The following is a 55492-nucleotide window of genomic DNA, read 5'->3' on the forward strand; positions in this document are numbered from 1 at the left end:
ACTAGCCTGACGCAGCGCGACTGGCCCGGCAACGTGCGGGAACTGCGCAATGCCGCCGATCGCTTCGTGCTCGGCGTCGCCGATGATCCGGTGATGTCTTTCGGCGAGGACGCCGTGGCCATACAGTCGTTGAAGGAGCGCGTCGAGCAGTTCGAACGCGCGATGATTGCGCAGGCGTTGGAGCAGGCGGGCGGCGTGGTGGCGGTCGCGGCGGACAAGCTGCAGTTGGGCAAGGCCACGCTGTACGAGAAGATCAAGCGATATGGCCTCGCGGCCAAAGGGGAAGGGGAACGCTGAGTAGGAGCCGCGCCAGCGGGACAAGAGGCCGCCGACGCGTTCGAATCTGATTAGCTGCCGAATCGTCTGCCGCGGCTTATGTCTTGAGGGCTTTTTCCAGCAGCTGGTCGAGTTCGGCGAACTGCGGCTCACCGACATAGCGCTTCAGAATCTTGCCGTCCTTGTCGATCAGGAAGGTGGTCGGCGTGAGCTGCACATTGCCGAACTGCTTCGCGGCCGAACCGTCGTCCATCGCAACCTTGAACGGCAATTGGCGCGTTTGCGCATAGTTCGTCACGTACATCGGCGCGTCGTAATTCATTGCTACGGCGACGAATTCGAGGCCCTGCCCCTTGAAGCGGTTATAAGTCTCGACCATCTGCGGCATTTCCTTCATGCAGGTGTCGCAATTGGTCGCCCAGAAGTTGACGAGGTAGACCTTGCCTTTGAGCTCGGCGGTCGTGACCTTCTGGCCGGACAGCAGCGTGAAAGTCGCATCGGGCGCGCGCTGTTGACCCGCAAACGCAAAGTATCCGGCGACGGCCAGCGCGATCGCCACGGCAGCCGCGATGAGGTAGCGAAGCGGGTTGGCTCGCCGGGCGGCGGAGGAATTGGAGTTCATGAACGCAACCTCGGGAGTCGCGCGGAGTGCGCGGGGCAGTGGGTCGGTCGGGGCGTCAGCCCTGACGCTGCATAGCGTTGCTATTGTAGCGCCATTCCGTTGACGCGGCAGCAGCGGGGCGGCAGCGGATAATGGCGTTTTACGTTCTCGTCGCGACGATCCTCCTCCCCTATGCTTCGAACTGCTTGCAGCGCTCACCGCCGCATTTGCCATTTTCTCTCCCGCATCCCTTTTCGTTCGATCTTTGACAGCCGTTGCCGGCGTCATCCGTTTGCTGACACGCGGCCGGCCGGTGCTTCAGGCGCTCTTTCCTGTCTGCCGCGGCTGCGGCGCATGCGTGCGCGACTCGGCGCGGTGGGCAGCGCGCTTTTGCTCGGCGTCGTGCTGAGCGCCTGCTCGCCGACCTTCGACTGGCGCACCGTGACGAACAACGACAACGGCTACTCCGTCGATTTTCCGGCCAAGCCGGGCAACGATCAGCGCGCGGTGCAGATCGACGGCGCGCCGATGGAAATGGCGATGCAGACGGCGGAGGCCGGCAACGCGGTGTTCGCGGTCGGTACCGTGATGCTGCCGGACGACCACGAAGCGACGCAGCGCATCGCGCTGGATTTCCTGCGCGACGGCCTCGCCCGCAACGTCCGCGCGGTGCCGGACGCGCATGCGGTCGCAATCACGCTCGCCGCCGGCGGCCAGATCCCAGGCGTCGAAATGAAGCTGAGCGGCGAGGCCGGCTCGCAGCACGAAACCCGCACCGTCTACGCGCGACTAGCGGCGCGCGGACGCCACGTCTACCAGGCGGCGATCATCGCTTCTGGACCGTTGCCGCAGGAACAGATCGACCAGTTCTTTTCATCCTTCCGGCTGTACTGAAATCGGGATTTTTGGCCGATTCGGCAGGCGATGACTTACAGCGGACACTGAAAGTTCCTTCACAGCACCACGCCCTAATGTCCGGATTACGTGGCACTTTTCGTTGTGGGCAGCGCCCCTGTGGATAACTCTGTTGAGAACTCGCGGCAAATTGCCGAAAATCCCCATGCCATGGGCTTTCCGTGAGCAATCGCCCGGTTTGGCGGTTCGAAAAAAACCAATGAAATCAAGGCCGTCTTGGCGGCGCGCTGCGATACACCGATGAGATGTATCGAAATCTATCAAGAACGGCTACATGTGCATAAGTCAAGTCTTGACAGGATATTTTTCTCGTCACCGAAAGCCGAAAGCCCGGCGATACTGGATCGCCTCCGCGATCTGCGTGGCGGTCGGCATCGGGGCCCCCGCAAGATCGGCGATGCTCCGCGCAACTTTCAGCACCCTGTAGTAAGCACGCGCTGACCAGCCGAAGCGCTCGCCGGCCTCGCGCAACAGAGATTCACCCGCCGGGTCGGGACGGCAGACCTCGTCCACTTCACGTCCGGCGAGTTCGCGATTGGTCTTGCCTTGCCTGAGCAGTTGCCGCTCGCGCGCGACGCACACGCGCCGCGCAATGTCCGCACTCGCCTCGCCCGTCGTGGTCGCCCGGGCCGCCAACTCAGCTGGCGTGAGCGCCGGTATTTCGAGCTGGATGTCGATCCGGTCCAGCAGCGGGCCGGACAGCTTGCGCAGGTAGCGCGCCGCGATCTCCGCCGTACAGCGGCAGCGGCCGCTCGGGTCTCCGCGCCATCCGCAGGGACAGGGGTTCATCGCGGCGATCAGTTGGCAGGCGGCCGGAAAATCCGCTTGCAACGCCGCACGAGAGATCGTGATGCGGCCGGCCTCCAGTGGCTCGCGCAGCGTTTCGAGAACCACACGATCGAATTCCGGCAGCTCGTCCAGAAACAGCACGCCCAGGTGGGCAAGGGTGATCTCTCCCGGTTGCGGCGGATTGCGTCCGCCGACCAGCGCCGCCGCGCTCGACGAATGGTGCGGCGCGCGAAACGGCCGCTGACGCCACTGTGCCGGGTTGAAGCCGGCGCGGCTCGCGGACAGCAGGGCGGCGGAGTTGAGCGCTTCGTCGTCCGTCATTGGCGGCAGCAACCCCGGCAAGCGCGCGGCGAGCATCGACTTGCCCGCCCCAGGCGGCCCGATCAGCAGCACGTGATGCCCGCCGGCCGCCGCCACTTCCAGAGCGCGCCGCGCGGCGCGCTGGCCGATCACCTCCGTCATGTCGGGAACGACGGCGGACGCGGCGTCCCCAAGGTCAGGCGCGGCGACGGGGGCGAGCCGCGCGTCGGGCGTGTCCGTCAGATGTGCGCACAGCGACGGCAGGTCAGCGGCTCCGTAGACATCGACCCCGGGCACGAGCGCCGCTTCAGCTGCGCTCGACGCGGGCAAGTACAGCTGTGGCCTGCGGTCGTGCGGAACGTGAGTCGTCGCCGGGTCGCCGGAAAGCGATGACAGCGAAGCCGCCGCTCTACCGCCGTGGGCAGCAGCGCTGCGCGCAGTCCCGCAGGCCATCGCGAAGGCGCCGCGCATCGGCCGAAGCGCGCCCGTCAGCGACAGCTCCCCGGCAAACTCCCGATGCAGCAAGGATTCAGCGGGAATCTGTGCGCTCGCGGCGAGTATCCCCAGCGCGATCGGCAGATCGAAGCGGCCGGATTCCTTCGGCAAATCGGCGGGAGCGAGATTGACGGTGATGCGGCGGACAGGGAAATCAAAGCCGCAGTTCTGCAGCGCCGCGCGCACGCGTTCGCGGCTTTCGCGCACTTCGAGATCAGGAAGGCCGACGATGGAAAAAGAGGGTAATCCATTCGCGAGGTGAACCTCGACAGTTACTTCGGGCGCGCGGCCAGAGGCCGGCGCGCGACTGCGCACCACGGCAAGCGACATGTTTTCTCCCGTCGGACAGCGCGCGAAGGCGCGCGCGAGTCCCCTAAAACGCTGATGACGTCACGGCTCGCTTGCCTGTGATGTGCAGCACGACGCAGCCAGTGCGCTGCGGGCGACGGGTGGTTACAGCGTTTGCGTCGTGACCGGCAGCTTCTGTTCAAGCTCGGCGACGCGGCGTTCGAGTTCTTCCAGGCGCGCGCGCGTGCGCACCAGCACCTGCGTCTGCGTATCGAACTCCTCGCGCGTAACCAGATCGAGCTTCGAAAAGCCCTGCGACAACATCGCTTTGACGTTGCGCTCGACATCTTTGGCCGGTGAGTTCTTGAAGAGCTCGCTCATGCGCGCCTGAAACTCGTTAAAAACATCGTTTGGTTGCTTCATGGTTCCCTCGTCCGCACAAAAAATGTGCATATTTCGTTGCGCCTGTGCCTGTTCGCCGCGCATGGGCCGTCTTGGTGCGTGCCCTGCTGCGCGCCGTTCGCTGATGAACCCCTTTGGTGCGCGGCTCAGCGTTCAAGCCCTTTGAACACTCTAGCAACGATCCAAACGCCGCGCCACCGGGCGCGGTCATCGTTGGCCGTCCGGCCAGGGGCGCTTGCGCCTTCCGCGCGGGGCGCGCAGGGCGGCACAACATGGCATGACAGTTGCTTTTAATGCCCCGCGCCTGCTGCCGGCGGCTTTGCGGCAGCGAAACGAGACCACCCCAAGGGGTTACGAGTACACAAGCGGGTCAGCAACGGTTACGCAACGGGGTTACGCAACTTAGCGAGGATTTCATGAAACTCATCACCGCAATCATCAAGCCGTTCAAGCTCGATGAGGCGCGCGAAGCCTTGTCGGCGATCGGCGTCTCGGGCATCACCGTAACGGAAGTCAAGGGTTTCGGCCGGCAGAAGGGCCATACGGAGCTGTATCGGGGCGCGGAATACGTCGTCGATTTCCTGCCGAAGGTGAAGATCGAGGCGGCTGTCTCCGACGACATCGTCGATCAGGCGATCGAAGCCGTCGAACGCGCGGCACGCACTGGAAAGATCGGCGACGGCAAGATCTTCGTCACGCCGATCGAACAGGTGGTCCGGATCCGCACCGGAGAGACCGGCGCGGACGCTCTGTAATACAAAAAGATTGCGACACGTATAGCGACAAGAGGAAACGAAAGATGCGCAAATTATTGATGTCCCTGCTGATGGCCGGCTCGCTGCTCGCGGGCGGTATGGGCGCCGCGCTCGCGGACGACGCGTCCGCTCCGGCCGCCGCCTCGGCTCCCGATACGACGGCTAAAACACCGGCGCCGGACGCCTCGGCTGCGCCCGCCGCTTCGGCGCCGGCAGCTACCGCATCGGCCGCTGCGGCGGCCAGCGCCCCGGCTGCGTCCGACGCAGCACCGGCCGCGCCCACCGCACCGTTCTCGGTCGATTCGTCGAAGATCAATTCGGGCGACACCGCCTGGATGCTGACCTCCACCGCGCTCGTGCTGTTCATGACGATTCCCGGTCTGGCGCTGTTCTACGGCGGCATGGTCCGCAAGAAGAACGTGCTCGCCACGCTGATGCAAAGCTTCGCGATCACCTGCCTCGTGACGATCATCTGGACGGTGGTGGGCTACAGCATCGCCTTTACGCCGGGCGGCTCGTTCATTGGCGGCTTCTCGCGCGTCTTCATGGCGGGCATGAACTACATCAAGGGCGACAAGGCCACGACGCTGACTGTCAGCCACCTGGCCCCAACCATCCCGGAGACGGTCTACTTCGTCTATCAGATGACGTTCGCGATCATCACCCCGGCACTGATCACCGGGGCGTTTGCCGAGCGCATGAAGTTCTCGGCGATGCTGGTGTTCATGACGCTGTGGTCGATCATCGTCTACGCGCCGATCGCGCACATGGTCTGGGAACCGAGCGGCTGGCTCGCTAGCGCGGGCATCCTCGACTTCGCGGGCGGCACGGTGGTCCACATCAACGCCGGTGTCGCGGGTCTGGTCTGCTGCCTCGTGCTGGGCAAGCGTATCGGCTACGGCAGGGAAGCGATGGCGCCGCACAACCTGACGCTCACCTTGATCGGCGGCGCGATGCTGTGGGTAGGCTGGTTCGGCTTCAACGCGGGTTCGGCGGTGGCGGCGGACGGCCGTGCCGGTTTCGCGATGTTCGCAACACAGGTGGCGACCGCGGCAGCGGCACTCGCCTGGATGTTCGCCGAGTGGGCGACCAAGGGCAAGCCGTCGGTGCTCGGCATCGTGTCGGGCGCGGTCGCCGGTCTGGTGGCGATTACGCCGGCTTCGGGCTTCGTCGGCACGCTCGGCTCGCTGGTGATCGGTATCGTGGCCGGCCTCCTCTGCTTCTGGTCGGCAACGTGGCTCAAGCACAAGTTCGGCTACGACGACTCGCTCGACGCGTTCGGCGTGCACTGCATCGGCGGGATCGTAGGTGCGCTGCTGACCGGCGTGTTCGCGGTCAAGGACATCGGCGGCGCGGACGGCAGCGTGATCCTGCAAGCCAAGGGCGTGCTGACCACGCTGATCTACAGCGGCGTGGTGAGCTACGTGCTGCTCAAGATCATCGACATGGTGATGGGCATCCGCGTGACGGAAGAACAGGAACGCGAAGGCCTCGACGTCAGCCTGCACGGCGAGCACGTCGAGTAAGGAATGTTCCGCGAGCCCGCGCTCCCGGGCTCGCTGGCTCATGGCTAAGCGCAGCGATTTGGCCCGCCTTTATGGCGGGCTTTTTTCTTGCTGCCCATGTTGCGAACGGGAGATTTCCCTGCCTATCATGGCGACAGCGACAATGCATTCGCGTCCGCTTGCGAATGGAGAAACCGTCCCCAAATGGACAAAGCATTTGCTCTACAATCTTTTTTCTCCAGTCTGCGAGTGATCAATGGTTCCGCACCTAGTTACGGCGTTAAACGGCCCGCTGCTCGATCTCGAGCGGAAGATCCTGGACGCCACGCCCGCCATCGAACGCTGGTTCCGGCTCGAATGGCAGGAGCACACGCCGCCGTTCTACTGTTCCGTCGATCTGCGTAACGCTGGTTTCAAGCTCGCGCCGGTCGACACCAATCTGTTCCCCGGCGCATTCAACAATCTGCCGCAGGAAGTATTGCCGCTCGCCGTTCAGGCCGCGATGGCATCGATCGAAAAGATCTGCCCGGACGCGAAAAACCTGCTGGTCATTCCCGAGCGCCATACCCGCAACGCGTTCTATCTGGAAAACGTCGCACGTCTGGCCGCGATCATGCGTCAGGCCGGTTTGAACGTGCGTTTCGGTACGCTCGACGAAAGCATCAATGGTCCGGTCACGATTGCGCTGTCGGACGGCCAGAAGCTTGTGCTCGAACCGCTCGAGCGTTCGCAGCGGCGCCTCGGCCTGAAAAATTTCGACCCCTGTTCGATCCTGCTGAACAACGATCTGTCGGGCGGCATTCCGCCCGTGCTCGAAAATCTGCATGAGCAGTACCTGCTGCCGCCGTTGCATGCCGGCTGGGCGGTACGCCGCAAATCGACGCATTTCTCCTGCTATGACGACGTGGCAAAGAAGTTTGCGAAGATGGTCGACATCGATCCGTGGATGATCAATCCGTACTTCGCGCATGTGGAAGGCGTCGACTTCGAACAGCGTACCGGCGAAGACGCGCTGGCTGCTGCGATCGACGGTGTGCTCAAAAAGATCGCCAAGAAGTATCGCGAGTACGGCATCGCGGAGAAACCTTATGTTGTCATCAAGTCGGACGCGGGCACCTATGGCATGGGTGTGATGACGGTGCACGACGCATCGGAAGTGGTCGCGCTCACCAAGCGCGAACGCGCGAAGATGGCCGCCACCAAAGACGGCCTTGAAGTGCACAACGTGATCGTGCAGGAAGGCGTGTACACGTTCGAGCGAATCGGTGAAGAAGTTGCCGAGCCGGTCGTCTACATGATCGACCGTTATGTGGTCGGCGGCTTTTATCGCGTGCACGGCAGTCGTGAGCGCGACCAGAACCTGAACGCGCCCGGCATGCACTTCGTGCCGCTCGGCTTCGAGCATACCGCGCTGCCGGACGCGCACGCCAAGCCCGGCGCGGCGCCGCCGAACCGCTTCTACATGTACGGCGTGGTAGCGCGGCTCGGACTGCTGGCCGCATCGGTCGAGCTGGAAAAGACCGATCCGGAAGCGATCCAGGTTTAACCACCCAAGATGGCGATGGCGGCACGCGTGCCGCCGTCGCCATTTTCAAAGACTTCTCACGATCAATGCTAGCCCGTCAGGGCGCACCGGGACCTTCATGGATATTCTTTTCATCGCCGACCCGCTCACCCAGTTCAAGATCTACAAAGACTCGACCTACGCAATGATGGCGGAAGCGGCGCGCCGCGGCCACGTGGTGTACACGTGCGAGCCGAAGCATCTGGCGTGGACGGGCGGCGACGTCGAGGCGAACGTGCAGCGGGTGGCGATCGTCGGCGACGTGACCGATCTGCATCGCGACCTCTGGTACGCCGCCGACCCCGCGGCACCGCGCGCGCTGAAGAGCTTTACCGCGGTGGTGATGCGCAAGGACCCGCCGTTCGACATGGAATACGTGACGTCGACGTGGCTGCTGGAACTCGCCGAGCGCGGCGGCGCACGCATTTTCAACAAGCCGCAGGCAATTCGCGATCACTCGGAAAAGCTGGCGATCGGCGAGTTCGCGCGGTTCGTTGCGCCCACGCTGGTCACGCGCGACCCGAGCCGTTTGCGCGCGTTCCATGAGCAGCACGGCGACGTGATCCTCAAGCCGCTCGACGGCATGGGCGGCATGGGCGTGTTCCGCGTGAAGCCCGACGGCATGAACCTCGGCTCGATCGTCGAAATGTTGAGCCACGACGGCGCGCGTTCTGTAATGGCGCAAAAGTTCATCCCCGAGATCAAGGAGGGGGACAAGCGCATCTTGCTGATCGGCGGCGAAGCGGTGCCGTATTCGCTCGCGCGTATCCCTCAGGGCAGTGAAGTGCGCGGCAACCTTGCGGCCGGCGGCCTCGGCGTTGCGCGTCCGCTCACCGAGCATGATCGCGAGATCGCCGACACGCTCGCGCCGGTGCTCGCGGCGCGCGGTTTGCTGCTGGTCGGGTTGGATGCAATAGGCGACTGGCTGACCGAAGTCAACGTGACAAGCCCGACGTGTTTTCGCGAAATCATGGATCAGACCGGCTTCGATGTCGCCGCGATGTTCGTCGACGCGCTGGAGCGCGCGGCGGCCTGACGTGCACCTTGAATGCCGGCGCCGGCGCACAAACTATGTGGTGGGCCCCGGGTTGTCCGCCCGAGCGGCCGACGGATCTGGCGCGAAAATGACCCTGATACAATGCCCGCTCTCGTGTGCCGAGCCGGTTCGATGTCTGTTGACGGTCGCCGCCGGCACCGATGGTGGCGGGCAAACGAGCTGCGGTGACGGCGCCAGCACTGCGCGATGCGCCGCGAGCCGCTCGTCGTAGGGTGCGTTCGGCCTCTCCTGACTCACGGCCGGTCGAGAGCGCTGACGAACCGGGCCTGGTCCCGGTCCACGGTTCAAGGCCGATCTTTTGCAGCAAGGCTTACATGGCAGGCATTCTGATCATTGCGCACGCCCCCTTTGCCACCGCGTTGCGCGATTGTGTTTCGCACATCTATGGTGGCTTGCCCGCTCGCATCGGCGTGATCGACGTATCGCCCGATTGCGAACCGACGCAGATGGTTGCGTTCGCTCATTCGGAAATAGAGCGGCTCAAGGAAGAGAACGGCACGCTCGTGCTCACCGATATGTTCGGCGCGACGCCCGCGAATATCGCCGGCCGGCTCGCTGTCCTGCCGGACGTGCGCGTGCTGTGCGGCGTCAATTTGCCGATGCTGGTGCGCGCCGTCTGTTATCGCGCGACGCCGCTCGACACCCTGGTCGACAAGGCGCTCGCCGGCGCGACGAAGGGCGTGCATGCGATCGGACCTGCAGCGCCCGCGCCGGTCATGTCGGCGGCCGCTGCGGGCGAGTGCGCGCCGGCACTACCGCCGGACGCTGCGCCCGGCGACTGTCTGCCCGCCTTGCCGCCCGACGCGGACCTGACGCAGAAGACCGACGCGGCCGGCTTGTGAGCGGATTCGCGCGTCGCTCCAGGCTTCAAACGCATTGCAATGAGTTTACAGTTGCACTTCACAACATATTTACCCGCGTTCTGGACATCACATGCTGCAACAGGAAACGACTATCGTGAACAAGTTGGGGCTGCACGCACGTGCGTCGGCCAAGTTGACGCAACTGGCGGGCAACTACCAGGCGGAAATCTGGATGAGCCGCAATGGCCGTCGCATCAACGCGAAAAGCATCATGGGAGTGATGATGCTGGCTGCGGGCATCGGCAGCACGGTGCTGATCGAAACAGAAGGCGCCGACGAAAAAGAAGCAATGGACGCATTGTTGAAACTGATTGCCGATAAATTCGGCGAGGGACAGTGAGTCGCGCGTGTACGTTGCAATCAGCACCAACGCCGCGGCTGTCCGCGGCGTTTTTTTTAGTGCGCGACAATACCGCACCGGCACACGTCAGTAGACCACCAGACCTGACACATGTCATTGACGCAAGAACATTGAAGGCGCGTAGTCGGGCGCAATACGTTGATTCGTGCTGCGCTGCACCTATCTACGACATCCCTTCGCGGGACGCGGAATTTATAATGACTGCGACGGTCTGAGAGCATTGCAGCGGTCTGCCGCGACATTACACAACTAGAGGAGGTGCGCGTGTCCTTCACGCTGCATGGAATTCCCGTCTCACGCGGTATCGCCATTGGGCGGGCCTATCTGATCGCCCCGGCTGCACTTGACGTCGACCACTATCTGATCGAGCCCGCGCAGATCGAGGGTGAGGTCGCGCGGTTTCGCGCGGCCCAGCAACATGTGCATCGCGAACTCGCTACGCTGCGCTCGGATCTCGCCGCGGACGCGCCGAGCGAGATGGGCGCGTTCATCGACGTTCATTCAATGATCCTCGACGATGCGATGCTGGTGCAGGAGACGATCGATCTGATTCGCACCCGCCGCTACAACGTCGAGTGGGCGTTGACGGAACAGCTCGAGCGGCTATCGCGCCATTTCGACGACATCGAAGACGAATATCTGCGAGAGCGCAAAGCCGACATCGAACAAGTGGTGGAACGCGTGCTGAAGGCGCTCGCGGGAGCATCGGCTGCGCTCGCCGATGGTGTGCACGGCGCATGTGACGAGATGATCGTGGTCGCGCACGACATCGCGCCCGCCGACATGATGCAGTTCAAGACGCAGACGTTCCAGGGCTTCGTCACCGATCTCGGCGGCCGCACCTCGCACACGGCGATCGTCGCGCGCAGTCTGGGCATTCCGGCCGCGGTCGGCGTGCAGCATGCGAGTGCGTTGATCCGTCAGGACGACCTGATTATCGTCGACGGCGATCACGGCATCGTGATCGTCGATCCCGCGCCAATCGTGCTCGAGGAATACTCGTATCGGCAAAGCGAAAAGGAACTGGAGCAGCGCAAGCTGCAGCGCCTCAAGTTCTCACCGACGCAAACGCTGTGCGGCACCCGCATCGAGTTGTGCGCGAACATCGAGCTACCGGAAGACGCGCGTGCGGCGATCAACTCGGGCGCGACCGGCGTCGGCTTGTTCCGCACCGAGTTTCTCTTCATGAATCACAAGGATCGCCTGCCCGAAGAGGAAGAGCAGTTCGGCGCGTACCGTCGCGCGGTCGAGTTGATGAACGGTTTGCCGGTCACCATCCGCACCATCGACGTGGGCGCCGACAAGCCGCTCGATTCGATGGGTAGTGGCGACGGCTATGAGTGCGCGGCGAATCCTGCGTTGGGGCTCAGGGCGATTCGCTGGAGTCTGTCAGAGCCGCAGATGTTTCTTACGCAGTTGCGCGCGATTCTGCGGGCGTCGGCGTTTGGCAAGGTGAAGATTCTGATCCCGATGCTTGCGCACGCGCAGGAAATCGATCAGACGCTCGATCTCATCCGTGAAGCCAAGCGGCAGTTGGACGATGCCGGTATCGCCTATGATCCGAACGTCCAGGTCGGCGCGATGATCGAGATTCCGGCTGCCGCGATCGCGTTGCCGCTGTTCCTGAAGCGGCTCGATTTCCTGTCGATCGGCACCAACGACCTGATCCAGTACACGCTGGCCATCGACCGCGCGGACAACTCAGTGGCGCATCTCTACGACCCATTGCATCCGGCGGTACTGCATCTGATCGCTTTCACGCTGCGCGAGGCGAAACGCGCGGGCGTGCCGGTGTCGGTGTGCGGCGAGATGGCGGGCGATCCGACATTGACGCGTCTGCTGCTCGGCATGGGCCTGACCGAGTTTTCGATGCATCCGAGCCAGTTGCTCGAGGTCAAGCAGGAGGTGTTGCGCTCGCATCTGAAGACGCTGGAAAAGCCGGTCGCCGATGTGCTCGCCTCTTTTGAGCCGGAAGAGGTGCAGGCCGCGCTCAAGCGGGTCGCGCAGGCCTGAAGCGTCGGTTGGCTGGCGGGGGCCAATAAGAAACGCCGCACTGTGTGCGGCATTTCCCCGAATTCAGCGTTGCATCCGCACAGGCATCAACTCGCATGCGGGCGGCCGCACACCGGGCAATCCGGCTGCCGCTCAACGCGCATCGTGTTCCAATCCATCCGCAACGAATCGAGCATCATCAGACGGCCGCGCAACGGCGTGCCGAATTCACCGATTATCTTGAGCGCCTCAGCGGCTTGCATCGAACCGATGATGCCGACGGTCGGCGCGAACACCCCCATTGTCGAGCAGGCGACTTCCTCGAACGGCTGGTCTTCGGGGAAGACGCACGCGTAGCAGGGCGATGCTTCATCGCGCAAATCGAACGTGCTGATCTGGCCGTCGAAACGCAACGCCGCACCCGACACCAGCGGCACGCGATGCTTCACGCACGCGCGGTTGATCGCGTGCCGTGTCGCGAAGTTGTCGGTGCAATCGAGCACCACGCTCGCGCCGGGCACCTCGCGATCGAGCCAGGCATCGTCGACGCGTTCGGCCACCGCGTTCACCATCACCTCGGGATTGATCTGCGCGATCGCGTCGCGCCCGGAGTCCACCTTGAGGCGCCCGACCGACGCGCTCACATGCAGGATCTGCCGCTGCAGGTTGGTCAGGTCGACAGTATCGGCGTCGACCAGGGTCAGTCGGCCGACGCCCGCCGCCGCAAGGTACATCGCAGCGGGTGAACCCAGACCGCCTGCGCCGACGATGATCGCGTGCGCGTCGATAAAGCGCTGCTGCGCCTCGATGCCGATTTCGTCGACGAGAATGTGACGGGAGTAGCGAAGGAGTTGATCGTCGTTCATGGCGGGGCGCGTGAGTGTGTCGCGCAATGGCTTGCAGACCTGCGCTCTGCAACGCGCGTTTCGTTGTGGTTATTTTAGTCGCGCGAGGGGTGCGGCTCGTTGCGGTCCGGCGGCGAGCTTCGCGGCAGCATTCGCCGCGAAGACTCGCTCAAGCTTGCTGCTTACTTGCCTTGTGCAGCTGGAGCCGAGGCAGGTGCCAGAGCTGAAGCCGGTGCCGTTCCCGAAGCGCCCGGAACCGGTTGCGTCGGCTTGACGGCGACCGGCGCGGACGCCGACCTGGCCGGCTTGTTCTGCGCCAGACGACGCTCCGTCAGCGACTTCGATTCCTGAACCGGCTTGCCTTCGAGCTTGTCCAGCGCCTGTTGCATCATGAAGTCGTCGTTCGAACCGAATTCCACCGGCTTGCGCTCACGATCCTTCTGACGCTGCTCCGGCGTCTTCTTGTCGTTCTGCTCTTCGAGCTGGCGCAACTGGTCCATGCGTTCCTGTTCGCGCTGTTCCGCTTCCTTCTTCTCGTTCGGGTCTTGCGTGTTTGCAAGGTGATTCGAGTAGTCGACTTCGCGGGTGACGAGCGCGTCGTCCGGATCGCCTTCCGCGTATTGATCCACCGGAATGTCGGGGCGAATGCCCTTGTTCTGGATCGAACGGCCGCTCGGCGTGTAGTAGTACGCGGTGGTCAGGCGCAGCGCGGTGTCCGCCGTCATGGGGCGCACGGTCTGCACTGAACCCTTGCCAAAGGTGGTCTTGCCCAGGATCAGCGCACGATGCTGATCCTGCAGCGCCCCAGCAACGATTTCCGACGCCGACGCCGAGTACGCGTTGGTCAGCACGATCATCGGCACGGTCTTGAAGATTGCCGGGACGTCCTTGAGCGGATCGTTGTCGAAGGACTGCAGACGGTAGTTGTCGTAAGTGTCGCGATAGACCTGCTTCGAATCCGGAATCTGGCCGTTGGTGGAGACCACCACGGAATTCGGCGGCAGGAAGGCGCCGGCCACGCCGACCGCGCTTTGCAGTAAGCCGCCGCCGTTGTTGCGCAGATCGAGGATGAGGCCCTTCAGGTTCGGCTCCTGACGCGCAATGTCTTGCAGCCTGGCGGCGAGATCAGGCGTGGTGCGTTCCTGGAAGCTGGTGACACGCACGTACGCGAAGCCCGGCGCGAGAATCTTGGCCTTGACCGACTGGACCTTGATGATCGCGCGTGTGACCGTGAGCGGGAACGTGCGGTCGTCGGTCTTGCGGAAGATCGTGAGTGTGACTTTGGTGCCCGGCTCGCCGCGCATCTGCTTGACCGCCTGGTCGAGCGTCATGCCGCGCACGGGCTTGTCGTTGATGCGCGTGATCAGGTCGCCCGGACGAATGCCGGCGCGGAACGCGGGCGTGTCTTCGATCGGCGAAATCACCTTGATCAGGCCGTCTTCCGACGAAATTTCGATGCCCAGACCCGCGAAGCGACCCTTGGTCTGCTCCTGCAGTTCCTCGTAATCGGTCTTGTCGAGATACGACGAGTGCGGGTCGAGGCTCGACACCATTCCCTTGATCGCTGCGGTGAGAAGCTTTTTGTCGTCGACCGGTTCCACGTATTCGTGCTTGATTTGCCCGAATACTTCGGCAAAGAGCCTGAGCTGCTCTAGCGGCAGAGGTGCGGCGGCGCTAGCGGGTTGCTGCGCCGAGGCGGACAGTTGCAGGGTGGCAAATGCACCGGTAGCAAGGCCCGCGGCAATCAGGCCGATATTTTTCAGGTTCTTTCGCATAGAGTCTGTTGCGGTCGGAAGCGCGTGGCGGCGTCGGTTGGAGTGGACGGACAAGTATAACTGCACACCCGCCCGGTCAGGTGGAGGGTGGGCAATCGTAATTCGACAGTACGGACCCCAGCGGGTTCGTGTGATGGAGCGCGTTGCAGCGAAGTAATCTGCCGTAACACGCGAATGGCGGGTCGAACCGCACGCTGGCGTGAGGCTGGCCGCGTCAGCCGGTGTGGCTGGCCGGCCGGCGCGGGTAGCGGGCGCCACGCGGCGAAGTTTTACCGCTCGAGCGCCTCGCGTGAGCGCGGCATCAGCCTGCTTTGCCTTGGCTCGCAACCGCGGCTTGCGCCTTCGCGATGGCTTCCTGGTCGCCCAGATAATAGTGTTCGACCGGCTTCAGGTTCTCGTCGAGTTCATAGACGAGCGGTACGCCGTTCGGAATGTTCAGGCCGACGATGTCGTCGTCCGAGATGTCGTCGAGGTACTTGACCAGTGCGCGGATCGAGTTGCCGTGCGCGGCGATCACGACCTTGCGGCCGGACTTGATGGCCGGCGCAATCGACTCGTTCCACAGCGGCAGCACGCGTGCGACGGTGTCTTTCAGGCACTCGGTGAGCGGTAGCTGTTCACGCGGCACCTTGGCGTAACGCGGATCGCCGTACGGTGCGCGCTCGTCCGTGGGCTCCAGCGCCGGCGGTGGGGTGTCGTAGCTGCGGCGCCAGACCAGCACCTGTTCGTCGCCGAACTTCGCAGCGGTTTCCGCCTTGTTCAGACCCGACAGCGCGCCATAGTGGCGCTCGTTCAGACGCCACGAATGGACGACCGGCAGGTACATCAGATCCATCTTGTCCTGCACGTGCCACAGGGTACGGATCGCGCGTTTGAGCACCGACGTGTAGGCGATGTCGAACGTGTAGCCGGATTCCTGCAGCAGGACGCCCGCTTGCTGCGCTTCACGGTTGCCCTGCTCGGTGAGATCGACGTCGACCCAGCCGGTGAAGCGGTTTTCCTTGTTCCACGTCGATTCGCCGTGGCGGATGAGAACGAGTTTGTACATGAGGTTGCCGGTCGGTAGTAAGGAAGCGGTCAAGCGCAGCGACGTTCCTTTAGAGGAGCACCGCCATCGCGTCAGGCGGTTATTTTATAATGGCTCGATTGCCCTTTTCGATTTCTCTCTTTTTCGGCGGATTTTCCGTGAAGTTTTTCACTGATTACACAAACCTTGTCCTCATCGCGATCCTCCTCATCTCCGGTGGGTTGCTGTTGTGGCCGACAATCAGCCGGCGCGGCCGCGGCGGCCTGTCGGCCGCTGAAGCCACCCAACTGATCAACCGGCGCAACGCGGCGGTGATCGATCTGCGCCCGTCCGCCGAGTTCGCCAAAGGGCATTTGCCCGCGGCGCGGCACCTTGAATTCGCGGAGTTGCAGGCCAAGCTCGCGCAGCTCGTGAAAAACAAGAGCAACCCTGTGCTGCTGGTGTGCCAGACCGGCCAGCAGTCGAACAAGGCAGCGCGTATCGTGCAGGATGCAGGCTACCCGGAAGTGCACGTTCTCGAAGGCGGTCTCGACGCCTGGCAGAAAGCCGGTATGCCCGTTGTGAAACAAGGAGCAGCCAAGTGAACAAAGTGATCATGTACAGCACCCAGGTGTGCCCGTATTGCCAGATGGCCGAACGTCTTTTAAAGTCGCGCGGCGTCGAGCAGGTTGAAAAAGTACTGATCGACAAAGACCCGGCCCGCCGCGAGGAGATGATGGCCCGGACCGGTCGTCGCACGGTGCCCCAGGTGTTCATCGGCGAGACGCACGTCGGGGGGTACGACGACCTGTCCGCGCTCGATCGCGCGGGCGGTTTGATGCCTCTGCTCGAAGCCGCCTGAGTTCACGCGCCCGCAGGCGCGCGAACGGTGGGCGAAATACAAGCCGGCGCATCCCCGTCCTCGAGGGCGGGCGAGGCGCCGCAACGATCCGGCGGCCATGAAATCATGCGCCGCCACCATGCATACCTATCTGGAATCATTCAATCATGTCCGACGACAACAACCAGCCGTTCTTCAACATCCAGCGCATCTACCTGAAGGACATGTCGCTCGAACAGCCGAATTCCCCCGGCATCTTCCTCGAGCAGGAAATGCCGTCGGTCGAAGTCGAAGTCGATGTCAAGGCCGAGCGCCTTGCCGACACGGTGTTCGAAATCCTCGTCACCGGCACGGTCACGGCCAAAGTGTCGGACAAGGTGGCGTTCCTGATCGAGGCCAAGCAGGCCGGCATTTTCGACATCCGCAACATCCCGGCCGAGCAGATCGATCCGCTGGTCGGCATCGCCTGCCCCACGATCCTGTTCCCGTACCTGCGCTCGAACATCGCCGACGCGATCACCCGCGCCGGCTTCCCGCCCATCCACCTGGCCGAAATCAACTTCCAGGCGCTGTACGAGCAACGTCTCGCGCAGTTGGGCAGTCAGGAAGGCGCGGCGCAGAACGGCGTCACGCACTAAGGTGTCGCAGGCAGTGCCGGCTATGAAGCTTGCTGTGCTCGGCGCGGGGGCGTGGGGTACGGCCCTCGCCGGCCATCTGGCCTTACGACACGACACGGTGTTGTGGGCCCGCGAGCCCGCGCTCATTGCGGATCTTCGCGCTTCGCAAGAAAACGCCCGCTATCTGGCGGGCGTCGCTCTGCCGGCGACGCTTCGCTACGAAGCGGACCTGAGCGCGGCGCTCGAGCACGCGCTCGCCGACGACGCGTTGTGCGTCGTGGCCACACCGGTGGCCGGACTGCGCAGTCTCTTTCGCGCGATGCGCGACGCGGGCAAGGTGCCGGCGCACGTGGTGTGGCTGTGCAAGGGTTTCGAGGCCGATTCGCAGCTGCTGCCGCATCAGGTGGTGGCGGCCGAGTTGCCGGCGCATCGCAGCAACGGTGTGCTGTCCGGTCCGAGCTTCGCGCGCGAAGTCGGGCAGGGCTTGCCCGTCGCACTGACGATCGCCAGCGCCTCCGCGGCGTGCCGCGGGCACACGGTCGCCGCGTTCCACCACGGCGCAATGCGCATTTATACCGGCGACGATATCGTCGGCGTTGAAGTGGGTGGCGCGGTGAAAAACGTGCTCGCCATTGCGACGGGCATTGCGGACGGTCTCGGCCTCGGGCTGAATGCGCGCGCGGCGTTGATTACGCGCGGGCTGGCCGAAATGTCGCGCCTGGGCGTGACGCTCGGCGGCCGGGCGGAAACGTTTACCGGCCTGACGGGCCTGGGCGATCTGATCCTCACCGCCACCGGCGATCTGTCGCGCAACCGCACCGTCGGCGTGCAACTCGCGGCGGGCCGCACGCTCGACGACATTCTCGGCGGCCTCGGTCACGTCGCGGAAGGCGTGCGTTGTGCGCAAGCGGTGCTCGCGATCGCACGCGCGCATGCGATCGAGATGCCGATCACGCAGGCCGTCTGCGCCGTGCTGTTCGACGGCGTAGCGCCTCGCGACGCCGTCAGCGCCCTGCTGCGGCGCGATTCCAAAGCTGAATAAGCGTTGTCTTCCAGCCGTTTGGCGCGTATTGCGCTGAACGGCTGCACGCGCTCGCTGTCCACGTTTTCATCGACGTTTCGGACCGGCGAGGGTCTCATGCTCACTTTCAATGCCTGCGCGCTGCAAGCGCGCGTGGTCGACATCACGACGCTCGACGTCGATGCGATCGTCAATGCGGCGAACAGGTCGCTATTGGGCGGCGGCGGGGTGGACGGCGCGATCCATCGCGCGGCCGGCAAGGACTTGCTACGCGAATGCGAAACGCTGGGCGGCTGCGCAACCGGCGACGCGAAACTCACGCGCGGCTACCGCTTGCCGGCGAGGCACGTGATTCACGCGGTGGGCCCAGTGTGGCGAGGCGGCACGCACGGCGAAGCCGATCTGCTCGCGTCGTGCTACCGGCGCTCACTGCAACTGGCGCACGAGGCGCGCTGCAAGAGCATCGCGTTTCCCGCCATCAGTTGCGGCATCTACCGCTTTCCAGCCGACGACGCGGTGCGGATCGCGGTCGCCACCGTGCTCGACACGTTGCCGCGCACGCCGCGAATCGAACGGGTGGTGTTCGCCTGCTTCGACGACGCGATGTTCGCGCGCTACGAAGCCGAATTGAAGCGCCGTCAGGCGCCGCCGTCGAAGCCGGTCTGACGCCACGCTTCGAACACGACGATTGCGACGGTGTTCGACAGATTCAAGCTGCGGTTGCCCGGGCGCATCGGCAGACGCACGCGCTGATCGGGGGCGAACTGGTCCAGCACCGCGTCGGGCAGGCCGCGCGTTTCGGCGCCGAACACGAACCAGTCACCTGACTGAAACGCATGCTCATGAAAGCGGCCGGAGCCGCGCGTGGTGAACGCGAACATCCGCGCCGCGTTGGGCGTTTCTTTGGCGACGAACGCGGCCCAGTCGGCATGCACGTTCATTTGCGCGTACTCGTGGTAGTCGAGGCCGGCACGCCGCAGCTTGGCGTCGTCGAGCGGAAAGCCGAGCGGCTCGATCAGATGCAACCGGGCGCCCGTGTTGGCGCACAGACGAATCACATTGCCGGTGTTCGGCGGAATTTCCGGCTCTACGAGAACGACGTTGAACATAGTGAGACCAGGTGGAGACTAGTTTTTCGGTGTGCGCAGCGCGACGAAGTTCGTGACCCGGCGCGCCCCTGCGGCTTTGAGCGTTCGAGCTAGCGCTTCGAGGGTCGCGCCGGTCGTCATCACGTCGTCGACGACGCCAACGTGCAGACCGCGCACCGCTCGCGTGACCTTGAACGCACTGCCCACGTTCAGGCGGCGCGCGTCCAGATCGAGTCGCGACTGCGGCGCAGTGTGGATCACCCGCCGCAAGACGGCCGCATCGCCGCGTACCTGTAACGCGCGGGCCAGGGGTCTGACGATCTGCCATGCCTGGTTGTAGCCGCGCTGGGTCAGACGCTGGCGGGCGAGCGGCACCGGCGCGATCACGTCGGGCCAGTCGGATTCATCTTGCCGGCTGTCTTGCGCGAGCCGCGCAAGGCGCTGCGCGAACTCGCGCGCTAGCATCAGCCGCGCGCGGAATTTCAGACCGATCGCCAGCGTGTCGAGCGGTGGCCGGTAGTCGGCGAGAGCAAAGGTCGCATCGAACGGCGGCGGTTCGGCCATGCAGTCCGCGCAACGATAGCGCGCGCTGCTCGCCCATCGCGCCGTCGGCAAAGGCACGGCGCACACGGCGCAACGCAGGCGGCTCTCGTTCCAGTACGCCTCGTCGCAGCCGGCGCACAAAGTCCGCTGTGACATATCGCCGCATAGCGCGCAAAGATTCGGCAACGCGACCTGCATCGCACGCGGCCACGTCGAACGCAGACGTCGCACGAAACGCGTGAGGCTTGCGCCGGAACAAGTGGAAAATGATCGCAATAACACTAGTGCACGCCCGCCAAGGCCTTTCACGCTGAACGCAAGGAAGCGAACGAGTATACTTCCTGCTCTACGCCAGCAGACACTCATGCCCCCAACTTCCGCTCAATCTGGCCGTCCGGCCTACGATTCCCGGCGCCTAAGGCGTATTTTCGATCGCCGTGCCGCGACCTTCCGTGAGGTCGCATTCCTGCCGCGCGAGATTGCGCAGCGCATGCGCGAGCGTCTCGATTACATCAAGCTCGCGCCGTCGAGCGTGCTCGATGCCGGCTGCGGCGCAGGCGACGACATCCCTGCCTTGCGCGAGCGCTTTCCCGAAGCGCCGGTGTTCGGCTCCGATCTGTCGCACGGCATGCTGTCGCGCGCGTTGCATCACGATGCCGGCGACACGGGCTGGCGGCGCTTCCTGCCGGCCTCTCTCGGCAAGGCGCTTGGCGCTCGCGGCCCGCGGTTCGCGCAAGCCGACTTCTCGGCTTTGCCGTTCGCGTCCGGCGCTTTCGACTTCATCTGGTCCAATCTCGCATTGCATTGGCACTCGCGGCCCGACCTCGTGTTCCCCGAGTGGCAGCGCGTGCTCAAGGTGAATGGCCTGCTGATGTTCAGCACGCTCGGCCCGGACACACTGAAGGAATTGCGCGGCGCCTACGCGGAGGTCGAGGCCACGCATGGTGTGGCCTCGCGCAAGCATGTGATCGACTTTGTCGACATGCACGACCTGGGCGATATGCTGGTCGAAAGCGGCTTCGAAATTCCGGTGATGGATCAGGAAACGCTCACCATCACTTATAAGTCGCCGGAGTCGCTGCTCGCGGACGTACGCCGCTGGGGCGCGTATCCGTTCGAGCGCGAAGCATTGTCCGGCGCCGCCGCGCGCAAGTTGCACAAGGCACTACTGGCGGCGCTCGAAGTCCGCCGCCGGGCCGACGGCACGATCGCGCTCACCTTCGAGGTGATCTACGGACACGCATGGAAAGCCGTGCCGCGCACCACAGCCGAGGGACACGGCATCGTGCGAATCGAGGACATTGCACGAGCTCCGTCGAGGAATCGTTGAAGCGGTGAAGAGGGCATCCGTTATGTCTGGAATTTGCAGTTCCAAAGACCCGCAAAAGGCGGGTCAAAACGGCGCTAAGGCTTGTCACGCGTGGCTTGTGGGCCAATCGGGGCTTGCTTGTGGATGCTATGGATCACGCCTATAATGCGTCAGTTTGTCGCCTGGAGTTCCCACACCTGGGGCGGCAGGCACGAGGCGCAGGGCTGCAAGATGAAGTGACGCGGTAGGGTTCGCGCGGCCCGAATCCATGGGCCGCGACGAATGGCCGCAAGCATGGCCGCCACAATGGCCCAAGGCGGTGATTCGCGGGAGGCAGCGGTGGACGCGACAGATCTGCTGGCGGATTCAGAACCGGTCCTCAAAGACTGGACCATGAAACGGAACTGTTCGATGTCGCCGCGGCAGTTCGTATGTCTCTATGTGTCGCTTGCGTTGTTCTCGCTGGCAATTGCTTTCATGCTGGTTCTGGTCGGCGCCTGGCTGGTGTTGCCGTTCACCGGTATCGAATTGCTGGCGGTGGGCATCGCGTTTGCCATTTACGCGCGTCACGCTGTCGACTACGAGCGCATCCGGTTGTTTCCGAACCGGCTGGTAGTCGAGCAGGTCAGCGCCGAGCAGCTCACGCAGTTCGAATTCAATCCGCGTTGGGTGCGGGTCGAGCCGGGCTCAACGCCGCGTGACCCGATCAAACTGGTCTCGCGCGGCGAGACGATCATGATCGGGCAACATCTCGCGCAGTATCGGCGCGCGCAGTTCGCAGGCGAATTGCGCATGTGGCTCTCGCGTTGCTAGACGCGGCGGGGCACAAGGCGGTCAGGGGAGCGTGGGTCAAGCCAGCGGGGTCGAGGGTTTGAATGGAAAATTTGGGTAAGGAAGCTATGAAAACAATCAAGCGAGCGCTCACGAGCGTGCTGGCGATGAGCGGACTGCTTTTCGCCGGTGCGGCCCTGGCAGTGGGCGATGCTCCGGGCGGCCCTGCCGTCAACGCGATCAATCTCCAGCCGCCTGCGTCGAGAATCGCCGAGGAGCTCTTCAGCCTCCACATGTTCATGCTGGCTCTTTGTACGGTGATCTTTATTGGTGTGTTCGCCGTCATGTTCTATTCGCTCTTTGCGCACCGCAAATCGAAGGGACACAAAGCTTCGAATTTCCACGAGAGCACCACCGTCGAAATAATCTGGACGATCGTGCCGTTCATCATCGTCGTGCTGATGGCGCTGCCCGCCACGAGGACCGTCGTCGCGATGAAGGACACGTCGAACGCGGACCTCACGGTCAAGGTCACCGGCTACCAGTGGAAGTGGGGCTACGACTACGTGAGGGGCCCGGGCGAGGGCATCAGCTTCCTGTCCACGCTGGCTACACCGCGCGCCGAAACCGAGGGACGCAAGCCGATTTCCACGTTGTACCTGCAAGAAGTCGACAATCCGCTGGTCGTCCCGGTGGACAAGAAAATCCGCATCATCACTACCGCGAACGACGTGGTCCACTCCTGGTACGTGCCGGCCTTCGGCGTGAAACAGGACGCGATTCCGGGTTTCGTGCGCGACACCTGGTTCAAGGCTAATCGCGTCGGCACGTTCCGCGGCTTCTGTACCGAGCTCTGCGGCAAGGAACACGCGTTCATGCCGGTCGTGGTCCAAGTGCTGTCGGCTGAAGATTACGCAAAGTGGGTTGATGCGCAGAAAAAGAAAATGGCCGCCGGCCAGGACGATCCGAACAAGACTTACACGCTGGCCGAACTGATCGAGCGCGGCGGCAAGGTGTATGCGTCGAACTGCGCGGTCTGCCACCAGCCGACCGGCAAGGGTGCGGGCGCATTCCCGGCGCTCGACGGCAGCAAGATCGCCAATGGCCCGATCGCACAGCACGTAAGCCTGGTGCTCAAGGGCAAGAACGCGATGCCTTCGTGGGCGCCCACGCTCAATGACGTCGAAATTGCGTCGGTCATCACCTACGAACGCAACTCATGGGGCAACCACACAGGCGACATTCTCCAGCCGAAGCAGGTTGCGGATGCCCGTAACGGTAAATTGCCGGAAGGCGGCGACCATCTGAGCGAAGCGGGTGCTGCGGCAAGCGGCGCAGCCGCGGCAAGCGACTCGACGGCAAGCGGCGCAGCAGCGGCTTCGGGCGCGCAAGCTCCGGCGGCCGGTTCCGGCAGCGCGGCGGCGACCCAGCAAGCACTGCCGGCCAGCGTCTACTTCGATACCGGCAAGAGCACACTGCCGGCCAGCGCCAAAGCGGTGGTCGATTCGGCCGCAGCCTACGCGAAAGCGCATCCGGACGCGAAATTGGTGCTGTCGGGCTTCACCGACGCCCGCGGGTCCGCCGAGCTCAACGCGAAGATCGCGAAGAGCCGGGCAGAAGCCGTGCGCGACGCACTGAATGCAGCCGGCATTGCCGAAGACCATATCATTTTGAAAAAGCCGGAAACGATCACGGGCGGCACCGACGCGAAAGAAGCCCGGCGTGTTCAGATCAGCCCGGCTGCCTGACGTGTTCATGGTCAGCACCGCAGTATTCGCTTTAGGAGATTGTCATGTCTAGCATCGGACACGATGTAGTCGCAGGCCACGAGCACGTGCACGGCGACCATGCCCACGCAACGCCGCATGGCTGGCGTCGTTGGCTGTTCGCAACCAATCACAAGGACATCGGTACGCTGTACCTGATCTTCTCGTTCACCATGTTCCTGTCCGGGGGCGTGATGGCGCTGATGATCCGTGCCGAGCTGTTCGAGCCGGGCTTGCAGATCATGCGTCCGGAGTTCTTCAATCAGTTGACCACCATGCACGGCCTGATCATGGTGTTCGGCGCAATCATGCCGGCCTTCGTCGGCTTCGCGAACTGGATGGTGCCGCTGCAGATCGGCGCGTCAGACATGGCTTTCGCGCGGATGAACAACTTCAGCTTCTGGCTGCTGCCGGTCGCGGCCGTGCTGCTGGTCGGTTCGTTCTTCTCGCCGGGCGGCGCGACCGCCGCGGGCTGGACGCTGTATGCGCCGTTGTCGACGCAGATGGGCCCGGGCATGGACTTCGCCATTTTCGCAGTCCACTTGATGGGCGCGTCGTCGATCATGGGCGGTATCAACATCGTCGTGACGATCCTGAACATGCGCGCGCCCGGCCTCACGCTGATGAAGATGCCGATGTTCGTCTGGACGTGGCTGATCACCGCGTACCTGCTGATCGCCGTGATGCCGGTGCTCGCAGGCGCGATCACCATGGTGCTGTTCGACCGCCACTTCGGCACGTCGTTCTTCAACGCGGCGGGCGGCGGCGACCCTGTGATGTACCAGCACATCTTCTGGTTCTTCGGGCACCCCGAGGTGTACATCATGATCTTGCCGGCGTTCGGGATCGTGTCGCAGGTGATTCCGGCGTTCTCGCGCAAGCCGCTGTTCGGCTATAGCTCGATGGTGTACGCGACGTCGTCCATCGCGATTCTGTCGTTCATGGTCTGGGCGCACCACATGTTCGCCACCGGCATGCCGGTGACGGGTCAACTGTTCTTCATGTACGCGACGATGCTGATCGCGGTGCCGACCGGCGTGAAAGTGTTCAACTGGGTCGCCACGATGTGGCGCGGTTCGCTGAGCTTCGAAACGCCGATGTTGTTCGCAGTCGGCTTCCTGCTGGTGTTCACGTTCGGCGGTCTGTCGGGCCTCATGCTCGCGATGGCGCCGCTCGATATCCAGTATCACGGCACGTATTTCGTGGTGGCGCACTTCCACTACGTGCTGGTGGCGGGCTCGCTGTTTGCGCTGTTCTCCGGCTGGTACTACTGGGCGCCGAAATGGACCGGCTGGATGTACAACGAGACGCGCGGCAAGATTCACTTCTGGGCGTCGATGTTCTTCTTCAACCTTGCGTTCCTGCCGATGCACTTCGTTGGTCTCGCAGGCATGCCGCGTCGCTACGCGGACTACCCGGCACAGTTCACCGACTGGAACCAGGTCATCTCGATCGGCGCATTCGGCTTTGGTCTTTCGCAGGTGTACTTCCTGTTCGCGGTCGCGCTGCCGGCCTACCGTGGCGGCGGCGAACTCGAAAAGGCGGGCGACAAGCCGTGGGACGGCGCAACGGGCCTCGAGTGGACCGTGCCGAGCCCGGCTCCGTTCCACACGTTCGAGCACCCGCCCACCGTCGAGTAAAGCGGTCGTCGGCGAATTGCCTGGCTCCTTCGGCGCGCGATAGCGTCGCTCGGAACCGGGCAGCCGCCGGTCACGAAAGTATTCAGAAAGTCGAGCATGACGCGCAATCCACATGAAAGACGTACGCCCGAACAGATTCGCGCGGGCAACAGGCGGATAGGTCTTGTCATGTTCATCGTCGCGGCGATCTTTTTCGCGAGCGTCATCATCAAGCAGTGGTTCTTCACCTGACGCGGCCGTTGCAGTCTGTTTGCAGGTTTGTTGAGGATTGAGATGTCGAGGCAACCGCCGGCTCAGGCCGATCGCTCTTTCAACCGTCCGATGCTGATCAAGCTGCTGATCGTGGCATTGATGATGTTCGGTTTCGGTTTCGCGCTGATCCCGATGTATCGCGCGATCTGTGAGATCACCGGCATCAACAACCTCGTGCAGCGTGATGCCACGGCGCGCGAGGCGAAGAATACGCAAGCCGATATGAGCCGCACGGTTTCGGTCGAGTTCGACGCAAATGCGCGCGGCCCGTTGGGATTCAAGCCGGAACAGCGCAGCCTCGACGTGCATCCGGGCGAAGTGACGACCGTGATGTACGAAGTCAGCAACGAACAGGCGCACACGATTCACGCGCAAGCCATTCCGAGCTACGCGCCGAAGCAGGCTACCGAGTACTTCAGGAAGATCGAGTGTTTTTGCTTCACGCAGCAGACCTTGACCGCCAATCAGACCAGGCGCATGCCGGTGGTGTTTGTGATTGACCCAAAATTGCCGAAGGACGTGAAGACGATCACGTTGTCGTACACGTTCTTCGAATTGAACACGCCGGCAGCGGCGACGGCCGGCAGCGTGGCGCCCGCGGCCGGAACGGCGGCCACCTCCGCTGATCCCGCCTGAGGGCGCGAGTCGCGGGGCAAGGAAAACGAGACGAGATGAACGATAACGGCGGCAGCCCGCGCAAGAGCAGTTTTGGCCAGTCGATGCGTGCGGTGTTCTGGTCGTTTTTTGGCGTGCGCAAGCGTCGCGATCTGGAAGCAGATGCGTCGCAACTGAACCCGCTGCATGTGATTGCAGCGGCGTTGATCTGCGCGGCGATCCTGATCGGCGTACTGATCCTCGTCGTGCATGCAGTGGTGGGGTAGCCAGCCATACTGGCGCGCGAGCAGGGGCAGGGCGAAGCAGACGGATTAACTACGGTGGCCAAAGCAGGGCCCACGGATTAGAGTGAAGCGGTGCGCTACCGACGCGCCGCGAAGATACAGCCGGACATTTCCGGAACAACTGGACTGAAGTGGAGAATCAAGAATGAGCGGTCAAAACGAGAGCCCGTACTATTTCGTACCGCATCCGTCGCGGCATCCGATCAGCGCCGCGGTCGGGTTGCTGGTCATGCTCGGATCGCTTGCGGCCTGGATCAACGAACTCGACTGGGCGCCGATCGGCGTCGCCGCCGGTCTGTTGTGGCTGCTCTTTACGCTGTGGCACTGGTTCGGCGACGCGATCTCCGAGTCCGAAGGCGGCATGTACGGCAAGAATGTCGACAAGTCGTATCGCTGGAGCATGAGCTGGTTCATTTTCTCCGAGGTCATGTTCTTCGGCGCGTTTTTCGGTGCGCTTTTCTATGCGCGTGAAATCTCGATGCATGCGCTCGGCAGTCTCGACTACAAGCTGATCTGGCCGGATTTTTCGGCGGTTTGGCCGAACAACGGTCCGGCCGCGCTGGTGTCGACCTACAAGTCGATGCAGCCGTGGCCGGTGCCGACCATCAACACGGCGTTGCTGCTGTCGTCGGGTGCGACGCTGACGGTTTCGCACCATGCACTGCGCGAGAACCATCGCAAAAAAGCAATCGTCTGGCTGGCGGCTACGCTGGTACTGGGCATCTGCTTCCTGTTCCTGCAGGCCTTTGAATACTTCCACGCGTACAACGAACTGAATCTGACGCTGGCATCAGGCGTGTATGGTTCGACGTTCTTCCTGCTGACGGGCTTCCACGGTTTCCATGTGTTCCTCGGTGGCACGATGCTCTCCGTCGTGCTGGTGCGATTGATCCGTGGACACTTCACGGCGGAACATCACTTCGCGTTCGAAGGCGCCGCCTGGTACTGGCACTTCGTGGACGTCGTGTGGCTGGGGCTGTACGTCGTCGTGTACTGGCTGTAACGGAGTCTGGCCCGCGCCGACCGGCTAACGGCACGCGCGCAGGCCCTTCGCGCAAGGTCCTTCGGGGCGATGCGCACGAGCAGTATGCAAGAATGCAAGCAGCGCCGCCCTCGACGTGTCAGGGCGGCGTTTTGCTTGGTGGCGCGCAATTATCGCGCTGGAATCAACGCCCGTAGGGAATACCGGTCGACTGAATCCAACCCATCCAGTGTGCGAACAGAATGAACAGGAACAGCGAGATAGACAGGCCGACCCGCGTGGCGAGCGACCAGACCATTCGCTTGGTTTTGCCCTTGTCATGCATCATGAAATACAACGCCGATGCCATGCTGGCGATGATCAGAGCGAAGGCAATGGGAACGAGAATGTGCATGGAACTGGCTGAAATCAGGAAGCGGAGAGGCAAGAAGTTCATTATCGCACCGCGCGCGGGCGTTTGCCGCCGGCTCCCGAGCGCGCCGCAGGCCATCGCGGAGCGTGTTCAATGAAGATACGCCTGGTTCCCGCGCTGCTGATTCTGCTCGTGATCGTCGTGACCGTGCGGCTCGGTTTCTGGCAGCGCGATCGCGCGCATCAGAAGGAAGCGCTCGAAGCGCACATTACCCAGTTCGAAAACGCACCCGCGCAGCGGGTGAGCGCTGGTTTGGTCGCGCTGAAGGACATCGAATTTCATCGCGTGAAAGCGCGCGGCAGTTTTGTCGCGGACAAGGTGGTTTACCTGGATAATCGTCCGTATAACGATCAGCCGGGCTTTTATGTCGTCATGCCTTTCAAACTGGCCGACGGCGGTTATGTGCTGGTCAATCGCGGCTGGCTGCCGCGCAACATGAGCAATCGCGAGACCATCGCGCCGTACGCGACGCCGCAAGGCGAAATCGAAATCGAAGGAATCGCGCGCGCCGATGCGTCGCGCGCCTTCGAGTTGGGGCAAGGCGGCTCGGCGGCGCATCAACGGATCCGCCAGAATCTGGATATCGCCGCATATGCCGCCGAAACCGGCTTGCCGCTGCAACCGTTCGTGATTCAGCAACTAAGCGACGACGGCGACAAACTGGTTCGCGACTGGCCCGCGCCGACCAATGGTGTCGAGCGCAACTACGGCTATATGTTCCAGTGGTGGGGCATGGCGGCCGCGGCCTTGGGGTTCGGCGTGTACGCCGCCCGGCGCGCCGCAAGGAAAGAACGCCAGCCCCACGCGTAAGCGGCAAGGAACGCTGACCTGTCAGTCGCCGGATAGCAGGAACACGTTCTGCGCGTCATGCGAAAATCCCCGCGCCGCGCGTATCGCAGTACTCGCTGCTTGAGACAAACAAGGGCCGCAAGCCGGGCAACATTGAAAGAGGTCTGTAGTGTCGACGCAATCTCCCCGTTCGCCGCAAGCCGGCAAATCGACCGGCCGCGCACCGATGCCCGGTCAACCCAACGGCGACGGCTCCTGGCGGCGCGGCCGCTGGATGCTGTTGCTGCTGGCCATCATCTGTGCGGCGCCGATCGCCGTGTCGTATTTCATGTACTACGTCATCAAGCCGAGCGGCGGCAGCACGAGCTACGGCACGCTGGTCGAGCCTCAACGGCCGATCCCGGAATCGCTCATGGTCACGGGCGAGGACGGCAAGCCGGTGAAACTGGCGACGCTGCGCGGCCGCTGGCTGCTGATCTCGATCGACGGCAGCACGTGCGACAAAGCCTGCGTCACCAAGCTGTACTTCATGCGGCAAATCCGCGCAGCACAGGGGCCGGAACGCGAGCGCGTCGTGGAAGTGTGGCTGCGCACCGATGCCGGCAAGGTTGCCGACGTGATACAAACCGCCTATCCGGACACCAGGATGCTGATCGCCGATCCGGCGCAGTTGTCCGCGTGGCTGCCCGCCGACACGGGCACCCAGATAACCGACCACATCTACATGGTCGACCCCAACGGCAATCTGATGATGCGTTTCCCCAAAGATCCGAACCCCAGCAAGATCAAGGGCGACGTGACCAAGCTGCTCAAATGGTCGAGCATCGGCTGATGCCGCAACCAGGGTAAGAAGAGATGTTCGTACTGCAACTGGCCCTGATCGGCCTGTGTATCGCGTTGTTGCCGCTCTCCTACGTATGGGTCAAGGCCGACGACGACAAATTCCGCAAGCTGGTCTGGCTGACCACCTTCCTGACGCTCGATCTGGTGATGTTTGGCGGATTCACGCGCCTCACCGATTCCGGGCTCGGCTGTCCGGACTGGCCGGGCTGCTACGGCACGTCGTCGCCGTTCATCGCACACGCGGCGATTGCAGCCGCGCATTACGCCATGCCGAGCGGGCCGGTCAGCATGGCGAAGGCCTGGATCGAGATGATCCACCGATACTTTGCGATGGCGATCGGAGTGCTGATCATCGCGCAGACGATCATTGCGTGGACGGCGCGTATCAAGCGCCGCCCGCTGCATGTGTCGCCATGGTGGCCGACTTCGCTGCTGCTGCTGATCCTCGTGCAGGGCGCATTCGGCGCGTGGACCGTGACCATGAAACTGCAGCCGGTCATCGTGACGACGCATCTGCTCCTCGGTCTCGCACTGCTAGGCACACTCGGCTGGCTTGCGGCGCGGCTCACGCCATTGCCCGCTGACGAACCCGACGCTGCGCGCTGGCGAGCGGCGGCACTGGCGGGCTTGGCGCTGCTGGTCGTGCAGATTGCGTTGGGCGGCTGGGTCAGCACGAACTATGCGGTGCTCGCTTGCACCGACTTCCCGACCTGCAACGGCCAGTGGATTCCGCCGATGGACTTCGCTCATGGCTTTCACCTGTGGCGTGCGCTCGGCATGACCGGCGACGGCGAGGTGATCACCCAGGACGCGCTGGTAGCGATCCACTGGACGCATCGCACGTTCGCGTTCCTGGTGATAGCTTATCTGCTGTGGTTCGCGCTCAAAGTGCGCTGCTACGAATCACTGCGGCGGCCGGCGAACGGCGTGCTGCTGGTGGTGCTCGTGCAGTTCGTCACCGGGCTCTCGAACATCGTCCTGCAATGGCCTTTGCCGATTGCAGTCGCGCATAACGGCGGCGCGGCGATCCTGCTGCTATTGCTCGTTATGTTAAACTTTCGAATCGCTTATAGCCGTCCCGGCCGCGCCCTGCTCTCCGCGCGCGATGCCGCGCCAGCGTGACTCCACATGGACAGCACAACACTCTCCCAAACGCCCGGTAGCAGGGTCTCCCAGTACCTCGCCCTGACGAAGCCTCGCGTCACGCAACTCGCGGTGTTCTGCGCCGTCATCGGCATGTTTCTGTCGACGCCCGGCATGGTGCCATGGACGGTGCTGATCGGCGGCACTGTCGGCATCTGGCTGCTGGCGGGTGCGGCGTTCGCCATCAATTGTCTCGTCGAACAGAAGATCGACGCGAAAATGCGCCGCACTTCGTGGCGCCCGTCCGCTCGTGGCGAGATCACGACCGCGCAGATTTTGCTGTTTTCCGCGGTGCTCGGTGGCCTCGGCATGTGGACGCTGTACACGTTTGCCAATCCGTTGACCATGTGGCTTACGCTTGCCACCTTCGTCGGCTATGCGGTCGTCTACACGCTGCTGCTCAAGCCCGCCACGCCGCAGAACATCGTGATCGGCGGCGCGTCGGGGGCCATGCCCCCGGCACTCGGCTGGGCCGCGGTCACCGGCCACGTGCCGGGCGACGCGTGGATTCTGGTGCTGATCATCTTCGTGTGGACACCGCCGCATTTCTGGGCGCTCGCGCTGTATCGCCGCAAAGACTACGAAAACGCCGGTCTGCCGATGCTGCCCAATACCCACGGCGAAAAGTACACGCGCCTGCATATCCTGCTGTACACCGTCATCCTGTTCGCGGTCGCGCTGATGCCGTTCATCTCCGGCATGAGCGGCGTGGTTTATCTCGCCGCGGCGGTGCTGCTCGGTGCAGTGTTTCTCGCGTATGCGTGGAAGATTTATCGGGACTACTCAGATGATCTGGCGCGCAGAACCTTCCGTTATTCGATCGTGTATCTGTCGCTGCTGTTCGCCGCGCTGCTGATCGACCACTATGCGCGCGTCGTGATCGGCGCGTAATACCATGCTCAACAACCGCTTCGCGCGCGCGGCGCGTGGTGCTGTGATGGCTTGCGCGCTTGGCGGCGCGCTGCTGGCAGCGGGCTGCGGCAAGCAGCCGCCCGCGTTCCAGAATCTCGACATCACCGGCAATACTCAATTCGCGAGCAACTTCTCGCTGCCCGACACTTCCGGCAAGATTCGCACGATGGCGGATTACAAGGGCAAGGTAGTGGTGCTCTTCTTCGGCTACACACATTGTCCGGACGTTTGTCCCACCACGATGGCCGAGCTTTCGCAGGCGTTGCAGCAACTCGGGCCGCAAGACGCGAAGCGCGTGCAAGTGCTGTTCGTCACCGTCGATCCTGAGCGCGATACCCCGAGCTTGCTGGCGCAATACGTGCCGGCGTTCAATCCGAGCTTCGTCGCCTTGCGCCCAGCCAATGACGCTGAGCTCGCCAAGGTCGCGAAAGACTTCCGCGTCTACTACGCGAAGGTGCCGGGCAAGACGCCCGATAGCTACACAATGGATCACACGGCGGCAAGCTATGTGTTCGACACGCAAGGCAAGCTTCGTCTGTTCGCGCGTGATGGCCAAGGCGCCGAGCCGTGGGTGCACGACATCAAGTTGTTGCTGGACTGATAGGCGACAGTCGAGACAGATTGATCGCGTACATAAGCATTCTCGCAGGGGATTGCACACGCCGCACGTGCTGCATCCCTGTCGCGGCCACGGCTTGAATTGTCGGTCATCTAATTCACGTGAGGTCAGCGGCGACGCGCATCTCCGCCGACGCCCCAGAGCCCCCGCCACCGTAACTGCCGACGGCGACTCAGCCTCCTTCCGGTCGCCAGCCGACTACCCGCCAGTAAATACGCATATCGATATGAGATGGGGATATTTCCCATCTGATCGCGTATATGCGACCATTTTGAGTCCAGCTGGCGGCGCGCTACGATCGACCCGTGCCGCAGCCGGATTCCCCCGGTCGACACCGGCCGGAGAATCGAATCAGACAGTGAGAACTACATGCAGCGCAGGAACATCCTCAAAGCCCTCTCCGCGGTAATCGCCGGCGCGGCGATCGTCGCCAGCTTCAGTGCGAACGCAGACGACAAAGTCATCAAGGTCGGCACCATTGGCGGGCCGGATGCGCAAATCTGGGAAGTCGTCACGAAAGTGGCGAAACGCGAGGGTCTGAACGTGAGAGTCGTCGAATTCAACGACTACATCCAGCCGAACGCCGCGCTCGACGCGGGCGACCTCGACGCGAATAGTTTCCAGCACCAGCCGTATCTCGATAGCCAGATTAAACAGCGCGGCTACAAGCTGGTGAATGCGGGCCTCACCTACATCTCGCCGCTCGGCGTCTACTCCAAGAAGCTGAAATCGCTGAAGGACCTGCCGCAGGGTGCGAAGGTCGCGGTGCCGAACGATCCGTCGAACGAAAACCGCGCGCTGTTGTTGCTACAGGCGCAAGGCCTGATCAAGCTGAACGCCGGCGCTGGCGCCGGCGGCAATAACGCCACGCCGCTCGACATCGCCGGGAATCCGAAGAAGATCAAGTTCGTCGAACTCGACGCCGCGCAACTGCCGCGCTCGCTCTCCGATGTCGACGCCGCGGTGATCAACACGAACTTCGCGCTGGCCGCCGGCCTCCAGCCGAGCCGGGATGCCATCGCGCTCGAAGACATCCACAGCCCGTACGCGAACCTGATCGCCGTGCGTGCGCAGGACAAGGACAAGCCGTGGGTCAAGAAGCTCGTCACGGCTTACCAGTCGGAAGACGTGCGCCACTTCATCAAGACACAGTTCAAGGGATCGATGGTGCCGTCGTTCTAAGCGACGCATAGCAGGCAGGCGAGCGCGGCCCTATGCAGGGAGCGCTCGCCGCTACAGGTCCAATTCCCATCTTTCGATCATCTGGTCCTTGCCGAAGCGGCGCTCCGCCGTCGTGCCGGCAATCCTGAAGCCGACGCGCTCACAAAGCCGCCGCGGTGGCGCGAGGGTGCTCGCAGTCATCAGCGTAAGTTTGCTATAGCCTGCGCGCCGAGCGAACCGCTCGCATTCGCCGATCAATTGCGTGCCGATGCCCAGGCGCTGCATATCCGGCTCGACCCACAGCATGCACACCGCCGCCACCGTCGTCGATACCGCGACGAGGCACGCCGAACCGGCCACCATGCCGTCCTGCTCCGCCACCCAGCACCTCTCGCGCGCGGCATCGTTGCGCTCGATGCAATCGGCGACGACGCGCGCCAGCCATCCCTCGAACGACTGGTCCCAGCCGTGTTCCGCGGCGAACCACTGCGTCTGCCGATACATCAGCCAGCCATACTCCCCGGCACGCGGCTCGCGCAGTATCACGGATGCTTTTTTCGGCGCGTCGCCGAGCAGTCGCTCGATGAGTTTCATCGCCGCGATCAGCTGTTCCTGGGAAAGCGCGCTGCGGCCACCGATCAGGGCCAGCACTTGCGCGTCGGCGGCGGTATCGAGCGGCTCGTAGGCCGCGTGGCCGGCGGCGGTGAGGGTGATGAGGGACTGGCGCGCGTCGCAGTCGGACGGCCGGCGTGTGATCAGGTTACGCCGTGCGAAACCGGCCAGCAGGCGGCTGAGATAGCCGCTGTCGAGACCGAGTGTCCGGCCGAGCGCCGAGGCGGTTTGCGCAGGTGCGAGGACGAGTTCGCGCAGCACACGCACTTCGGTCAACGAGAACGCGCTTTCGGCGAGATGTTCATGCAGTGCACACAGACGCTGGGTGTAAAAACGGTTGAAATGGCGGACGGCCTGAGCGCGTCGCACCGCCACGGAATCAGTCAAATGCGGGTCCCTCGGAGAGTGTCGATTGCTGGGAATGCGCACTATATGGGATTGCCTGCCGATAACAAAACCGCGCCGGCAAGCGCAGCGGCTGAGTGGTACTAAAAAGGTATGTTTGACAGTGCTCCGCATTGGGCGTCATGAGCGCCACCGCGTTGCTCGCCGATAGGTTTAATACAGCCTGAATACGGGTAAATCCCTAGGCGACAATTCCGTACCGGCAGCCTTTTGGAACCGGGGGGAGCCTTATCCAACAAGGCCTTCGGACTCGTCGCATCGGATATAACCAATTTATTGACTGGTATTATGTTGGTTATATAATGGGCTCTCATTTTCGCAGGCCTAGCGCTTTCTCGACGGCCGCCGGAGTCCCATGGAAACTCGCTGGTCCGCACTGGTGCCTGACGCCCGCAACGTCACGCCGCTCTATTTGCAACTCGCGCGCAATCTGGCGACGGCGATCCACTGCGGAGTCTGGTCGGCGGGCGAAGCGCTGCCGTCCGAACGTACGCTGTCGGATGCAATCGGCGTGTCGCGCATCACCGCGCGCAAAGCCATTGAACTGCTAGTCGAGCAGGGCTTGATCCGGCGGGCGCGCGGCGCGGGCAGCTTCATCACGCCGCGCGTCGAAGATCCGCTGTCGCGGCTCACCGGCTTCACCAAGAAGATGCAGCAGCGAGGTTTCCGGCCGGACTCGGTGTGGCTCGAGCGCGCGCTGCGGGCGGCCAACCGGGACGAGCTCGTGCACCTCGGACTCTCGCCGGGCGCGGCGGTCGCGAGTCTGCGCCGGCTGCGGCGCGCGGACGGCATCGTCATGGCGGTCGAGCATTCGGCGCTGCCGGCGGCGATCGTGCCGGACCCGCAGGCGATCGGCGTATCGCTCTACAGCTATCTGGAGCAACGCGGCGCCGCCGTCGTTCGCGCGTTGCAGCACTTCCGGGCGGTGAACGCCTCGAGCGAGATCGCCTCGTTGATGGAAATCGAACCGCGCACGGCGTTGCTGGTCATTACCCGCATCGGCTACAGCGCCGATCAGCGCGCCATCGAAGTGACCGACACCTATTGCCGCGACGACTACTACGACTTCGTCGCCGAATTGCGCACGTAAATGGCGCGGCTGGCGCGGGCGCGGGCAGCCGCCCGCGAGGCAGAAGCGGCAGAAGCGGCAGAGCCGGGCGCAAGCGGCAGGCGCGACACAAGCCCCGCGGACCAGCGCAATTCAGTCACACCCGTATCACGTCTTATCAGAGAGACTCATGCTGACCGGAAACATACTGACCACCGATGGGTGGATTCACGGCACGCTCGACTACGAAAACGGCCGCATCACGGCGCTCACCGGCGAGCGCGTCGATCCGTCGACCAACGACGCGCCGTACATCCTGCCCGGCTTCATTGATCTGCACGTGCACGGCGGCGGCGGCGCCGACGTGATGGAAGGCGGCGACGCGATCGAAGTCATTGCACGAAAGCATGCACGGTACGGCACGACGAGCCTGCTCGCCACCACCATGACCGCACCGCGCGACGCACTGATGAAGGTGGTCGCCGGCTTGGGCAACAGCGCAAAAGTGCGCACGCCCGGCGGTGCGCGGGTGCTCGGCGTGCACCTGGAAGGGCCGTACATCAACCCCGGCAAGCTGGGCGCGCAACCGGACGCGGCGGTCTCGGCGGTGATGGACGAGGTGCTGACCTATCTCTCCATCGCGCCGATCCGCGTGGTCACGCTGGCGCCGGAAATTGCCGGCCACATGGACATCATTTCCGCGATGGCGGCGCGCGGCGTGCGCGTCCAGCTCGGCCATTCGCTGGGCACCTACGACGACGCGGTCGCCGCGCTCAAGCACGGGGCGTGCGGTTTCACGCATCTGTTCAACGCGATGTCGCCGCTGCATCACCGCAATCCTGGGCTCGTCGGCGCGGCGCTCGGCCATGCCGAATTCGCCGAAATCATTCCCGACCTGCTGCACGTTCACCCGGGCGCGATCCGCGCGGCCTTGCGCGCGATTCCTCGCCTGTACGTGGTGACCGACAGCACGTCGGCCACCGGCATGCCGGACGGCGAATACCGCCTCGGCAGCCAGCGCGTGACGAAGTGCCTGGGCGGCGTGCGTCTGGCCGATGGGACCCTCGCGGGCAGCACGCTGACGATGGACCAGGCGCTGCGCAATCTCGTATCGATCGGCCTGCCGATCGCCGATGTATCCAACCGTCTGTCGCGCTACGCCGCCGACTATCTCGGTCTCGAGGACCGCGGACGCATCGTCCGCGGCGCGTGGGCCGATGTGGTCGTGTTCGATCGTGAACTGACGTTGAGCGGGACTTACGTCGAAGGAGAAGCAATTGTCGAATATGCTTAAAGAGGCGCTGGCCTCCGCCGAAACGGTCGCCGCGCAACTCGCGGACACCTCGCGCGTCGCGGCCCTCGCGGCGAAGCTGGCTGAACAGCCGCGCCACGTTGCGCTGACGGTCGCGCGCGGCAGCTCCGATCATGCGGCGAGCTACTTCGCCAGTCTGACGATGAGCCGCCTGGGCGTGCCGGTCGCGTCGCTGCCGATGTCGGTCGCCACGCTGCAACAGGCGCCGCTGCAGGTGCGCGATCAGCTCGCGCTGGCGTTCTCGCAATCGGGCAAGAGCCCGGACCTGGTCGGCACGATGACCGCATTGCGCCACGCGGGCGCGTTGACTGTGGCCGCCGTGAACGCGCCGAACTCGCCGTTGGCCGACGCGTGCGAATGGCAACTGCCGCTCGTCGCGGGTCAGGAATTGAGTGTCGCGGCCACCAAGAGCTATATCGCGATGCTGTCGATTTCCGCGCAACTGGTTGCGCATTGGCAGAACGATGCCGAACTTCTCGGCGCGTTGAACACGCTGCCCGAAGCTTTGCACAAGGCAGGCAAGCTCGATTGGTCGCAAGCCGTCGACCAACTGCGCGGCATAGAGCGGATGATCGTGATCGGCCGCGGTCTGGGTCTCGCGATCGCGCAGGAAGCCGCGCTCAAACTGAAGGAAACCTCCGGTATTCAGGCCGAGGCGTTTTCGAGCGCGGAAGTGCGTCACGGCCCGATGGAACTGATCGACCGCGACTACCCGCTGCTGGTGTTCGCGCCGCGCGGACCCGAGCAGGCGGGACTGCTGCAACTCGCGCACGACATGCGGGCGCGCGGCGCGCGCGTGCTGCTCGCCGCGCCGGACGACGTGCCCGAGGCCACGTTGCCGCTGGCCGCCACCGCTCACGCGGCGCTCGACCCGATCGGCGCCATCCTGTCCTTTTACGTGATGGCCGCCGGCCTTGCCGCCGCGCGCGGGCGCAATCCCGATGCGCCGCGCCATCTCAACAAAGTCACCGAAACTCACTGACGACAAATGCAAATGCGACGTGTCGAGGAGTCCCGCTTGATGAGCCATTCTGTAGGCCAAATTGTTCTGCTTTCGCCGCTGACCGGTCCGGTCGTGCTGCTCGCGAACGTGCCCGACCCGGTGTTCTCGGGTGGCATGTTCGGCGACGGCATCGGCGTCGATCCGCTCGAAGGGCGGCTCGTCGCGCCATGCGACGGCACCGTCACCCATCTCGCGCGCACCGGTCACGCGCTCACGCTTGCGACGGCCGAAGGGGTCGAGATTTTGCTGCACGTCGGTATCGACACGGTGAATCTGAACGGCAAGGGCTTCACGCCGCGGGTCGAGCAGGGCGCGCCGGTGCGTGCCGGCGACGTGCTGATCGAGTTCGATCAGGACCAGGTCGCGTTGAATGCGCCGAGCCTCGTGTCGGTGATCGCGATCGCCAATTCGGATGCGTTCGAGATCGTCGAGCGCGCGCAAGGCGGCCTGCTCAAGGCGGGTGAGACCCCGCTGCTGCTGGTGCGCGCCCGCGCCGGCGCGGTAGCCGACGCCGCGCGCGAGGCAAGCGCGACCAACGTGACCGAGGAAGCCCGTCTGCAGATCACGCTGGTTCACGCCGGCGGTTTGCATGCGCGGCCCGCCGCGCGTGCGCGCGAAGCGGCGCGCGGTTTCGACGCACGCGTCGAAGTGCGTTATGACGGCCGCAAGGCGGCGATCGAAAGCGTGGTCGGTCTGCTCGCGCTCGGCGCGGGTGAAGGCGCGAGCGTCGAGTTGCTCGGCGTCGGCCCGCAAGCCAAAGATGCGGTCGACGCGGTCGCTCGCGAACTGACGCGCGAAGCGAGGGGCGAAGTCGAAGAGAAACCGGCGCGTCAGAGTTCCCCCGCGCCGCAAGCGGTGCCGCGTCCGGCGGGCGAAGCCAACGCGCCGAATACGCTCGCGGGCGTGTGCGCGGCGCCGGGCATTGCGCTCGGCAAGCTGGTGCGCTGGGACGACGCGGACATCGATCCACCGGAACAGGCGAGCGGCACGCCCGCCGCACAGAGCCGCCTGCTCGATCAGGCGATCGCCACCGTGGATGCCGATCTCGACACGACCGTGCGCGACGCGTCGCAGCGCGGGGCGGTCGGCGAAGCGGGCATTTTCGCGGTGCATCGGGTGCTGCTCGAAGATCCGACGCTGCTCGATGCCGCACGCGATCTGATCAGTCTCGGCAAGAGCGCCGGCTTTGCGTGGCGCGAAGCCATTCGCGAACAGATCGGAATCCTGAGCAATATCGAAGATGCGTTGCTCGCCGAACGCGCCGCCGATCTGCGCGATATAGAAAAGCGCGTGCTGCGCGCGCTCGGTTATACGAATGCTGCGGCACGCACGCTGCCGGACGAAGCCGTGCTCGCGGCCGAAGAATTCACACCGTCCGACCTGTCGTCGCTGGATCGCTCGCGCGTCACCGCGCTGCTGATGGCGCGTGGCGGCGCGACCTCGCACGCGGCGATCCTCGCGCGGCAGGCTGGCATTCCCGCGCTGGTCGCGCTCGGCGACGCGTTGCACGCAATTCCCCAAGGCGCGCAGGTCGTGGTGAACGCCAGCGCCGGCCGCCTCGAATTCGCGCCGAGCGAGCTCGACATCGAACGCGCGCGTCGCGAGCGCAACCGCCTCGCCGATGCGCGCGAAACGAATCGCCGCAGTTCGCGGCAGGCCGCCGTGACCGTCGACGGCCGCGCGATCGAAGTCGCCGCGAACATCGCCACGCTCGACGACGCGAAAGCCGCCGTCGACAATGGCGCCGATGCGGTCGGCCTGTTGCGTACCGAGTTGCTGTTCATCCATCGCGCGAGCGCGCCGAGCAGCGACGAACATCGACAGAGCTATCAGTCGATCGTCGATGCATTGCGCGGCCGCACCGCGATCATCCGCACGCTGGATGTCGGCGCGGACAAGGAAGTCGACTATCTGACGCTGCCGCCCGAACCGAATCCGGCGCTCGGCCTGCGCGGTATTCGACTCGCGCAGGTGCGCCCCGATCTGCTCCACGATCAGTTGCGCGGCCTGCTTGCGGTGCAGCCGAGCGGCGCCGTGCGCATTCTGCTGCCGATGGTCACCGATGTTGGGGAACTGATCGGCATCCGCAGGCGGATCGACGAGTTGGCCCGCGAAATGGGCCGCGCGCAGGCCGTCGAAGTCGGCGTGATGATCGAAGTGCCGTCGGCAGCGCTGCTCGCCGATCAACTGGCGCAGCACGCGGACTTCCTGTCGATCGGCACCAACGATCTGACGCAGTACACGCTTGCGATGGACCGCTGCCAGGCCGATCTCGCCGCCCAGGCCGACGGCCTGCACCCTGCCGTATTACGCATGATCGCGGCCGCCGTGCAAGGCGCGGACAAGCACGGTAAATGGGTCGGCGTGTGCGGCGCGCTGGCGGGCGATCCGGTCGCGGTGCCGCTACTCGTCGGCCTTGGCGTGACCGAGCTGTCGGTTGACCCGATCTCGGTGCCGGGCATCAAGGCGCGCGTGCGCAACCTCGATTATCAGCTGTGTCGTCAACGCGCCCAGGATGCCATGGCGCTCGAATCGGCGCAGGCGGTAAGAGCAGCAAGCCGCGAAATCTGGCCTCCGGACTGAACCCCGCGCAGCCCGTAACCCGATTCGCACACTGATTACCAATAGTGTTCAGAAGTCGCCGGAAACACAACGGCGACATTCGACCACGAGACAAGGATGGAGATATCAATGGATGGGAACCCGTTTCTGAAGATACAGCGCCTCGGACGCGCGCTGATGCTGCCGATCGCGGTGCTGCCGGTCGCCGGCCTGCTGCTGCGGCTCGGCCAGCCCGATGTGTTCAACATCAAGATGATCGCCGATGCCGGCGGCGCGATCTTCGACAACCTGCCGCTGCTGTTTGCGATCGGCGTCGCAGTCGGTTTCGCGAAGGACAATAACGGCGTCGCGGGGCTTGCGGGTGCGATCGGTTATCTGGTCCAGACCGCGGTGATGAAGGACATCAACGACAAGCTCAACATGGGCGTATTGTCCGGGATCGTGGCGGGTATCGTCGCGGGCCTGCTGTACAACCGGTACAAGGACATCAAGTTACCCGACTACCTCGCGTTCTTCGGAGGCAAACGCTTCGTGCCGATTGCGACGGGGGTGGTCTGTCTCGCGCTCGGCATCGTATTCGGCTACGTGTGGCAGCCAGTGCAAGCCGTGATCGATACGGCCGGCCACTGGCTGACCACCGCGGGCGCGATTGGCGCTTTCGTGTTCGGCGTGCTGAACCGGCTGCTGCTCGTGACAGGTTTGCATCACATCCTCAATTCGCTGACGTGGTTCGTGTTCGGCACCTTCACGCCGCCGGGCGGCGCCCCCGTGACGGGGGACCTGCACCGCTTCTTCGCGGGCGATCCGACTGCGGGCACGTTCATGACCGGCTTCTTCCCGGTGATGATGTTCGGCCTCCCGGCCGCGTGCCTCGCGATGTTCCACGAAGCGCCCAGGGAGCGCCGCGCGGTGGTCGGCGGCCTGCTGTTCTCGATGGCGCTGACCTCGTTCCTGACCGGCGTGACCGAGCCGATCGAATTCAGCTTCATGTTCCTGGCTCCGGTGCTGTACGTGATCCATGCGCTGTTGACCGGGCTGTCGCTCGCGATCTGCTCGGCGCTCGGCATTCACCTCGGCTTCACGTTCTCGGCGGGCGCGATCGACTACGTGCTCAATTACGGCCTGTCGACTAAAGGCTGGTGGGCGATTCCGATTGGTCTGGTGTACTCGGTGTTGTACTACGGGCTGTTCCGCTTTTTCATCCGCAGGTTCAACATGGCGACGCCGGGCCGCGAACCCGCTACCGCCGACGAGCAGGTCGATTCGTTCGCGACGGGCGGCTTCGTGTCGCCGACAGCCGGTGCTGCGGTGCCACGTGCGCAGCGTTATATCGCAGCGCTTGGCGGCGCGTCGAATCTGTCGCTGGTGGATGCATGCACTACGCGCCTGCGCCTGTCGGTGGTCGATCCAGACAAGGTGTCCGAGAGCGAACTGAAATCGATCGGCGCGCGCGGTGTGCTCAAGCGCGGCGCGACCAGCGTGCAGGTGATCATCGGACCTGAAGCGGACATCATCGCGGATGAAATGCGCACGGTGATCGCGCAAGGCGGTGGCGGTGCAGTGAAGGCGGAGGTCGCCGCTGCCGCTGTTCCCACTGCAGTAGCGGCCCCCGCGGCGCCTGCGACCGCTCCTGCCGCTACGGATGCACAAGCCGGTCCGCTCGATCCCGACCCGCTGCGCTGGCTCGCGGTGTTCGGCGGGGCGGGCAACGTGGTGTCGCTGGATGCCGTCGCGTCGACGCGTCTGCGTATCGTCGTGCGCGATCCGTCGTTGGTCGATCGGCAGCGTCTAACTGCGCTCGATACGGCGTGGGTCTCGACCGACACGTTCCATATCGTCGTTGGCGACGCTGCGCCGCGCTATGCCGCGAAGCTGGCGATGCGCATGACGCAAACCGGCGGCGGCGCAACGCCGTTGCCGGCGTAATCCAAGCGGTACTGGGTCAGCGCGCCGCGCTGGCCTCTCGTTGCATCGCGATTTTGCGAGCGGATGTCGCGCGACCTGTCGCACAGTGTGCGATTGCGTCGCAAGCGGGCCGCGTTCGTCCCGTATTGCTATCTTGAAAAGTGCGATGGACATCCGTCTTCCCGAACTGACGTCGGGCGGCGAACGCGAGCGGGGCGGGCCGGCGCCAGGCGGCCCGATAAGAAAAGCCCCGCCGTCTTGCGAGGGCGGGGCTTGCCGTTGGCTGGCGCGCCGGACGAACCGGCGGGCTCGATCGGTTTCAGGCCTTACGCATATTCGGTCAACGCGCCACGCATCTTCTTCATTGCGCTCGCTTCGATTTGCCGGATACGTTCGGCGGACACGCCGAATTCGTCGGCCAGTTCGTGCAGCGTTGAACCGCCCGAGCCGTCGTCTTCCACCTTCAACCAGCGCGCCTCGATGATGCGGCGGCTGCGGGCGTCGAGTGCCTCCAGCGCATTCGCGATACCGTCGCTTTGCAGCCGGTCGCGCTGACGCGAAGCCAGGACGGCCGTCGGCTCGCTATGCGAGTCGGCCAGATAGGCAATCGGCGCGTACGACTCTTCGCCGTCCTCGACCTGGCCTTCCAGCGCAATATCGCCGCCCGACAGGCGCGTTTCCATTTCCGCGACTTCTTCCCGCTTGACGTTCAACTCTTTGGCCAGACCTTCGATCTCGTCCGGCGTGAACGCGCCCAGCCCTTGCTTGTGGCTGCGCAGGTTGAAGAACAGCTTGCGCTGCGCCTTGGTGGTGGCGACCTTCACCATCCGCCAGTTGCGCAGGATGTATTCGTGGATCTCCGCCTTGATCCAGTGCATGGCGTACGACACGAGGCGCACGTTCTGCGCCGGATCGAAGCGTTTCACGGCCTTCATCAGGCCGATATTGCCTTCCTGGATCAGGTCGGCGTGCGGCAGTCCATAGCCCAGATAATTGCGCGCGATCGACACGACCAGCCGCAGGTGAGACAGCACGAGACGGCGCGCGGACTCGAGGTTGTCCTGCTCGCGAAATTCGGTGGCGAACTGGCGTTCTTCCGCCGGCGTCAGCATCGGAATCCGATTAACGGCCTGGATGTAGGCGTCGATATTGCCCAGTTGACCAGGCAGCAGCGAGGAATGCGAGAGCGCCAGTGCACCTGCCGAAGCGGCCTTAGCCGACGACGGGCTCAGAGTACTCGGAAGGGTCATTGCATGGCTCACGTATAAAACTCCTTTGGAATCAGACAAAAGCGTACTCGGTAAACGACTCCAGCGATGGATGTTAGCACTCTGATTTGCCGAGTGCTAATACTTAGAGCCGGTAGGGGCATCCGAGTTCCGCGCTTCTCTATCAGAGTTTGAAATCTGATAGTCATTATACGCCCCCTCGGCTTGCCGCGCAGAGAGCGGACCGATTGCGGGCTCCGGGCTTCGGGTTCTTATAAAAGGCCAGTGCGGTAGGAATTTAGAGTGAAAAATTGCGGGAATGATTGCTGCTCCCAACGATTCGTCGACCGGGAAGCATGGGGGACGCGAACGGCTGCCGTGGTAAGAACGTTGATCGAACATGGGTGTACGGATGGCCAACAACAGTGTTTTGCGTCGACTGGCTGTACAAGGCGTTGCGACGGCGCTGTCGTGTGCGGCGTGCGGAGCAGCGTCGGCTGATCCGTTAGGCGTGCAGGTGGCCGCCGGAGTAGCCGATCACCATGCCAAAAAGATCGACTTCGGCGTGGCCTGGGATCCCGGACTCACGTGGTGGCAAATCGGCGACTGGCACTTCTCGCTGATCGGCGAATTCCACGTGGCCTGGTGGCACACCAACGAAGGCGACGTCCACGAGAACATTGGCGAAATGGGCGTGACGCCGATGATCCGCTTCATCAAGGGAACCGGGTCGCTGCGCCCATTCGTCGAGGTGGGCGCGGGCATCCGCGTGCTGACGAGCCCGCGAATTTGCTCGGACTTCACGCTCGGCACCGCGTTCCAGTTCACCGAAACGGCCGGCATAGGGGTGCAGTTCGGCAGCCGCCAGCAATATCTGGCCGGCTACCGCTTTCAGCATATTTCGAACGGCGGTATCAAAGAGCCGAATCCTGGTATAAATTTCAGCCAGCTATATTTGCAATATAACTTCTGACAGCCGTGGCCATCGTCGGCCCACCGGTGCGAGGGGCTGAGCAATGCTGGCAAAGATAATCGAAGCGATTCGCGGGCTCGAGCGAGAGCGCTTCCGTGCGATGGTCGACGGCGACGGACAATCGCTCGACACGCTGCTCGCGGACAACGTCAGCTATGTCCACACGAACGGCAAACGTGAAACGAAGCGACAGTTTATCGACGGGATTACCGGCGGACGCCGCCGCTACAGGCAAATCGAGGTGCAGTCGCAGGACGTGCTGGCGGTGGGACGCGAGACCTGTCTCGTCACCGGTCGCGCGTTGATCGAAATGGAGGCGAATAACGGTGCGCTGCTGTTTCCGATTGCCTATACGGCGATTCACACGCAGGAGCATGGACAATGGCGTCTGATCGCGTGGCAGGCCACACGGTGCGCGCTGGAGTGAGTCGTTGAATTCGCTTCACTCCATGCGGAACGATTGGACGGCAACTCGCGTTGCCAATGTGCGGCACTGCGCCCGACATGCGCCAGGCAATCGCGACGCAGGCCGTGCGAAGCCGACCGAAGGCGATTCGCAGCACGTTCGAAACCGACCGCATGCGCCTGACTCGGGCGGTATAAAGCGGCGCATCGCGCCGTAGCATCTCGTAGAGCCGCCGCTTTATGCGTGCAGACGTGGGCAGGCAGGCGCGGCAGGCAGCGACTCACGCAGCGCGCGTCAGACCGGTATTTTCGCGACGTCCACGATCAGTTCGACCTGCCGTTCGAGGGTGCTCGGCACCGGCGCTTCGCCGCGCAGCACGGCGGCGATCCACGCGGCCGTGGTGGCTGCGTCGCGCGCTTCGGGCAAGTCGACTTCCGGCGCATCGGGCGACGAGCGTTGGTGCGGCACGCGCGTTTCGCACACGCCGTCATGCAGCCAGTCCACCTGCACCTGACGCCGCGTATCCGCCACCGCTTCGCCTTCGGTGCCACGCGCGAGCAGCGCGCCGCCCACAGCGGCCTCCGGATGAGAATTGAACAGTTGCGTGAGGCTGTCGCGATACGGCGGATGCGTGTAATTGACGAGGCGTAGTCCAGCCGGTGTGAACGGCTGCAGAATCTTGACCAGCGTATGCGTCGAATTGCGCACCCCCATGCGCGCGCGCAGCGCGAGAAGGCGCGCGAGCTTCGGCGCGAGCACGTCGATCGGCGCGAACGCGAGACGGCGCTCGGCCAGGCCATCTTCGATATCCGCGTGCGAGCGCGCGTGCGGAACCTTCAGGTGGGCGAAAATTTCGGCGCTCGTCACGCGGCCGGCGTCTTCCGTCACGCCGTGCAGTAGCACCGGCACGCCTTCGCGCGCCAGCAGCAGCGCGAGCAGCGGCACGAGGTTAGGCTGCTTGCGCGCGCCGTTGTAGGTGGGAATCGAAACGGGCCGGAAACTGCCATGCGGCAAGTGGATCGGCTCGAACGACGCATGCGCGGCAGCCAGCATCGCGGCGAGTTCGTCGGCGGTTTCGCCTTTCACGCGATACGCGAGCAGCACCGCGCCGAGCTCGAGCTCGCCCACGCGGCCGTCGAGCATCGCGCTGTAAAGCGAGCGCGTATCGTCGGCGGTGAGTGCGCGCGCGCCATGCGGGCCGCGGCCGATTTCCTTGATGAAGCGGGCGCAGGGGAAAGGGGGGGCGGTGGCGGTGTCGGTCATCGGGCGTATCAGGCGAAATTGGGGGCGAGGCGGCGTGCCGTCACGGTATGCAGGGGACGCTGTCCGATGTGAGTATCGCATCTATGGCAACGCGGCGAGCGCGCGGGCGAGGCTGACGGTCGTCGCGCCCCGCTTTTGCGTGAGCGTGCCGCAGACGCGCGCAACTCGCCTGGCTGCGGGTTACACTCCATGTTTCAGCGTCGCGTCGGCGGCAAAATCAAACAACGGAGAACGGGATGAGTTACGTATTTGTACCGCCACCGCAGCCGGCGGTGCCAGTTGTCGGGTCCAGCGAACAGTTTGCGGTGCGTCGCATCTACTGCGTGGGGCGCAACTATGAGGCGCATGCGCGCGAGATGGGTCACGATCCCGAACGCGAGCCACCGTTCTTCTTCACCAAGCCGGCCGATGCGGTGCTGTACGTCGCGCCCGGCAGGACTGGCGAGTTCCCGTATCCGGCCCAGTCGAAAAACGTCCACTTCGAAATGGAACTGGTGGCCGCGATCGGCAAAGGCGGCAAGAACATTCCGGCTGAGAGCGCGCTCGACCACGTGTACGGCTACGCGCTCGGTCTCGACATGACGCGCCGCGACCTGCAGGCCGAAGCCAAAAAAATGGGGCGTCCGTGGGATACCGCGAAGGGATTCGATCACTCTGCGCCGCTCGGCCCGATCCATCCTGCCACGACGGTCGGCCATATCGGCAAGGGTGCGATCTGGCTGTCCGTGAACGGCGAGGAAAAGCAGCGCTCGGACGTGTCGCAACTGATCTGGTCGGTGGCCGAGACGATCGCGTATCTGTCGACGCTGTTCGAATTGCAGCCGGGTGACCTGATCTTTACGGGCACGCCCGACGGGGTCGGCGCGGTGGTGCAGGGCGATCTGATGAAGGGTGGCGTGGACGGGCTCGGCGAATTCAGCGTGCGCGTCGTCTGATGAACGGTGGCTCGGCGGAGACAGACAACATGAAGCTCTACAGCTATTTCCGGAGCTCGGCGTCGTACCGCGTGCGCATTGCGCTGAACGTGAAGAATCTGCCGTACGACTATGTGCCGGTGCATCTCGTGCGCGGCGGCGGAGAGCAACTGAAGCCCGAATATCGCAAGCTCAATGCGGACGGCATCGTGCCGACGTTAATCGACGGCAACGAGGTGATGCCGCAGTCGCTGGCGATCATGGAGTACCTGGAGGAGACGCATCCTGAGCCGCCGTTGCTGCCCAGGACGCCGGCCGACCGCGCGTACGTGCGGGGGGTGGCGTTGCAGGTTGCGTGCGAGATCCATCCGCTGAACAATCTGCGCGTGCTCAGGTATCTGAAGCATACGCTGTGTGTGGACGACGACGCGAAGGACGCGTGGTATCGGCACTGGGTTGAAGCGGGCTTCGCGACGCTGGAAAGCCATCTGGCCGGCGACTCGCGCACCGGCAAGCTGTGTTTCGGCGACGCGCCCACGCTCGCCGATGCGTGCCTGATCCCGCAGGTGTTCAACGCGCAACGCTTCAAGGTGGATACGGCAAAGTTTCCGACGATCCAGCGCATTTACGACCACGCCATGCAGATAGATGCCTTCGCCCTCGCCGCTCCCGCGGCACAGCCGGACGCCGAATGAACTGCCGTTGATTTGACGCGCGCCAATGAAAAAAGGGCACTTGTTTGAGTGCCCTTTTGCCTTGCCCGCCGGCGGCGATGCTGGACTCGCGTTCAACCGCCCAGCAACGCGTCCGAAAACTCTTCCGCGCTGAACGGCTGCAAATCCTCGACCTTCTCGCCCACCCCGATGAAATACACCGGGATTGGACGTTGCCGCGCGATCGCGGCGAGGATGCCGCCCTTCGCAGTGCCGTCGAGCTTGGTGACGATCAGGCCCGTGAGCCCGAGCGCGTCGTCGAAGGCCTTCACTTGTGCGAGCGCGTTCTGGCCGGTGTTCGCGTCGATCACCAGCAGCACCTCGTGCGGCGCGCCGTCGTGCGCCTTGCCGATCACGCGCTTCACCTTGCGCAGCTCTTCCATCAGATGCAGTTGGGTCGGCAGACGGCCGGCCGTGTCTGCCATCATCACGTCGATTCTGCGCGCGCGCGCGGCGCCGACCGCGTCGAAGATGACCGCCGCCGGGTCGCCGCCTTCCTGCGACACCACGGTCACGTTGTTGCGCTGGCCCCAGATGGCCAACTGCTCGCGCGCGGCGGCGCGAAACGTGTCGCCCGCGGCCAGCAGCACTGATTGATTGAAACTTTGCAGATGCTTGGCGAGCTTGCCGATGCTGGTTGTCTTGCCCGCACCGTTGACGCCCGCGATCATCATCACGAGCGGCTGTGCGCGGCCGAGCATCAGCGATTTTTCGAGCGGCTTGAGCAGATCGACCAGCAGTGTGCGCAGCGCGACCTTGACCTGTTGCGGATCGGTGAGACGTTCGATGCGCACTTTTTCGCGCAACGATTCGAGCAGGAATTCGGTCGCCTCGACGCCCGCGTCCGACATCAGCAGCGCGGTTTCCAGTTCTTCATACAGATCGTCGTCGATCTTCGCGCCGACGAAAATGCCGGTCAGGCTCGAACTGGTTTTGGACAGGCCGGTCTTCAGGCGCGTCAGCCATGAGCGTTTGGCGTTCGCGTCGGGCAACGGCGGCGGGACGATCTCGACCGTCTCGAGCGCGGAGTCCGCAGGCTCGGGCTGTAGTAGTTCAATGGCGGGCGGGATGGCCGGTGTCGTGTCCGCGCTGAGCGGCGCAGGCGGCGTGACAGGTGCGATGGGCGCGTCAGGCATACCCGGCGCGTGTGCGACGGCCTGGGGCGTAGCGACTTCCGGCGCGGCCTGCGATTCGTCTTGCCCGGTATCGGACTCTTTCGAACCCTTGAATCGTTTGAAAAAGCTGAACATGATCTGGCGTGGTGAGAGCGCGCGCCGATGCGCGCGACCGGTACGTAACCGGCGTGTGCGGCAGGCAGCGTTGCAATGCGGGATGCAAGGCGCTGGAAGCCGCACATTTTATCAGGCGCGCCGGCGCCCGTCGTATCGGCCGATCGGCCAGGGTGGACGCGCGGCGCCCCTGTGGTAACGTTGGCGCTCCGGCCCGGATGCATTGCCATCGTGGGCGCTTTTGATAACGTCACTGAAACTGCATGCCCCGCTCCGTACCTTCACGCGCCCATGGCGCATCGTCCAAAGGCGGCAAGCCGCACGCCATTCGTATCATCGGCGGCGACTGGAAGCGCACGCCTTTGCCCGTGCTCGATCTCGATGGCTTGCGCCCCACGCCCGACCGCGTGCGCGAAACGCTGTTCAACTGGCTCGGCCAGCGCCTGGACGGCCAGCGCTGTCTGGACCTGTTCGCCGGCAGCGGCGCGCTCGGCTTCGAGGCCGCGTCGCGCGGCGCGGCGCGGGTGCTGATGGTGGAGCGCAATGCGCGAGCCGCTGGCCAGTTGCGCGCCAATCAGGAACGGCTGGCTGCCCGCACGATCGAAATCGCAGAGGCCGACGCTTTGCGTCTTGCCGCGAGTCTCGCCCCCGGCTCATTCGATGTCGTATTCCTCGATCCGCCGTTCGACGGTGACCTGCTCGGCAGGGCGCTTCCGCTGGCCGTGCCGCTCGTTAGTGCGGAAGGTTTTCTTTATGTGGAGTGCGGCGCAGCGCTCGAACTCGACTCTAACGATGCGCTCTCGAGTTGGAAAATCGTCCGGCAAGGAAAAGCGGGCGCGGTCCGCTTTCATTTGCTGCAGCGCGAAAATGAGGAATAATGCGCGTTCCAAAACAAGCGCCGGGCGGGTTGCCGCCACAAGCGCGGTCGGTGCCAAATGCGTCGCATGGACGCTTTGACGTGCCCATTTGAGTGAAGAGAGGAGAAGTCTCATGGTAGTCGCCGTGTACCCGGGCACGTTTGACCCGCTGACGCGCGGTCACGAAGACCTCGTTCGGCGCGCGTCGAGCATCTTCGACACGCTGGTGGTGGGCGTTGCCGACAGCCGCAACAAGAAGCCATTTTTTACGTTGAAGGAGCGGCTCGACATCGCGCATGAGGTGCTCGGGCACTACCCGAACGTCCAGGTGATGAGCTTCAAGGGCCTGCTAAAGGACTTCGTGCGTAGCAACAATGCGCGGGTGATCGTGCGGGGCTTGCGCGCGGTGTCGGACTTCGAGTACGAGTTTCAGATGGCGGGCATGAACCGTTATTTGCTGCCGGACGTCGAGACTATGTTCATGACGCCGTCCGATCAGTACCAGTTCATCTCGGGGACCATCGTGCGTGAAATCGCGCAACTGGGCGGTGACGTCAGCAAGTTCGTGTTCCCGTCGGTCGAAAAATGGCTGCATGAGAAGGTCGCCGCGCTGGAGCCGGACGGCGGTGCATCAGCGGCGCAACCGTAACCGGCGTGAACTGTCGGTTTGAGGGTTCGAAGCCGGCTTTAGCCGGGTGAAGTGAGAGAAGTATGGCCTTGATGATTACAGACGAGTGCATCAATTGGCTGTCCTCAGCAATTTTTGTGCCAACCGTCCATTCAGGCTCTTCTAGCGTTTCCAATTGCCAGAAATTATCCGCTTGCAACTCAAATGCAACTCAGAGGGAAAATGGCAACTTTCAGCCAACGAAATGGCCCTTGGCAAGTAAAAATTGGCCGCAAAGGATTTCCTGCAATATAAGTCGTTTTCGACAAAAACAGAACGGCAGGTTGGGGCTCGCGCAGTTGAAGCGGCAATGGACGATGGAACTTGGGGTCGATCCTGCTGGCACAACCGACATTACATTTCGTAATCTGCTGGGGCGATACAAAGAGTCGGTTACACAGACAAAGCGCAGCAGGCCCAGTGAAGAATACCGGATCGGCAAAATGATGCGCCACAAGATTGGCGAGTACAGCATCCGGAATCTCACGACGAGCGTGCTGGCCGACTACCGCGATCAACGTCTCAAAGAAGCATCTAATTCATGCGTTTGTCGCGAGCTCGCGACTATCAGCGCAGTTATCACGCATGCGCAGCGTGAATGGGGTCTCTGCATCAACAATCCGGCAAAGCTTGTGAAGAAGCCGCGATTGCCGCCTGGTCGAAACCGTCTCTTGAAACCTGCAGAGCTTGATCGGCTGTTGCATGAGCTGAATGCAGAGCGTCACGAGTTCCGGAGCAAGTGGCTTGTGCCGCTCGCGAATCTTGCACTCGAGACAGCGATGCGACCGGGCGAATTGCTCTCGCTCGAATGGAAGTACATTGATTTCGAAGAGCGGACAGCCTATCTGCCCATCACAAAAAACGGAAAAGACCGATATGTGCCGCTGAGTAGCGCAGCCATCGCGATTCTGGAAAATCTGGAGCGTGTTGACGAGCGTGTCATCCCGATCAGCCAAAACGTCGTGTTGTGTGCATGGCCGCGCGCATGCAAACCTGCTGGTATCGAAGATTTTCACTTTCACGATCTGCGACACATGGCAACAACAAAGCTTGCGAAGAAACTCCCCAACGTGATCGAACTCGCATCGGTAACAGGGCATTCCAACGTTCAAATGCTGAAGCGGTATTACCATGTATCTGCAAGCGAGCTAGCTCAAAAGCTCGGCTGAGAACCCAAAGGGATCTGTCTTCTGTTCGCACTACTAAGTCGTGTACAGCGTAAACACGGAATCGCGACGAAAAAGTTGTTGTCCGTGTAAGCGTCGCCCCTCGGTCTGCAAGTGAAAAACCAAAGGGCGACATGGAGCTGATCGGGATCAAATTGGTTTAGAGTTGAGCTTCGCCAATTGCTGTTGCGTCTTCTGTAGTTTCAGACGCAGCTCTGATGCCTTTGCGGCTCGCGTTGCACGCTTGGCCGCTTTTTTTGTGCGTCGACCTGCTGTTTCTGCAGATCGACTTCTCCGATGATTTCGATGTATCGCATGATTGCTACCTCCTCGCTGATATTTATGAACGCGAGGAAGTAGCGTTGCCGGTCATTTTGCTGCGAAGCCGGAGCGCATCGTTGCACTAACGGCTTCGAGCTGCGTATCCAGTTCGCCGGCTGCAACGGCAGCTTTCAGCGCATCAAGTGTCGGGATCAACTCCTTGATTGTGCCAACCTCGATGGCCGATTTGCCCTTCGCCAGTTCGAGCGTCTTGGCACCATAGCGGACAGACATACAGAGCTTGCCGTTTTCGGCAGTGAACCACCATGCACGAACACGCTTCGGGCTTTCCATATTTCGGCGTTCACCCGTTTCTGCGTCCTTGACCGATCGAAAGCGTGTTGGATGGAAAGGCTTTCCTTCCTGCTGCGCTTTCGCCAGTTCCGTCTGTTCCAAGATTTTCGCGATCAGGCGGTTACGGCGCTGCACGATTTGCGGCAAAGCACCGGGACGTTTCGTTGCTACCAGCTTCAGATTGTTCAGCGTGCTCATGTAATCCTCTCCTGTGATGTGTATGTCGGAGAGGATGCGTTCCACCAGCTAAGAGATCAAGAAAAGAATGACACATAATTCGCATATCTAATCGAACTTACGAGGTGGAGTGTAGATCGGCCGAATCCAACAATAGCAGCTGGCCCGTTCAGCTAGCTCGCTCAACGGATTGCCTTCGACTGGGCCGACTTTATGACGCCCTTCAACTCGCAGCGACGCTCCGATGGGCTATGTGCATACGGCAACTGGTTGCGCATCCGCGTCTCAACCTCATTCGAATCTAGTCCAGCGCGGAAATAGGAACAGGCAAGAACGAACCATTCGTGATGGCCCTCACCAGCAGCGCATTGTTGCCAGCGCGCTTCTGCACGTTCGATAATTCGTTCCCTTTTGTTGTTCTGGGCATCGGCTTTTTCGCATGCAGCGTTGTGGCGCCCATTTATTGCATCGATCAAAGCCTTCAGTTTTGCGCCTCTGTTGACCGTAGTTTCGACTTCGACATATTCGGGCAGCTCGACGGTTACGTTTTCGATTGCGTGAAGTACGTTCCATACGGGCTGATGCCAATACTTGGTATCTAAGAACGACCACTTTTTTCCGGATACGGACTGGCAAGGAGCATAGTAAAAGCTGTTGGCAGGGCGCTTGCTGACGTCAAGGCCAGAATTTCTGGCTTGCTCGGCTTTATTGGGAGAGCGACCGACGAACCAGCCATCTGAACGCACCCGATCTGCGAGGACGTCCCAAAGCGCTTCGGCAATCTCAACCGTTACAGGTCTGTCGAATGGGATCACGATACGGAAACGCAGAGTGTTTTCCTTGCCGTTGTTGAAGCTGTTGTAGGTAAAGTGCTTGATGTCGCTGAAGATCGCGCTTGCCTGTTTCCACGACAGTGTCAACGGCACTCAGGAATTGATACAGTTTCTGTCGGCATCGGCACTTCAGATTTGATACACCGGGTTGTAGTGTTATTGCGGTGCCGACCGCACTCCGTTGGCGGCGTTCTGCTTTGTTGTAGTCGATCTCTTCGAAACCAGGCCGGCTCGGCGCTTGTCGCGTAGACGATAGCTCTCGCCCTGGATCGCTACAACGTGGGCGTGATGCAACAGCCGGTCGAGCATGGCAACAGTGAGCGTTGCATCATCGGCGAATGTCTGGTCCCATTGCCCGAACGGAAGATTGCTGGTTACGATCAGACTGCCACGCTCATACAGTTTGGCGATTACCTGGAAGAACAGGTTGGCTTGCTCACGGCTCATCGGCAAGTAGCCGATCTCATCGATGATCAACAGCCTGTACGGGTTGACGAACCGTTTGAGGGCGTCGCCCAGCTGATTCTGCCGATGTGCCGTGGTCAATATCATCAACAGGTCCGCTGCCGTAATGAAGCGCACCTTGATTCCAGCTTGCGTTGCCGCGTAGCCAAGTGCCATTGCAATGTGCGTTTTGCCGGTGCCACTCGGTCCGAGCAATACGACGTTCTCGTTGCGCTCCAGAAACGCAAGGCTCGCCAGTTCCTGGACCTGCGATTTCGGCACGCCACTGGCTGCTGCGAAGTCGAAACCATCCAGGGTCTTGATCGTCGGGAAGCCTGCCAGACGCGCAAACGTCGCACGCTGTCTGACGAGCCGCGCTGTGTGCTCGGCTTTCAATACCGATTCCAGAAACTCCGTCAGGTTCACTTCGTCGGCGATCGCTTTTTGCGCAAGGTGAGGCAAGGCGTCCGCAAGGGTCGTGAGCTTAAGTTGAGCGCATAGCTGCGCCACGCGTTCGTGTGCGATGTTCATGCGGCAGCCCGAATCAGCTGGTCGTACACGGACAGCGGATGCTGTAGCGGGGACAGCCACTCGTGGAATCGCTCGCGCAACTCTTGTCCGCTCGCCGGTGTCGTTGCTGGCAACAGCGCCGGATACGGTGGCGGCACGCTTTGCAAGGCCGTCTGCTCCACAAGCAGTTGCTCGCCGGGACTCAACCGGGTCGTCGTTCCATGTATCCGGACATGCGCAACTTCGCGCAGCCAACGCCATACTTCAGTGTTGGCGGTCGTCACGTCCAGTTCGACGTTGGCCGCCTTGAACTGAGCGGCCAACGGCACGTAAAAACTGCGGCGCAAATACCCGTTCATCCGCTCGACCTTGCCTTTGGTCTTCGCGCGATAGGGTCGACAAAGCTGCGGCTGGAATCCATAGTGCCGGGCAAAGTCGAGAAAACCCGGCTGGAAACGGTGCTGCTTCGGACCGTATGCATCCCGCTCGATTACAACGATCTTCATATTGTCATACAGCGCGCGGCGTGGCACACCGCCGAACCAGTCGAAACAGTTGGCGTGACACCTCAGCAAAGTCTCGAGCCGCATGTCGCAAACGAATTCGACATATGTCGCACGGCTATAGCCAAGAGTGGCCACGAATGCGAACAGATTCGCTCCTTTGCGCCTGCGGAACTCGACCCAGTCGACCTGCATCTGATCGCCTGCGGCAGTCTCGAATCGCACTAGAGGATCTGGCGCCGGTACAGGCCGTAATGTGGCAACGAACTTGCGCACGATTCTCTCGCCGCCGTCGAAACCCTTCGACTGAATCTCGCGCCACAGAACTGTCGCTGGTATCCAGTCCGGTGATGCCGCTGCGATCCTCGCGCGTAGATAGGCCTCGAACGGTTTCAGTATCGACTCGCGCGGAGTCGCTGCGGGCCGAAACGTCGGCGCATCCTGCGACGACAGATACTTCCGTACCGTGTTGACTGAGCAGCCAACCTCACAAGCAATGGCACGCAGGCTCTTACCCTGCTTGTGCAATATCCTGATCTGCATGTATCCCTCGTACGAGATCATCGCCGCTCAAAGCGGCCATTATCCCTTCGTCGAGGTGTATCAATTCCTCAGTGCCGACGGTGTATCAATTTACAGGTGCCGATGACAACAGCATGCCGCTATCAAAATCAAGCTGGATTCCCGTGACGTATTCAATGTCTGTCTTGGTCTTGGTCCGACTGTCGGACTTGAAGGACACGAAGTTCAACAGCGAGTTGTCCTTCTTG

At 63.0% G+C, this 55492-nt stretch carries 58 protein-coding genes (2 of these 58 cut by a window edge); 40 read left to right on the forward strand and 18 right to left on the reverse strand.

Translation table 11 applies throughout. The features are described from left to right. On the forward strand, positions 1 to 297 hold the final stretch of the coding sequence (locus ABQJ48_RS21555; RefSeq protein WP_367840087.1) for a sigma-54-dependent transcriptional regulator. It extends 1053 nt beyond the left edge of the window; only the last 297 of its 1350 coding nucleotides appear in the window; the start codon falls outside the window, past its left edge; its stop codon occupies positions 295 to 297. A gap of 76 nt (positions 298 to 373) precedes the next feature. Here the strand turns inward: ABQJ48_RS21555 and ABQJ48_RS21560 are convergent, their stop codons facing one another. Next, positions 374 to 898 (reverse strand): peroxiredoxin family protein, encoded by a 525-nt coding sequence (locus tag ABQJ48_RS21560; RefSeq protein ID WP_367840027.1) that lies wholly within the window; start codon positions 896 to 898, stop codon positions 374 to 376. Between the two features lie 333 nt (positions 899 to 1231). Between ABQJ48_RS21560 and ABQJ48_RS21565 the strand changes: the two genes are divergently transcribed. Continuing rightward, positions 1232 to 1771, forward strand: coding sequence for a hypothetical protein (locus ABQJ48_RS21565; protein ID WP_367840028.1), 540 nt, complete (start codon positions 1232 to 1234; stop codon positions 1769 to 1771). Positions 1772 to 2104: 333 nt separating this feature from the next. Here the strand turns inward: ABQJ48_RS21565 and ABQJ48_RS21570 are convergent, their stop codons facing one another. Then, positions 2105 to 3706, reverse strand: coding sequence for a YifB family Mg chelatase-like AAA ATPase (locus ABQJ48_RS21570; RefSeq protein WP_367840029.1), 1602 nt, complete (start codon positions 3704 to 3706; stop codon positions 2105 to 2107). Positions 3707 to 3829: 123 nt separating this feature from the next. Further along, positions 3830 to 4087 carry an accessory factor UbiK family protein gene (locus ABQJ48_RS21575; RefSeq protein WP_367840030.1) on the reverse strand — a complete coding sequence of 86 codons (258 nt, stop codon included), beginning with the start codon at positions 4085 to 4087 and terminating at the stop codon, positions 3830 to 3832. A gap of 395 nt (positions 4088 to 4482) precedes the next feature. Between ABQJ48_RS21575 and ABQJ48_RS21580 the strand changes: the two genes are divergently transcribed. The 7 genes from ABQJ48_RS21580 (at position 4483) to ptsP (ABQJ48_RS21610) (ending at position 12184) form a co-directional block, all read left to right on the forward strand. Continuing rightward, complete coding sequence (locus ABQJ48_RS21580) at positions 4483 to 4821, forward strand: P-II family nitrogen regulator (RefSeq protein ID WP_035941413.1); 339 nt, start codon at positions 4483 to 4485, stop codon at positions 4819 to 4821. Between the two features lie 44 nt (positions 4822 to 4865). Continuing rightward, positions 4866 to 6347 carry an ammonium transporter gene (locus ABQJ48_RS21585; protein ID WP_367840031.1) on the forward strand — a complete coding sequence of 494 codons (1482 nt, stop codon included), beginning with the start codon at positions 4866 to 4868 and terminating at the stop codon, positions 6345 to 6347. A gap of 235 nt (positions 6348 to 6582) precedes the next feature. Beyond that, positions 6583 to 7872, forward strand: coding sequence for a glutamate--cysteine ligase (gshA, locus tag ABQJ48_RS21590; protein ID WP_367840032.1), 1290 nt, complete (start codon positions 6583 to 6585; stop codon positions 7870 to 7872). 97 nt (positions 7873 to 7969) lie between these two features. Continuing rightward, positions 7970 to 8926 carry a glutathione synthase gene (gene gshB, locus ABQJ48_RS21595; RefSeq protein ID WP_367840033.1) on the forward strand — a complete coding sequence of 319 codons (957 nt, stop codon included), beginning with the start codon at positions 7970 to 7972 and terminating at the stop codon, positions 8924 to 8926. Between the two features lie 335 nt (positions 8927 to 9261). Continuing rightward, a complete protein-coding gene (locus ABQJ48_RS21600; protein WP_367840034.1) occupies positions 9262 to 9789 on the forward strand; it encodes a PTS sugar transporter subunit IIA in 528 nt (175 codons plus the stop codon). Positions 9790 to 9880: 91 nt separating this feature from the next. Next, positions 9881 to 10150 carry an HPr family phosphocarrier protein gene (locus ABQJ48_RS21605; RefSeq protein ID WP_007179472.1) on the forward strand — a complete coding sequence of 90 codons (270 nt, stop codon included), beginning with the start codon at positions 9881 to 9883 and terminating at the stop codon, positions 10148 to 10150. Between the two features lie 285 nt (positions 10151 to 10435). Next, the gene (gene ptsP, locus ABQJ48_RS21610; RefSeq protein ID WP_367840035.1) at positions 10436 to 12184 is read left to right on the forward strand and encodes a phosphoenolpyruvate--protein phosphotransferase; all 1749 of its coding nucleotides are present in this window, start codon (positions 10436 to 10438) and stop codon (positions 12182 to 12184) included. 86 nt (positions 12185 to 12270) lie between these two features. On the opposite strand, the gene ABQJ48_RS21615 is transcribed toward ptsP (ABQJ48_RS21610), so the two are convergent. From ABQJ48_RS21615 to gpmA, 3 genes are all read right to left on the reverse strand, one after another. Next, entirely contained in the window at positions 12271 to 13029 is a 759-nt protein-coding gene (locus ABQJ48_RS21615) for a HesA/MoeB/ThiF family protein (RefSeq protein WP_367840036.1), read from the reverse strand. A 161-nt stretch (positions 13030 to 13190) separates the two neighbouring features. Next, complete coding sequence (locus tag ABQJ48_RS21620; protein ID WP_367840037.1) at positions 13191 to 14783, reverse strand: S41 family peptidase; 1593 nt, start codon at positions 14781 to 14783, stop codon at positions 13191 to 13193. Positions 14784 to 15084: 301 nt separating this feature from the next. Next, positions 15085 to 15831 carry a 2,3-diphosphoglycerate-dependent phosphoglycerate mutase gene (gene gpmA / locus ABQJ48_RS21625; RefSeq protein ID WP_367840038.1) on the reverse strand — a complete coding sequence of 249 codons (747 nt, stop codon included), beginning with the start codon at positions 15829 to 15831 and terminating at the stop codon, positions 15085 to 15087. Positions 15832 to 15968: 137 nt separating this feature from the next. On the opposite strand from gpmA, the gene ABQJ48_RS21630 reads away from it, so the two are divergent. From ABQJ48_RS21630 to ABQJ48_RS21650, 5 genes are all read left to right on the forward strand, one after another. Then, on the forward strand, positions 15969 to 16394 hold the full coding sequence (locus ABQJ48_RS21630) for a rhodanese-like domain-containing protein (RefSeq protein ID WP_367840039.1): 426 nt from the start codon (positions 15969 to 15971) through the stop codon (positions 16392 to 16394). Next, entirely contained in the window at positions 16391 to 16651 is a 261-nt protein-coding gene (gene grxC / locus ABQJ48_RS21635; RefSeq protein WP_367840040.1) for a glutaredoxin 3, read from the forward strand. Before ABQJ48_RS21630 ends, grxC begins: the two co-directional genes overlap by 4 nt. Positions 16652 to 16797: 146 nt before the next feature. Further along, positions 16798 to 17268, forward strand: a complete 471-nt coding sequence (gene secB / locus ABQJ48_RS21640) for a protein-export chaperone SecB (protein WP_367840041.1) — start codon at positions 16798 to 16800, stop codon at positions 17266 to 17268. 22 nt (positions 17269 to 17290) lie between these two features. Continuing rightward, the gene (locus ABQJ48_RS21645; RefSeq protein WP_367840042.1) at positions 17291 to 18289 is read left to right on the forward strand and encodes an NAD(P)H-dependent glycerol-3-phosphate dehydrogenase; all 999 of its coding nucleotides are present in this window, start codon (positions 17291 to 17293) and stop codon (positions 18287 to 18289) included. Between the two features lie 96 nt (positions 18290 to 18385). Beyond that, the gene (locus ABQJ48_RS21650) at positions 18386 to 18934 is read left to right on the forward strand and encodes an O-acetyl-ADP-ribose deacetylase (RefSeq protein WP_367840043.1); all 549 of its coding nucleotides are present in this window, start codon (positions 18386 to 18388) and stop codon (positions 18932 to 18934) included. Here ABQJ48_RS21650 and trmL read toward each other — a convergent pair. Together trmL and ABQJ48_RS21660 are read right to left on the reverse strand one after the other, a co-directional pair. Further along, positions 18907 to 19377 (reverse strand): tRNA (uridine(34)/cytosine(34)/5-carboxymethylaminomethyluridine(34)-2'-O)-methyltransferase TrmL, encoded by a 471-nt coding sequence (gene trmL, locus ABQJ48_RS21655; RefSeq protein ID WP_367840044.1) that lies wholly within the window; start codon positions 19375 to 19377, stop codon positions 18907 to 18909. The genes ABQJ48_RS21650 and trmL overlap by 28 nt on opposite strands. Before the next feature lie 18 nt (positions 19378 to 19395). After that, a complete protein-coding gene (locus tag ABQJ48_RS21660) occupies positions 19396 to 20097 on the reverse strand; it encodes a ComF family protein (protein ID WP_367840088.1) in 702 nt (233 codons plus the stop codon). A 166-nt stretch (positions 20098 to 20263) separates the two neighbouring features. On the opposite strand from ABQJ48_RS21660, the gene ABQJ48_RS21665 reads away from it, so the two are divergent. The 8 genes from ABQJ48_RS21665 to ABQJ48_RS21700 all read left to right on the forward strand — a co-directional run bounded on the left by ABQJ48_RS21665 (position 20264) and on the right by ABQJ48_RS21700 (position 27539). Beyond that, positions 20264 to 21229 carry a methyltransferase domain-containing protein gene (locus tag ABQJ48_RS21665; protein ID WP_367840045.1) on the forward strand — a complete coding sequence of 322 codons (966 nt, stop codon included), beginning with the start codon at positions 20264 to 20266 and terminating at the stop codon, positions 21227 to 21229. A gap of 318 nt (positions 21230 to 21547) precedes the next feature. Beyond that, positions 21548 to 22021: a DUF2244 domain-containing protein gene (locus ABQJ48_RS21670; protein ID WP_473094167.1), complete on the forward strand. Its 474-nt coding sequence runs from the start codon at positions 21548 to 21550 to the stop codon at positions 22019 to 22021. 62 nt (positions 22022 to 22083) lie between these two features. Continuing rightward, entirely contained in the window at positions 22084 to 23727 is a 1644-nt protein-coding gene (coxB, locus tag ABQJ48_RS21675; protein WP_367840047.1) for a cytochrome c oxidase subunit II, read from the forward strand. 44 nt (positions 23728 to 23771) lie between these two features. Then, entirely contained in the window at positions 23772 to 25385 is a 1614-nt protein-coding gene (gene ctaD, locus ABQJ48_RS21680) for a cytochrome c oxidase subunit I (RefSeq protein WP_367840048.1), read from the forward strand. A gap of 96 nt (positions 25386 to 25481) precedes the next feature. After that, the gene (locus ABQJ48_RS21685; RefSeq protein WP_367840049.1) at positions 25482 to 25616 is read left to right on the forward strand and encodes a cytochrome oxidase small assembly protein; all 135 of its coding nucleotides are present in this window, start codon (positions 25482 to 25484) and stop codon (positions 25614 to 25616) included. A 42-nt stretch (positions 25617 to 25658) separates the two neighbouring features. Next, on the forward strand, positions 25659 to 26273 hold the full coding sequence (locus ABQJ48_RS21690) for a cytochrome c oxidase assembly protein (protein ID WP_367840050.1): 615 nt from the start codon (positions 25659 to 25661) through the stop codon (positions 26271 to 26273). Positions 26274 to 26308: 35 nt separating this feature from the next. Continuing rightward, entirely contained in the window at positions 26309 to 26518 is a 210-nt protein-coding gene (locus ABQJ48_RS21695) for a DUF2970 domain-containing protein (RefSeq protein WP_367840051.1), read from the forward strand. Positions 26519 to 26681: 163 nt separating this feature from the next. Then, entirely contained in the window at positions 26682 to 27539 is an 858-nt protein-coding gene (locus tag ABQJ48_RS21700; RefSeq protein WP_367840052.1) for a cytochrome c oxidase subunit 3, read from the forward strand. Positions 27540 to 27702: 163 nt separating this feature from the next. Here the strand turns inward: ABQJ48_RS21700 and ABQJ48_RS21705 are convergent, their stop codons facing one another. Further along, positions 27703 to 27912 (reverse strand): twin transmembrane helix small protein, encoded by a 210-nt coding sequence (locus ABQJ48_RS21705; RefSeq protein ID WP_090684914.1) that lies wholly within the window; start codon positions 27910 to 27912, stop codon positions 27703 to 27705. Positions 27913 to 28023: 111 nt separating this feature from the next. Between ABQJ48_RS21705 and ABQJ48_RS21710 the strand changes: the two genes are divergently transcribed. The 6 genes from ABQJ48_RS21710 to ABQJ48_RS21735 all read left to right on the forward strand — a co-directional run bounded on the left by ABQJ48_RS21710 (position 28024) and on the right by ABQJ48_RS21735 (position 33418). Next, a complete protein-coding gene (locus ABQJ48_RS21710) occupies positions 28024 to 28740 on the forward strand; it encodes an SURF1 family protein (RefSeq protein ID WP_367840053.1) in 717 nt (238 codons plus the stop codon). Positions 28741 to 28888: 148 nt separating this feature from the next. Continuing rightward, positions 28889 to 29551, forward strand: coding sequence for an SCO family protein (locus tag ABQJ48_RS21715; RefSeq protein ID WP_367840054.1), 663 nt, complete (start codon positions 28889 to 28891; stop codon positions 29549 to 29551). 23 nt (positions 29552 to 29574) lie between these two features. Further along, positions 29575 to 30684, forward strand: coding sequence for a COX15/CtaA family protein (locus ABQJ48_RS21720; protein WP_367840055.1), 1110 nt, complete (start codon positions 29575 to 29577; stop codon positions 30682 to 30684). A gap of 6 nt (positions 30685 to 30690) precedes the next feature. Next, the gene (cyoE, locus tag ABQJ48_RS21725) at positions 30691 to 31596 is read left to right on the forward strand and encodes a heme o synthase (protein ID WP_367840056.1); all 906 of its coding nucleotides are present in this window, start codon (positions 30691 to 30693) and stop codon (positions 31594 to 31596) included. A gap of 4 nt (positions 31597 to 31600) precedes the next feature. Next, complete coding sequence (locus ABQJ48_RS21730) at positions 31601 to 32218, forward strand: SCO family protein (RefSeq protein WP_367840057.1); 618 nt, start codon at positions 31601 to 31603, stop codon at positions 32216 to 32218. 387 nt (positions 32219 to 32605) lie between these two features. Further along, on the forward strand, positions 32606 to 33418 hold the full coding sequence (locus ABQJ48_RS21735) for a MetQ/NlpA family ABC transporter substrate-binding protein (protein ID WP_367840058.1): 813 nt from the start codon (positions 32606 to 32608) through the stop codon (positions 33416 to 33418). Between the two features lie 51 nt (positions 33419 to 33469). On the opposite strand, the gene ABQJ48_RS21740 is transcribed toward ABQJ48_RS21735, so the two are convergent. Beyond that, complete coding sequence (locus ABQJ48_RS21740; RefSeq protein ID WP_367840059.1) at positions 33470 to 34396, reverse strand: bifunctional helix-turn-helix transcriptional regulator/GNAT family N-acetyltransferase; 927 nt, start codon at positions 34394 to 34396, stop codon at positions 33470 to 33472. Between the two features lie 373 nt (positions 34397 to 34769). Between ABQJ48_RS21740 and ABQJ48_RS21745 the strand changes: the two genes are divergently transcribed. The 5 genes from ABQJ48_RS21745 (at position 34770) to nagE (ending at position 42265) form a co-directional block, all read left to right on the forward strand. Beyond that, on the forward strand, positions 34770 to 35504 hold the full coding sequence (locus tag ABQJ48_RS21745; protein ID WP_367840060.1) for a GntR family transcriptional regulator: 735 nt from the start codon (positions 34770 to 34772) through the stop codon (positions 35502 to 35504). Positions 35505 to 35652: 148 nt separating this feature from the next. Further along, positions 35653 to 36756: an N-acetylglucosamine-6-phosphate deacetylase gene (gene nagA, locus ABQJ48_RS21750; RefSeq protein WP_367840061.1), complete on the forward strand. Its 1104-nt coding sequence runs from the start codon at positions 35653 to 35655 to the stop codon at positions 36754 to 36756. Further along, the gene (locus tag ABQJ48_RS21755; RefSeq protein WP_367840089.1) at positions 36749 to 37756 is read left to right on the forward strand and encodes an SIS domain-containing protein; all 1008 of its coding nucleotides are present in this window, start codon (positions 36749 to 36751) and stop codon (positions 37754 to 37756) included. The genes nagA and ABQJ48_RS21755 overlap by 8 nt, the downstream gene beginning before the upstream one ends. 12 nt (positions 37757 to 37768) lie before the next feature. Then, positions 37769 to 40360 carry a phosphoenolpyruvate--protein phosphotransferase gene (gene ptsP / locus ABQJ48_RS21760; protein ID WP_367840090.1) on the forward strand — a complete coding sequence of 864 codons (2592 nt, stop codon included), beginning with the start codon at positions 37769 to 37771 and terminating at the stop codon, positions 40358 to 40360. A 108-nt stretch (positions 40361 to 40468) separates the two neighbouring features. Next, positions 40469 to 42265, forward strand: coding sequence for an N-acetylglucosamine-specific PTS transporter subunit IIBC (nagE, locus tag ABQJ48_RS21765; protein WP_367840062.1), 1797 nt, complete (start codon positions 40469 to 40471; stop codon positions 42263 to 42265). Between the two features lie 305 nt (positions 42266 to 42570). On the opposite strand, the gene rpoH is transcribed toward nagE, so the two are convergent. Next, positions 42571 to 43506: an RNA polymerase sigma factor RpoH gene (rpoH, locus tag ABQJ48_RS21770; RefSeq protein ID WP_367840063.1), complete on the reverse strand. Its 936-nt coding sequence runs from the start codon at positions 43504 to 43506 to the stop codon at positions 42571 to 42573. A 358-nt stretch (positions 43507 to 43864) separates the two neighbouring features. Between rpoH and ABQJ48_RS21775 the strand changes: the two genes are divergently transcribed. Beyond that, positions 43865 to 44425: an acyloxyacyl hydrolase gene (locus ABQJ48_RS21775; protein WP_367840064.1), complete on the forward strand. Its 561-nt coding sequence runs from the start codon at positions 43865 to 43867 to the stop codon at positions 44423 to 44425. Between the two features lie 43 nt (positions 44426 to 44468). Next, positions 44469 to 44852 carry a nuclear transport factor 2 family protein gene (locus tag ABQJ48_RS21780; RefSeq protein WP_367840065.1) on the forward strand — a complete coding sequence of 128 codons (384 nt, stop codon included), beginning with the start codon at positions 44469 to 44471 and terminating at the stop codon, positions 44850 to 44852. 273 nt (positions 44853 to 45125) lie between these two features. Here ABQJ48_RS21780 and ybiB read toward each other — a convergent pair whose 3' ends face one another. After that, positions 45126 to 46094, reverse strand: a complete 969-nt coding sequence (gene ybiB / locus ABQJ48_RS21785) for a DNA-binding protein YbiB (protein ID WP_367840066.1) — start codon at positions 46092 to 46094, stop codon at positions 45126 to 45128. A 236-nt stretch (positions 46095 to 46330) separates the two neighbouring features. On the opposite strand from ybiB, the gene ABQJ48_RS21790 reads away from it, so the two are divergent. Beyond that, positions 46331 to 47029 (forward strand): fumarylacetoacetate hydrolase family protein, encoded by a 699-nt coding sequence (locus ABQJ48_RS21790; RefSeq protein ID WP_367840067.1) that lies wholly within the window; start codon positions 46331 to 46333, stop codon positions 47027 to 47029. Between the two features lie 29 nt (positions 47030 to 47058). Further along, positions 47059 to 47703, forward strand: coding sequence for a maleylacetoacetate isomerase (gene maiA, locus ABQJ48_RS21795; protein ID WP_367840068.1), 645 nt, complete (start codon positions 47059 to 47061; stop codon positions 47701 to 47703). Between the two features lie 92 nt (positions 47704 to 47795). Here the strand turns inward: maiA and ftsY are convergent, their stop codons facing one another. After that, on the reverse strand, positions 47796 to 48971 hold the full coding sequence (gene ftsY, locus ABQJ48_RS21800; protein ID WP_367840070.1) for a signal recognition particle-docking protein FtsY: 1176 nt from the start codon (positions 48969 to 48971) through the stop codon (positions 47796 to 47798). Between the two features lie 242 nt (positions 48972 to 49213). Here ftsY and rsmD point away from each other — a divergent pair, with 242 nt between their 5' ends. From rsmD to ABQJ48_RS21815, 3 genes are all read left to right on the forward strand, one after another. Next, entirely contained in the window at positions 49214 to 49828 is a 615-nt protein-coding gene (gene rsmD / locus ABQJ48_RS21805; protein WP_367840071.1) for a 16S rRNA (guanine(966)-N(2))-methyltransferase RsmD, read from the forward strand. Positions 49829 to 49940: 112 nt separating this feature from the next. Then, positions 49941 to 50456: a pantetheine-phosphate adenylyltransferase gene (gene coaD / locus ABQJ48_RS21810; protein WP_367840072.1), complete on the forward strand. Its 516-nt coding sequence runs from the start codon at positions 49941 to 49943 to the stop codon at positions 50454 to 50456. A 62-nt stretch (positions 50457 to 50518) separates the two neighbouring features. Beyond that, complete coding sequence (locus tag ABQJ48_RS21815) at positions 50519 to 51643, forward strand: tyrosine-type recombinase/integrase (RefSeq protein ID WP_367840073.1); 1125 nt, start codon at positions 50519 to 50521, stop codon at positions 51641 to 51643. Positions 51644 to 52009: 366 nt separating this feature from the next. Here ABQJ48_RS21815 and ABQJ48_RS21820 read toward each other — a convergent pair whose 3' ends face one another. From ABQJ48_RS21820 to ABQJ48_RS21840, 5 genes are all read right to left on the reverse strand, one after another. Then, positions 52010 to 52453 (reverse strand): DUF6641 family protein, encoded by a 444-nt coding sequence (locus tag ABQJ48_RS21820; RefSeq protein ID WP_367840074.1) that lies wholly within the window; start codon positions 52451 to 52453, stop codon positions 52010 to 52012. A gap of 161 nt (positions 52454 to 52614) precedes the next feature. Then, positions 52615 to 53352 carry a hypothetical protein gene (locus ABQJ48_RS21825; protein ID WP_367840075.1) on the reverse strand — a complete coding sequence of 246 codons (738 nt, stop codon included), beginning with the start codon at positions 53350 to 53352 and terminating at the stop codon, positions 52615 to 52617. A gap of 69 nt (positions 53353 to 53421) precedes the next feature. Then, on the reverse strand, positions 53422 to 54240 hold the full coding sequence (gene istB, locus ABQJ48_RS21830; RefSeq protein ID WP_367840076.1) for an IS21-like element helper ATPase IstB: 819 nt from the start codon (positions 54238 to 54240) through the stop codon (positions 53422 to 53424). Further along, positions 54237 to 55286: an IS21 family transposase gene (gene istA / locus ABQJ48_RS21835; RefSeq protein WP_367840077.1), complete on the reverse strand. Its 1050-nt coding sequence runs from the start codon at positions 55284 to 55286 to the stop codon at positions 54237 to 54239. The genes istB and istA overlap by 4 nt, the downstream gene beginning before the upstream one ends. A gap of 64 nt (positions 55287 to 55350) precedes the next feature. Next, positions 55351 to 55492 carry the final stretch of a hypothetical protein gene (locus ABQJ48_RS21840; RefSeq protein WP_367840078.1) on the reverse strand. 1376 nt of this gene lie beyond the right edge of the window, so 142 of the gene's 1518 nt are visible here — the last part of the coding sequence; its start codon lies beyond the right edge, outside the window — the gene reads right to left on this strand; it ends in the stop codon at positions 55351 to 55353.

This window comes from Paraburkholderia suaedae (assembly GCF_040812055.1).
In the GTDB taxonomy this organism is placed as follows: Bacteria; Pseudomonadota; Gammaproteobacteria; order Burkholderiales; family Burkholderiaceae; genus Paraburkholderia.

Excerpts from the sequence above, each read along its gene's own strand:
- ABQJ48_RS21560 (WP_367840027.1), bottom strand. The coding sequence starts at position 898 with ATGAACTCCAATTCCTCCGCCGCCCGGCGAGCCAACCCGCTTCGCTAC.
- ABQJ48_RS21565 (WP_367840028.1), top strand. The coding sequence starts at position 1,232 with ATGCGTGCGCGACTCGGCGCGGTGGGCAGCGCGCTTTTGCTCGGCGTC.
- ABQJ48_RS21570 (WP_367840029.1), bottom strand. The coding sequence starts at position 3,706 with ATGTCGCTTGCCGTGGTGCGCAGTCGCGCGCCGGCCTCTGGCCGCGCG.
- ABQJ48_RS21575 (WP_367840030.1), bottom strand. The coding sequence starts at position 4,087 with ATGAAGCAACCAAACGATGTTTTTAACGAGTTTCAGGCGCGCATGAGC.
- ABQJ48_RS21580 (WP_035941413.1), top strand. The coding sequence starts at position 4,483 with ATGAAACTCATCACCGCAATCATCAAGCCGTTCAAGCTCGATGAGGCG.
- ABQJ48_RS21585 (WP_367840031.1), top strand. The coding sequence starts at position 4,866 with ATGCGCAAATTATTGATGTCCCTGCTGATGGCCGGCTCGCTGCTCGCG.
- gshA (WP_367840032.1), top strand. The coding sequence starts at position 6,583 with ATGGTTCCGCACCTAGTTACGGCGTTAAACGGCCCGCTGCTCGATCTC.
- gshB (WP_367840033.1), top strand. The coding sequence starts at position 7,970 with ATGGATATTCTTTTCATCGCCGACCCGCTCACCCAGTTCAAGATCTAC.
- ABQJ48_RS21600 (WP_367840034.1), top strand. The coding sequence starts at position 9,262 with ATGGCAGGCATTCTGATCATTGCGCACGCCCCCTTTGCCACCGCGTTG.
- ABQJ48_RS21605 (WP_007179472.1), top strand. The coding sequence starts at position 9,881 with ATGCTGCAACAGGAAACGACTATCGTGAACAAGTTGGGGCTGCACGCA.
- ABQJ48_RS21615 (WP_367840036.1), bottom strand. The coding sequence starts at position 13,029 with ATGAACGACGATCAACTCCTTCGCTACTCCCGTCACATTCTCGTCGAC.
- ABQJ48_RS21620 (WP_367840037.1), bottom strand. The coding sequence starts at position 14,783 with ATGCGAAAGAACCTGAAAAATATCGGCCTGATTGCCGCGGGCCTTGCT.
- gpmA (WP_367840038.1), bottom strand. The coding sequence starts at position 15,831 with ATGTACAAACTCGTTCTCATCCGCCACGGCGAATCGACGTGGAACAAG.
- secB (WP_367840041.1), top strand. The coding sequence starts at position 16,798 with ATGTCCGACGACAACAACCAGCCGTTCTTCAACATCCAGCGCATCTAC.
- ABQJ48_RS21645 (WP_367840042.1), top strand. The coding sequence starts at position 17,291 with ATGAAGCTTGCTGTGCTCGGCGCGGGGGCGTGGGGTACGGCCCTCGCC.
- ABQJ48_RS21650 (WP_367840043.1), top strand. The coding sequence starts at position 18,386 with ATGCTCACTTTCAATGCCTGCGCGCTGCAAGCGCGCGTGGTCGACATC.
- trmL (WP_367840044.1), bottom strand. The coding sequence starts at position 19,377 with ATGTTCAACGTCGTTCTCGTAGAGCCGGAAATTCCGCCGAACACCGGC.
- ABQJ48_RS21660 (WP_367840088.1), bottom strand. The coding sequence starts at position 20,097 with ATGCAGGTCGCGTTGCCGAATCTTTGCGCGCTATGCGGCGATATGTCA.
- ABQJ48_RS21665 (WP_367840045.1), top strand. The coding sequence starts at position 20,264 with ATGCCCCCAACTTCCGCTCAATCTGGCCGTCCGGCCTACGATTCCCGG.
- coxB (WP_367840047.1), top strand. The coding sequence starts at position 22,084 with ATGGAAAATTTGGGTAAGGAAGCTATGAAAACAATCAAGCGAGCGCTC.
- ctaD (WP_367840048.1), top strand. The coding sequence starts at position 23,772 with ATGTCTAGCATCGGACACGATGTAGTCGCAGGCCACGAGCACGTGCAC.
- ABQJ48_RS21685 (WP_367840049.1), top strand. The coding sequence starts at position 25,482 with ATGACGCGCAATCCACATGAAAGACGTACGCCCGAACAGATTCGCGCG.
- ABQJ48_RS21690 (WP_367840050.1), top strand. The coding sequence starts at position 25,659 with ATGTCGAGGCAACCGCCGGCTCAGGCCGATCGCTCTTTCAACCGTCCG.
- ABQJ48_RS21695 (WP_367840051.1), top strand. The coding sequence starts at position 26,309 with ATGAACGATAACGGCGGCAGCCCGCGCAAGAGCAGTTTTGGCCAGTCG.
- ABQJ48_RS21700 (WP_367840052.1), top strand. The coding sequence starts at position 26,682 with ATGAGCGGTCAAAACGAGAGCCCGTACTATTTCGTACCGCATCCGTCG.
- ABQJ48_RS21705 (WP_090684914.1), bottom strand. The coding sequence starts at position 27,912 with ATGCACATTCTCGTTCCCATTGCCTTCGCTCTGATCATCGCCAGCATG.
- ABQJ48_RS21710 (WP_367840053.1), top strand. The coding sequence starts at position 28,024 with ATGAAGATACGCCTGGTTCCCGCGCTGCTGATTCTGCTCGTGATCGTC.
- ABQJ48_RS21720 (WP_367840055.1), top strand. The coding sequence starts at position 29,575 with ATGTTCGTACTGCAACTGGCCCTGATCGGCCTGTGTATCGCGTTGTTG.
- cyoE (WP_367840056.1), top strand. The coding sequence starts at position 30,691 with ATGGACAGCACAACACTCTCCCAAACGCCCGGTAGCAGGGTCTCCCAG.
- ABQJ48_RS21730 (WP_367840057.1), top strand. The coding sequence starts at position 31,601 with ATGCTCAACAACCGCTTCGCGCGCGCGGCGCGTGGTGCTGTGATGGCT.
- ABQJ48_RS21735 (WP_367840058.1), top strand. The coding sequence starts at position 32,606 with ATGCAGCGCAGGAACATCCTCAAAGCCCTCTCCGCGGTAATCGCCGGC.
- ABQJ48_RS21745 (WP_367840060.1), top strand. The coding sequence starts at position 34,770 with ATGGAAACTCGCTGGTCCGCACTGGTGCCTGACGCCCGCAACGTCACG.
- nagA (WP_367840061.1), top strand. The coding sequence starts at position 35,653 with ATGCTGACCGGAAACATACTGACCACCGATGGGTGGATTCACGGCACG.
- ABQJ48_RS21755 (WP_367840089.1), top strand. The coding sequence starts at position 36,749 with ATGCTTAAAGAGGCGCTGGCCTCCGCCGAAACGGTCGCCGCGCAACTC.
- ptsP (WP_367840090.1), top strand. The coding sequence starts at position 37,769 with ATGCGACGTGTCGAGGAGTCCCGCTTGATGAGCCATTCTGTAGGCCAA.
- nagE (WP_367840062.1), top strand. The coding sequence starts at position 40,469 with ATGGATGGGAACCCGTTTCTGAAGATACAGCGCCTCGGACGCGCGCTG.
- ABQJ48_RS21775 (WP_367840064.1), top strand. The coding sequence starts at position 43,865 with ATGGCCAACAACAGTGTTTTGCGTCGACTGGCTGTACAAGGCGTTGCG.
- ABQJ48_RS21780 (WP_367840065.1), top strand. The coding sequence starts at position 44,469 with ATGCTGGCAAAGATAATCGAAGCGATTCGCGGGCTCGAGCGAGAGCGC.
- ybiB (WP_367840066.1), bottom strand. The coding sequence starts at position 46,094 with ATGACCGACACCGCCACCGCCCCCCCTTTCCCCTGCGCCCGCTTCATC.
- ABQJ48_RS21790 (WP_367840067.1), top strand. The coding sequence starts at position 46,331 with ATGAGTTACGTATTTGTACCGCCACCGCAGCCGGCGGTGCCAGTTGTC.
- maiA (WP_367840068.1), top strand. The coding sequence starts at position 47,059 with ATGAAGCTCTACAGCTATTTCCGGAGCTCGGCGTCGTACCGCGTGCGC.
- ftsY (WP_367840070.1), bottom strand. The coding sequence starts at position 48,971 with ATGTTCAGCTTTTTCAAACGATTCAAGGGTTCGAAAGAGTCCGATACC.
- rsmD (WP_367840071.1), top strand. The coding sequence starts at position 49,214 with ATGCCCCGCTCCGTACCTTCACGCGCCCATGGCGCATCGTCCAAAGGC.
- coaD (WP_367840072.1), top strand. The coding sequence starts at position 49,941 with ATGGTAGTCGCCGTGTACCCGGGCACGTTTGACCCGCTGACGCGCGGT.
- ABQJ48_RS21815 (WP_367840073.1), top strand. The coding sequence starts at position 50,519 with ATGGCCTTGATGATTACAGACGAGTGCATCAATTGGCTGTCCTCAGCA.
- ABQJ48_RS21820 (WP_367840074.1), bottom strand. The coding sequence starts at position 52,453 with ATGAGCACGCTGAACAATCTGAAGCTGGTAGCAACGAAACGTCCCGGT.
- istB (WP_367840076.1), bottom strand. The coding sequence starts at position 54,240 with ATGAACATCGCACACGAACGCGTGGCGCAGCTATGCGCTCAACTTAAG.
- istA (WP_367840077.1), bottom strand. The coding sequence starts at position 55,286 with ATGATCTCGTACGAGGGATACATGCAGATCAGGATATTGCACAAGCAG.